General features: G+C 70.2%; 50 protein-coding genes (2 of these 50 running past the window's edge). 31 read left to right on the top strand and 19 right to left on the bottom strand.

All coding sequences use genetic code 11. From position 1 onward, the window contains the following. Positions 1–89: the 3' portion of an ABC transporter ATP-binding protein gene (locus tag NVS83_RS00985; protein WP_258737655.1), read on the top strand. It extends 1018 nt beyond the left edge of the window; only the last 89 of its 1107 coding nucleotides appear in the window; its start codon lies beyond the left edge, outside the window; its stop codon occupies positions 87–89. A 50-nt stretch (positions 90–139) separates the two neighbouring features. Here NVS83_RS00985 and NVS83_RS00990 read toward each other — a convergent pair whose 3' ends face one another. After that, entirely contained in the window at positions 140–2191 is a 2052-nt protein-coding gene (locus NVS83_RS00990) for a putative bifunctional diguanylate cyclase/phosphodiesterase (RefSeq protein WP_258737656.1), read from the bottom strand. 294 nt (positions 2192–2485) lie between these two features. On the opposite strand from NVS83_RS00990, the gene NVS83_RS00995 reads away from it, so the two are divergent. Both NVS83_RS00995 and NVS83_RS01000 read left to right on the top strand, forming a co-directional pair. Beyond that, positions 2486–2752: a hypothetical protein gene (locus NVS83_RS00995; RefSeq protein WP_258737657.1), complete on the top strand. Its 267-nt coding sequence runs from the start codon at positions 2486–2488 to the stop codon at positions 2750–2752. Between the two features lie 82 nt (positions 2753–2834). After that, a complete protein-coding gene (locus NVS83_RS01000) occupies positions 2835–3425 on the top strand; it encodes an SCO family protein (protein WP_258737658.1) in 591 nt (196 codons plus the stop codon). Here NVS83_RS01000 and NVS83_RS01005 read toward each other — a convergent pair. Continuing rightward, positions 3370–5304, bottom strand: coding sequence for a glycosyltransferase (locus NVS83_RS01005; protein WP_258737659.1), 1935 nt, complete (start codon positions 5302–5304; stop codon positions 3370–3372). The genes NVS83_RS01000 and NVS83_RS01005 overlap by 56 nt on opposite strands. Positions 5305–5488: 184 nt before the next feature. On the opposite strand from NVS83_RS01005, the gene NVS83_RS01010 reads away from it, so the two are divergent. The 4 genes from NVS83_RS01010 (at position 5489) to NVS83_RS01025 (ending at position 10084) form a co-directional block, all read left to right on the top strand. Then, positions 5489–6460: a transporter substrate-binding domain-containing protein gene (locus NVS83_RS01010; RefSeq protein WP_258737660.1), complete on the top strand. Its 972-nt coding sequence runs from the start codon at positions 5489–5491 to the stop codon at positions 6458–6460. An 89-nt stretch (positions 6461–6549) separates the two neighbouring features. Beyond that, the gene (locus NVS83_RS01015; protein ID WP_258737661.1) at positions 6550–8208 is read left to right on the top strand and encodes a lysine--tRNA ligase; all 1659 of its coding nucleotides are present in this window, start codon (positions 6550–6552) and stop codon (positions 8206–8208) included. 190 nt (positions 8209–8398) lie between these two features. Further along, the gene (locus NVS83_RS01020) at positions 8399–9550 is read left to right on the top strand and encodes a glycosyl transferase family 90 (protein WP_258737662.1); all 1152 of its coding nucleotides are present in this window, start codon (positions 8399–8401) and stop codon (positions 9548–9550) included. A gap of 24 nt (positions 9551–9574) precedes the next feature. Beyond that, positions 9575–10084 carry a cupin domain-containing protein gene (locus NVS83_RS01025; protein ID WP_258737663.1) on the top strand — a complete coding sequence of 170 codons (510 nt, stop codon included), beginning with the start codon at positions 9575–9577 and terminating at the stop codon, positions 10082–10084. Positions 10085–10110: 26 nt separating this feature from the next. On the opposite strand, the gene NVS83_RS01030 is transcribed toward NVS83_RS01025, so the two are convergent. Both NVS83_RS01030 and NVS83_RS01035 read right to left on the bottom strand, forming a co-directional pair. Beyond that, entirely contained in the window at positions 10111–10596 is a 486-nt protein-coding gene (locus NVS83_RS01030; RefSeq protein ID WP_258737664.1) for a hypothetical protein, read from the bottom strand. A gap of 44 nt (positions 10597–10640) precedes the next feature. Beyond that, entirely contained in the window at positions 10641–12347 is a 1707-nt protein-coding gene (locus NVS83_RS01035) for a thiamine pyrophosphate-binding protein (protein ID WP_258737665.1), read from the bottom strand. A gap of 234 nt (positions 12348–12581) precedes the next feature. On the opposite strand from NVS83_RS01035, the gene NVS83_RS01040 reads away from it, so the two are divergent. After that, positions 12582–13076, top strand: a complete 495-nt coding sequence (locus NVS83_RS01040) for a hypothetical protein (RefSeq protein ID WP_258737666.1) — start codon at positions 12582–12584, stop codon at positions 13074–13076. Between the two features lie 88 nt (positions 13077–13164). On the opposite strand, the gene gyrB is transcribed toward NVS83_RS01040, so the two are convergent. The 10 genes from gyrB to NVS83_RS01090 all read right to left on the bottom strand — a co-directional run bounded on the left by gyrB (position 13165) and on the right by NVS83_RS01090 (position 25137). Beyond that, positions 13165–15609, bottom strand: a complete 2445-nt coding sequence (gene gyrB / locus NVS83_RS01045; protein WP_258731241.1) for a DNA topoisomerase (ATP-hydrolyzing) subunit B — start codon at positions 15607–15609, stop codon at positions 13165–13167. Positions 15610–15666: 57 nt separating this feature from the next. Further along, on the bottom strand, positions 15667–16281 hold the full coding sequence (locus NVS83_RS01050) for a LysE family translocator (RefSeq protein WP_258737667.1): 615 nt from the start codon (positions 16279–16281) through the stop codon (positions 15667–15669). Positions 16282–16383: 102 nt separating this feature from the next. After that, positions 16384–17574, bottom strand: coding sequence for a DNA replication/repair protein RecF (gene recF, locus NVS83_RS01055; protein ID WP_258737668.1), 1191 nt, complete (start codon positions 17572–17574; stop codon positions 16384–16386). Next, entirely contained in the window at positions 17571–18686 is a 1116-nt protein-coding gene (gene dnaN, locus NVS83_RS01060; protein WP_258737669.1) for a DNA polymerase III subunit beta, read from the bottom strand. Before dnaN ends, recF begins: the two co-directional genes overlap by 4 nt. A 332-nt stretch (positions 18687–19018) precedes the next feature. Next, the gene (gene dnaA, locus NVS83_RS01065; protein ID WP_258737670.1) at positions 19019–20452 is read right to left on the bottom strand and encodes a chromosomal replication initiator protein DnaA; all 1434 of its coding nucleotides are present in this window, start codon (positions 20450–20452) and stop codon (positions 19019–19021) included. Between the two features lie 1226 nt (positions 20453–21678). Further along, on the bottom strand, positions 21679–21945 hold the full coding sequence (gene rpsT, locus NVS83_RS01070) for a 30S ribosomal protein S20 (RefSeq protein WP_258731236.1): 267 nt from the start codon (positions 21943–21945) through the stop codon (positions 21679–21681). Between the two features lie 162 nt (positions 21946–22107). After that, positions 22108–22881: an enoyl-CoA hydratase gene (locus NVS83_RS01075; protein WP_258731235.1), complete on the bottom strand. Its 774-nt coding sequence runs from the start codon at positions 22879–22881 to the stop codon at positions 22108–22110. 33 nt (positions 22882–22914) lie between these two features. Continuing rightward, the gene (gene mutM / locus NVS83_RS01080; RefSeq protein WP_258737671.1) at positions 22915–23811 is read right to left on the bottom strand and encodes a bifunctional DNA-formamidopyrimidine glycosylase/DNA-(apurinic or apyrimidinic site) lyase; all 897 of its coding nucleotides are present in this window, start codon (positions 23809–23811) and stop codon (positions 22915–22917) included. A gap of 91 nt (positions 23812–23902) precedes the next feature. Next, the gene (locus tag NVS83_RS01085; protein WP_374115002.1) at positions 23903–24493 is read right to left on the bottom strand and encodes an HAD-IA family hydrolase; all 591 of its coding nucleotides are present in this window, start codon (positions 24491–24493) and stop codon (positions 23903–23905) included. A gap of 128 nt (positions 24494–24621) precedes the next feature. Then, positions 24622–25137: an invasion associated locus B family protein gene (locus NVS83_RS01090; RefSeq protein WP_258731232.1), complete on the bottom strand. Its 516-nt coding sequence runs from the start codon at positions 25135–25137 to the stop codon at positions 24622–24624. 321 nt (positions 25138–25458) lie between these two features. Between NVS83_RS01090 and coxB the strand changes: the two genes are divergently transcribed. The 15 genes from coxB to NVS83_RS01165 all read left to right on the top strand — a co-directional run bounded on the left by coxB (position 25459) and on the right by NVS83_RS01165 (position 40327). Continuing rightward, positions 25459–26403, top strand: a complete 945-nt coding sequence (coxB, locus tag NVS83_RS01095) for a cytochrome c oxidase subunit II (protein ID WP_374115003.1) — start codon at positions 25459–25461, stop codon at positions 26401–26403. Between the two features lie 65 nt (positions 26404–26468). Continuing rightward, positions 26469–28061 (top strand): cytochrome c oxidase subunit I, encoded by a 1593-nt coding sequence (gene ctaD, locus NVS83_RS01100; RefSeq protein WP_258731231.1) that lies wholly within the window; start codon positions 26469–26471, stop codon positions 28059–28061. A gap of 160 nt (positions 28062–28221) precedes the next feature. After that, on the top strand, positions 28222–29205 hold the full coding sequence (locus NVS83_RS01105; protein WP_258737672.1) for a heme o synthase: 984 nt from the start codon (positions 28222–28224) through the stop codon (positions 29203–29205). A gap of 24 nt (positions 29206–29229) precedes the next feature. After that, positions 29230–29415 (top strand): cytochrome c oxidase system small membrane protein, encoded by a 186-nt coding sequence (locus tag NVS83_RS01110; protein WP_258731229.1) that lies wholly within the window; start codon positions 29230–29232, stop codon positions 29413–29415. Between the two features lie 7 nt (positions 29416–29422). Further along, a complete protein-coding gene (locus tag NVS83_RS01115) occupies positions 29423–30139 on the top strand; it encodes a cytochrome c oxidase assembly protein (protein WP_258737673.1) in 717 nt (238 codons plus the stop codon). A gap of 103 nt (positions 30140–30242) precedes the next feature. Then, on the top strand, positions 30243–31079 hold the full coding sequence (locus NVS83_RS01120) for a cytochrome c oxidase subunit 3 (protein WP_258737674.1): 837 nt from the start codon (positions 30243–30245) through the stop codon (positions 31077–31079). Positions 31080–31258: 179 nt separating this feature from the next. Continuing rightward, positions 31259–31645, top strand: coding sequence for a DUF983 domain-containing protein (locus NVS83_RS01125; protein ID WP_258737675.1), 387 nt, complete (start codon positions 31259–31261; stop codon positions 31643–31645). A gap of 122 nt (positions 31646–31767) precedes the next feature. Further along, positions 31768–32502 carry an SURF1 family protein gene (locus NVS83_RS01130; protein ID WP_374115014.1) on the top strand — a complete coding sequence of 245 codons (735 nt, stop codon included), beginning with the start codon at positions 31768–31770 and terminating at the stop codon, positions 32500–32502. A 225-nt stretch (positions 32503–32727) separates the two neighbouring features. Beyond that, positions 32728–34137 carry a threonine synthase gene (gene thrC, locus NVS83_RS01135; protein WP_258737677.1) on the top strand — a complete coding sequence of 470 codons (1410 nt, stop codon included), beginning with the start codon at positions 32728–32730 and terminating at the stop codon, positions 34135–34137. Continuing rightward, complete coding sequence (locus tag NVS83_RS01140) at positions 34134–35444, top strand: M16 family metallopeptidase (protein WP_258737678.1); 1311 nt, start codon at positions 34134–34136, stop codon at positions 35442–35444. Before thrC ends, NVS83_RS01140 begins: the two co-directional genes overlap by 4 nt. Positions 35445–35464: 20 nt before the next feature. After that, the gene (locus tag NVS83_RS01145) at positions 35465–36121 is read left to right on the top strand and encodes a GNAT family N-acetyltransferase (protein WP_258737679.1); all 657 of its coding nucleotides are present in this window, start codon (positions 35465–35467) and stop codon (positions 36119–36121) included. A gap of 166 nt (positions 36122–36287) precedes the next feature. Beyond that, positions 36288–36743 carry a (2Fe-2S)-binding protein gene (locus NVS83_RS01150; RefSeq protein ID WP_258737680.1) on the top strand — a complete coding sequence of 152 codons (456 nt, stop codon included), beginning with the start codon at positions 36288–36290 and terminating at the stop codon, positions 36741–36743. 117 nt (positions 36744–36860) lie between these two features. Further along, positions 36861–37337 (top strand): bacterioferritin, encoded by a 477-nt coding sequence (gene bfr / locus NVS83_RS01155; protein ID WP_258731221.1) that lies wholly within the window; start codon positions 36861–36863, stop codon positions 37335–37337. A gap of 214 nt (positions 37338–37551) precedes the next feature. Beyond that, on the top strand, positions 37552–38601 hold the full coding sequence (locus NVS83_RS01160; RefSeq protein ID WP_258737681.1) for a Fe(3+) ABC transporter substrate-binding protein: 1050 nt from the start codon (positions 37552–37554) through the stop codon (positions 38599–38601). A 58-nt stretch (positions 38602–38659) separates the two neighbouring features. Then, the gene (locus tag NVS83_RS01165) at positions 38660–40327 is read left to right on the top strand and encodes an ABC transporter permease (protein ID WP_258737682.1); all 1668 of its coding nucleotides are present in this window, start codon (positions 38660–38662) and stop codon (positions 40325–40327) included. A 32-nt stretch (positions 40328–40359) separates the two neighbouring features. On the opposite strand, the gene NVS83_RS01170 is transcribed toward NVS83_RS01165, so the two are convergent. Then, positions 40360–42327 carry an acetoacetate--CoA ligase gene (locus NVS83_RS01170; protein ID WP_258737683.1) on the bottom strand — a complete coding sequence of 656 codons (1968 nt, stop codon included), beginning with the start codon at positions 42325–42327 and terminating at the stop codon, positions 40360–40362. Positions 42328–42558: 231 nt separating this feature from the next. Between NVS83_RS01170 and NVS83_RS01175 the strand changes: the two genes are divergently transcribed. After that, positions 42559–44391, top strand: a complete 1833-nt coding sequence (locus NVS83_RS01175) for an AsmA family protein (protein ID WP_258737684.1) — start codon at positions 42559–42561, stop codon at positions 44389–44391. Positions 44392–44409: 18 nt separating this feature from the next. Here the strand turns inward: NVS83_RS01175 and NVS83_RS01180 are convergent, their stop codons facing one another. Next, complete coding sequence (locus NVS83_RS01180) at positions 44410–47379, bottom strand: PAS domain-containing sensor histidine kinase (protein WP_258737685.1); 2970 nt, start codon at positions 47377–47379, stop codon at positions 44410–44412. A 291-nt stretch (positions 47380–47670) separates the two neighbouring features. On the opposite strand from NVS83_RS01180, the gene NVS83_RS01185 reads away from it, so the two are divergent. From NVS83_RS01185 to NVS83_RS01205, 5 genes are all read left to right on the top strand, one after another. Further along, entirely contained in the window at positions 47671–48057 is a 387-nt protein-coding gene (locus NVS83_RS01185; RefSeq protein WP_258737686.1) for a phasin family protein, read from the top strand. Between the two features lie 258 nt (positions 48058–48315). Continuing rightward, positions 48316–48825 (top strand): phasin, encoded by a 510-nt coding sequence (locus NVS83_RS01190; protein ID WP_258731214.1) that lies wholly within the window; start codon positions 48316–48318, stop codon positions 48823–48825. 262 nt (positions 48826–49087) lie between these two features. Next, a complete protein-coding gene (groES, locus tag NVS83_RS01195) occupies positions 49088–49384 on the top strand; it encodes a co-chaperone GroES (protein ID WP_258731213.1) in 297 nt (98 codons plus the stop codon). 95 nt (positions 49385–49479) lie between these two features. Further along, positions 49480–51117, top strand: coding sequence for a chaperonin GroEL (gene groL / locus NVS83_RS01200; protein ID WP_258737687.1), 1638 nt, complete (start codon positions 49480–49482; stop codon positions 51115–51117). A 356-nt stretch (positions 51118–51473) separates the two neighbouring features. Then, a complete protein-coding gene (locus NVS83_RS01205) occupies positions 51474–52355 on the top strand; it encodes a dienelactone hydrolase family protein (protein ID WP_258737688.1) in 882 nt (293 codons plus the stop codon). Between the two features lie 25 nt (positions 52356–52380). Here the strand turns inward: NVS83_RS01205 and NVS83_RS01210 are convergent, their stop codons facing one another. After that, complete coding sequence (locus NVS83_RS01210; protein WP_258737689.1) at positions 52381–53004, bottom strand: MarC family protein; 624 nt, start codon at positions 53002–53004, stop codon at positions 52381–52383. 282 nt (positions 53005–53286) lie between these two features. Between NVS83_RS01210 and rnhB the strand changes: the two genes are divergently transcribed. Both rnhB and NVS83_RS01220 read left to right on the top strand, forming a co-directional pair. Then, a complete protein-coding gene (gene rnhB / locus NVS83_RS01215; protein WP_258737690.1) occupies positions 53287–54021 on the top strand; it encodes a ribonuclease HII in 735 nt (244 codons plus the stop codon). 8 nt (positions 54022–54029) lie between these two features. Further along, the gene (locus tag NVS83_RS01220) at positions 54030–55550 is read left to right on the top strand and encodes a glycosyltransferase family 39 protein (RefSeq protein WP_258737691.1); all 1521 of its coding nucleotides are present in this window, start codon (positions 54030–54032) and stop codon (positions 55548–55550) included. Positions 55551–55817: 267 nt separating this feature from the next. Here the strand turns inward: NVS83_RS01220 and cydB are convergent, their stop codons facing one another. Then, the gene (gene cydB / locus NVS83_RS01225; RefSeq protein WP_309486164.1) at positions 55818–56843 is read right to left on the bottom strand and encodes a cytochrome d ubiquinol oxidase subunit II; all 1026 of its coding nucleotides are present in this window, start codon (positions 56841–56843) and stop codon (positions 55818–55820) included. Positions 56844–56846: 3 nt separating this feature from the next. After that, positions 56847–57671, bottom strand: the 3' portion of a protein-coding gene (locus NVS83_RS01230; protein WP_258737692.1) for a cytochrome ubiquinol oxidase subunit I. 591 nt of this gene lie beyond the right edge of the window; 825 of the gene's 1416 nt are visible here — the last part of the coding sequence; the start codon falls outside the window, past its right edge; it ends in the stop codon at positions 56847–56849.

The following is a 57671-nucleotide window of genomic DNA, read 5'->3' on the forward strand; positions in this document are numbered from 1 at the left end:
GCGCCGAGATCATGGCCGAGGCGCCGGTCGGCGCGCCGATCACGCTCACCCTCGATCTCGGCCAGGCGGTGCTGCTCGGCGAGGGCTGAGGCGCGGGAGACGGCGGCGGGGTACGGTCCGGCTACCAGCTCAATCCGGCTCAGCTCAGCACGGCCTCGGCTTCGGCCGGGCGGTGGAAGAAGAAGCCCTGATAGCGGGACGCGCCGAGCTCGCGCAGCTTGGCGAGTTGCACCTCCTGCTCGACCCCCTCGGCGACCAGCTCGAGCTTGAGCGAGCGCGCGATCGAGATGGCGGCGCGCATCAGCGCCTCGTCGATCGGGTCCTGGAGCAGGTCGCGCGTCACCGTCCAGTCGATCTTGATGCCGTCGACCGGCAGCCGCTTCAGCGCCTCGAACGAATTGTAGCCATTGCCGAAATCGTCGAGATAGATGTGCAGGCCGCGCGACCTGAGATCGCTCAGGAAGGCGCTGATCTGGCCGATGTCGTCGATTTCCTCGGTCTCGGTGATCTCCATCCTCAGCGCCTGCTCGACGCCGGGATACATCTCCAGGAGGTCGATCAGGTTGCGCTGGAAGGCGAGGTCGGCCAGCGAATTGGCGCCGACATTGACCGAGATGTACTGCTGCGCGCCGCGGCTGATGAGGCGCAGCGCGAGGTCGGTGGCGTGGCGCAGCACCCAGGCGTCGATCCGGCCCATCAGCCCCAGCCGCCGCGCCGCCGGCAGGAACTGGCCGGGGCCGCAGGAAGCGCCGTCCTCGTCGATCAGCCGGATCAGCGCCTCGTAGCCGAGCACGTTGCGGTGGTCGTCGACGATCGCCTGGAGGTGCAGCGAGAAGCGGTCGAGCTCGAGCCCGAGCTGGATCCGCTCGGCCCAGCTCAGCCGCTGCTGGGTGACGTTCACCTTCGGGTCGCCGAGGTCGTAGACCTGCACGCGGTCGCGGCCGGCATCCTTCGCGACGTAGCAGGCGGTGTCGGCCGCCGCCAGCAGGCTCGAAGGGGTGGCGAGCGCCGGCGTGCTGTGGGCGAGGCCGATGCTCAGCCCCACCGCGAAGCTGCGGCCTCCCGCCATGAAGGAGCGGCCATGGGTGGCGCTGTTGAGGCGGCGGGCGATGCGCAGCACCTCGGATTCGTCGAGCCCGGTGAGGATGACGGCGAACTCGTCGCCGCCGAGCCGCGCGACCATGTCGTCGCCGCGCACCTGCCCGCGCAGGAACTGCCCGACCTCGCGGAGCAGGTCGTCGGCGGCGGCGTAGCCGACCGCGTCGTTGATGCCCTTGAAATGATCGAGGTCGATGAAGGCGAGCCAGATCTCGCGCGGGTCGCGGTCGCGCAGGAGCTGGCCGAGCCGCTCCTCCAGCGCGAAGCGGTTCGGCAGCCCGGTCAGCAGGTCGTGGCGGGCGTGGCGGGCGATCAGGCTGGCGAACTCGGCGAGCGCCTCGGTCTGCTGGCGCAGCTGCTCGCGCATGACGATCAGCTCGGCCTCGCGCTTCTTCTGGGTGGTGAGCTCGGTCCACACGCCGACCGTGTGGCCGTCGTCGGTATGGCTGTGGCTGACCAGCATCCAGCCGCCGTTGCGCAGCGGGATCTCGACCCGGCGCGCGGGCACCTCGCGCAGCTCGGCCATCAGCGAGGCGACGAAGTCCGCGGGAATGTCCTCGGCGAAGAAGCCGCCGCGCTCCGCCTCCTCGAGCACCTCGTGCAGCGCCCGGCCGGAGCGTAGCGACACGCCGGCGGCGGCGAACATCTCGCGCATGTGGCTGTTGGCGAGCAGGATCCGGTCGCCGGCGTCGAGCAGCACGAAGCCCTCGCCGAGGCTGTCTATGGCGTCGAGCAGCTTCTTCTCGTCCGATTTAAGGGTGCTGATGTCGCTCCAGGTGGCGACGATCCAGCCGTCCGGCGTGCGGTATTCGCGGACCTGGGCCCAGCCGCCGTTCTCGAGCGGGATGTTGAATGGCTCGCCGGTGGCGGCGTGGTGCCGGCGCATGCGCTCGGCGACGTAGTCCTCGGGGCTGTCGACCCAGCTCCATTCCCCGGAGGGAACCGAGGCGAGGGCGGTGAAGGTGAGCCCGTGCAGGTCGCCGAGCGTTTCCAGAAACGGGAAAATCTCGATGAAGCGGCGGTTGTGGAGGACCATGCGGTCCTCGGGGTCGAACAGGGCGAAGCCGTCCTTGAGCGACTCGAGCGCGGACAACAGGTGACCTGTCACCTCGGCACCGGGACGCGGGCCGGAAGGTGAACGGACCGAATCCGACCTGTTAGAACGTCCGGCTTCAATCATGGTTACAAGGGCCCGCCCGATCGCCCCGCCTCGAACCATCCCACCGGGCGCCGAGACACTTGATAAGTCAATATAGCCCCACCGCACATACCGAGTTTGGTGGCATTTCAATACTATTTTGCCGTTAGAGCAAGCTTACCGCGCGGCCGGGTTTGAGATTGCACGGGCAAGGTTTACATAAGCTGAGCACGCGTCCGGGAGAAACCGATGCCCGCACCGCCCTTCGGACGGCCCTCCGCGCAGCCTCTCGCACGACCGGCTGACCGAGCTTCGCCGCGCGCCGCGCACGGTGCTGCCGCGCCGGGCGCAGGCGGGCGGGCGCGCTGGCGCGATGACGTGCCGCGCCGGGCCGCGACCTGGCTGATTGCCGTCGCCGGGCTGGTATTGCTGGGTGCGGCGATTGGCCTGTGGGCCCGTCACGGTGCCGCCGTTTTCTTCGACTTGATGGCGGCAGGCTTCGCCTATTGCATCTGAAGGCGAAGGCATCTTCGCTGGTGCCGCCCGGCGCCGTACCCCACGGGCGCGACGCGCGCCCACGCTCCACGCAGGCCGCCTCATGTCGCATCGCCGTGTCCTTATTCTCCTTGTCGCCTTCGTGATCGGAGCGGCCGCGGTCGTCGCCGGCACGCTCGCCCTGCTGCCGAACTCGAACAGCACCGTCGCCGCGCAGACCACGATCGGCGGCCCGTTCGAGCTGGTCGACGAGGACGGGCAGAAGGTGACGCAGGAGAGCTATCTGGGCGAGCCGATGCTGGTGTTCTTCGGCTTCACCCACTGCCCGGACATCTGCCCGACCACGCTGTTCGAGATGTCCCAGGTGTTCGACGCGCTGGGCGAGGACGCGCGCAAGGTCAACGGCCTGTTCATCACCGTCGACCCCGAGCGCGACACGCCGGAGGTGATGAAGTCCTATCTCGGCAGCTTCCATCCCAGCATTCAGGGGCTGTCGGGCACGCCCGAGCAGATCGCCGCCGTCACCAAGGCCTACCGGGTCTATTACAAGAAGGTCCCGACCCAGGACGGCGACTACACGATGGACCACACCGCCATCGTCTACCTGATGGGCAAGGACGGCGAGTTCATCGCCCCGTTCAATCTGAAGCGCTCGCCGCAGGACGCGGCCGCCGAGCTGCGCCGCTACCTCTAGGGCGCCCGGAAGGTCCCGGTCCCGGCCCCGATCCCGCTTTCACGGCGAGCGCCATGCGCAGGCGCCGGCGCGAGGTGCGCGCCAGCCCGTGGTCGGTCTTCTCCCAGTAGTGCGGGGCGAGGATGAGCTGGGCGAGCGCGCGCCAGGCGGCGAGCGACATCATCAGCCAGTAGGCCGGGATCAGCGGCGCCACCCGCGCGAGGCCCGGCAGGCCGCGCCGGCGCATGCCGACCACGGTACACAGCAGCGTGCTCGCATAGCCGAGCACCAGCACCGCGACGCCGATGCCCTCCAGCGCCGCGGCTGCGGTGCCGGCCGGGGCGGGCTGGCCGGCGAGCCAGCCGGCGAGGAGCGCGACGGCGAAGAACGGGTGCATCAGCGCCGCCGCCACCCCGCCGCCGAGCAGGAACAGCAACGCCAGCGCGCCGCCCCAGCCGGTCTCGCGGGCCAGCCGGCGCGGATGGCGCCCATGCACCAGCAGGGTCTGCATCCAGCCCTTGTACCAGCGGGTGCGCTGGAGCAGCCACGGGCGGGCCGCGCGCGGGGCCTCCTCGTCGGTGGTCGAGCCGATGACGGCGGTGCGCCAGCCCGCGCGCGCCAGCCGGACGCCGAGATCGGCGTCCTCGGTGACGTTGCACGGATCCCAGGCACCGAGCCGCTCCAGCACCTCGCGGCGGAAATGGTTGGAGGTGCCGCCGAGCGGCACCGGCAGGCCGCACAGGCCGAGCATCGGCAGCACGACGTCGAAATGGCCGGCATATTCGGCCGCGAACTGCCGGGTGATCCAGCTGTCGGCCATGTTGTCGATGGCGAGGCGCGCCTGCACGCAGCCGACCGAGCGCCCGCGCGCGCCCTGCAGCACGGCGCAGACCCGCCGCGGCTGCAGCGGGTCGGGCACGTCCTCCGCGTCGAAGATGCCGATCACGCTGCCATGGGCGAAGGGGAGGGCCGCGTTCAGCGCTTTCGGCTTGGTCTTCGGCCCGGCCTCGGGCGCCACCACGATCTCGAAGCCGGGCCTCAGCGCATGGCGGACGATGGCGGCGGTGGTCTCGGCGTCGTCGGGCTCGATCACCATCAGGATCTGCAGCTTCTCGCGCGGGTAGTCGATGGCGTCGAGCGCCTCGACGAGCTGGGGCACGACCCGCGCCTCGCGGTAGAGCGGCACGATCAGGCTGTAATGGGGCAGCAGCCGGTCCGAGCGCAGCGGCGGCGGCTCGGGCTCGGGCTCCATGGTGCAGGCGGCGAGGCGCAGCCCGCACCAGCCGAGCAGCAGCGCGGCCAGCAGCACCGCAACTGGCAGCATCACCGGCGCGGGGGCGGCGCGCATCAGGAACGGCAGCACCGCGAGCAGCAGGCCGATCCCCGCCATGACCAGCCGCGAGGCACCGAGCGTGCCCGCCGACTCGCTGGGCCGCGTGTGCAGCAGGCGGAAGGCGGCGAGCCGGCCGAGCTCGGGCCCGAAGCGCCGGCGGGCGAAGGCGGCGAGCCGTTCCGGGCTGGTCAGGGCGATGCGCCCGCGCAGCTCGGCCCGGGCGGCGAGGCGCGCGGCGAGCTCGCGCAGCCGGCGCCCGCGTGCGGCGACGATGAGCCGGCCGGTGCCGTCCGCCAGCACGCCGCTGCGCATCAGCCCGCCGATATCGGCGACCGAGGGGATGGCGGGCGTGTTCGAGAGAGCTCCCGGCCGGGCGTCCGGCTCGAGCGGCTCGAAGCGCAGGCCAAGCCGCTGCGCCGCCGCCCCGGCGAGCCGGTCGGCGGAGACGAGACCGGCAGCGAGCAGCACCTCGTCGGCGCCGATTCCCAGCCGCTCGGCGCGGCGTATGGCATAGGCGAGGTCGGCCGGGTCGAGCCGCCCGGCGAGGCCGGCGATCTCGACCGGCACCGCGGACTCCGCACCGGCGGCATCCGCGGCCCTAAGGCTCGTGCACGGTCTCATGCGTTCGCGCGGTCCCCAACCCCTCGCCTAGCCCGTCCCGACACGGTACAAGACCGCTGCGACGCAGCAAGAGGCGGTAGCCGGAGCGGGTTCGGGTTTGGCCGGGTATTTCGTGAAAACCGGGTATTTCGTGACGACGACCACGGCGCGCCTGTGTGTCGCGGCCTTGCTCGCACTGGCCGCGCCGCTGCTGGCGGACCGCGCCGGCGCGCAGCCGGCGGCGCCTCAGGCCGCGCCCAAGGCGGCTCCCCAGGCGGCACCCAAGGCTGCGCCCAACGCGGCGCCGGGCGGGGTCGCGCGGCTGCCGGCGGTCGACGTGCCCGGCTTCTGGGACCCCAAGCGCCGGCCCGACCGGCCCGACGTGACGCAGCTTCCCACCCAGATCCGCTTCGTTACCACCGAGGACTATCCGCCCTTCAGCTTCCGCGGCGAGGACGGCCGGCCGGCGGGCTTCAACGTCGACATCGCGCGCGCCATCTGCCAGGAGCTGGCGATCACCTGCACGCTCGAGATCATGCCGTTCGGCGATCTTGTCGCCGCGCTCGACGAGGGCAAGGCGGACGCGGCCATCGCCGGCATCGCCATCACGCCGGAGAGCCGCAAGACGGTCGACTTCACCGACCGCTACTTCCGCTCGCCGGCCCGCTTCGTCGGCCGGCGCGTCGACCTCCCGACGGGGGCGGGCGCGCAGGCGACGCCGGAACAGGTGACGCCGGGCTCGATCGCCTCCAAGACGGTCGGCGTGATCGGGGGCACCGCGCATGAGGCGTTCCTGCGCGACCTGTTCGCCGAGACCGCGATCCGCGCCTATCCCGACGCCGCGGCGTTGCGCGCGGCGCTGCGCAAGGGCGAGGTGGACCTGATCTTCGGCGACGGCGTGGAGCTCGCGCTGTGGCTGAACGGAACCCAGTCGCAGAACTGCTGCGCCTTCGTCGGCGGCCCCTTCACCGAGAGCCGCTATTTCGGCGAGGGCATGGGGGTGGCGGTCAAGCGCGGCAACGAGGCGCTGCGCCAGTCGCTCAACTACGCCTTCGCCCAGCTCTGGGAGGAGGGGGTCTATACCGACCTCTATCTGCGCTGGTTCCCGATCAGCGTTTATTGACGCGGAAGGACGGACTTCCTAGACGTGTCCGCCCGGACGGCGAGCGCCGTCCCAGCCACTTTCTTCAAGCAAGGCCCGGAGACCAGATCATGACGGCGACCGCTCAGGTCGAGGATGTTGCAGCCGAACTGCGCAGCGCAGCGGAGACCGCCGGCGCCTGGCCGTTCGAGGAAGCGCGCAAGATCATCGAGCGGCTGAAGCGGAAACCCAAGGACGAGGTGCTGTTCGAGACCGGCTACGGCCCCTCGGGCCTGCCCCATATTGGAACCTTCGGCGAGGTGGCGCGCACCACCATGGTGCGCCACGCCTTCCGCGTGCTCACCGACGACAAGGTGCCCACGCGGCTGCTGTGCTTCTCCGACGACATGGACGGGATGCGCAAGATCCCCGACAACGTGCCCGACCCGGCGGCGCTGAAGCCCTATCTGCAGATGCCGCTGACCCGCGTGCCGAACCCGTTCGGCGGCGGCTATGACAGCTTCGGCGCCCACAACAACGCCATGCTGCGCCGCTTCCTCGACACGTTCGGCTTCGACTACGAGTTCGCGAGCGCGACCGAATACTACGCCTCCGGCAAGCTCGACGCGGTGCTGCTGAAGGCGGCCGAGAAGTACGACGCCATCATGGAGGTGATGCTGCCGACGCTCGGCGAGGAGCGGCAGGCGACCTATTCGCCCTTCCTGCCGATCTCGCCGACCTCGGGGCGCGTGCTCTACGTGCCGCTGAAGGAGGTGAACGCCTCGGCCGGCACCATCACCTTCACCGACGAGGACGGGGTCGACAAGACCGTGCCCGTCACCGGCGGCAAGGTGAAGCTGCAGTGGAAGCCGGATTTCGGCGCCCGCTGGGCGGCGCTCGACGTCGATTTCGAGATGTTCGGCAAGGACCACCAGACCAACGCGCCGATCTACGACCGGATCTGCGAGATCCTCGGCGGGCGGGCGCCCGAGCACTTCGTCTACGAGCTGTTCCTGGACGAGATCGGCCAGAAGATCTCGAAGTCCAAGGGCAACGGGCTGACCATCGACGAGTGGCTGACCTATGCGAGCCCGGAGAGCCTGGCGCTCTACATGTTCCAGTCGCCGCGCTCGGCCAAGAAGCTGCACTTCGACGTCATCCCCAAGGCGGTGGACGAGTATTACGGCTTCCTCTCCCGCTACCCCTCGCAGGATTGGAAGAACCGGCTCGGCAACCCGGTCTGGCACATCCATTCCGGCAACCCGCCGGTGGAAGAGCTGCCGCTGACCTTCGGCCTGCTGCTGAAGCTCGCCTCGGCCTCCAACGCCGAGGACAAGGGCGTGCTGTGGCGCATCATCGAGCGCTACGCGCCGGGCACCTCGCCCGCCACCCACCCGACGATCGACAAGCTGGCGGGCTATGCGGTGCGCTACTTCATCGACCGGGTGAAGCCCTACCGGAAGTTCGACACGCCGACGCCGTTCGAGGCGCAGGTGCTGGGCGAGCTCGACGCGGCGCTGGCCGCGCTCGGGCCGGCGGACGACGCGGAGATCCAGAACGTGATCCTCGACGTCGCCCGCAAGCATCCCGAGTACCAGAACCTCAAGGCCAAGTCGCCGACCGGCGGGCCGGGCGTCTCGCGGGCCTGGTTCGAGATGCTCTACCGCACCCTGCTGGGCGAGAAGGAGGGGCCGCGCTTCGGCACCTTCGTCGCCGCCTACGGCATCCCCGAGACCAGGGCGCTGATCGCCCGCGCGCTCTCGGGCGAGCTGGCGAAAGGGGCGGCATGACGAAGGTGGTGTGAGGCGCGGCGCGAGGGGGCGGCAATGGCGCCCGCTCGCGGACCGCGACGCCGGCCGCTTGGCCGGCCATCCACCGGACGGAAGACGGACCAATCGATCGGGGCAGGGCAGGCAGCAGGGCGTCGAGGCCCGACATGGAACCCCCATGTCGGCATCGCGCCGAAAGGTGAGCGACTCCATGGCCTTGACCGACTTCGACCGACGCCGCATCGAGCTCTACCTCGCCGGCCTGCACGGCCCCGACCCCGATGCGGACCATGAGGACGACCTGCGCGACACGATCCTGTGCGGGGCCTGCGAGACGCGCGAGAGCATCGACCGCCGCTATCCCGACTATTTCTCCAACGGGCTCGGCATCGTCTACAGCACCTATATCAAGCAGGCGCAGGACTTCTTCGCCTTCGTCGCGCCGCGCTCGTGCTTCGCGCTCTGCGCGGCCGACAATCGCGCGCGCTTCTCCCATCCGACCATCGTGAAATCGCGGCTCGTCGCCGACCGGGACGCGAAGGGCGTGCTGCTGCCCCTCGACCGCAACCGTCACTGGGACGACCTGCTGCGGGTCTCGCAGTGCGACCGCCCGTTCGAGCAGAAGGACGACAGGCTGGTCTGGCGCGGGGCGACGACGGGCGTCTTCAACCGGAGCGATGAGTCGCTCGACTATTCGGCCCGCTATTACGTGGCGTTCCAGAAGCACCGGAACGCCAATATCGACCTGAAATACAGCAAGCTGGTCCAGCTCGACGGCTGCATCGACAACGTGCCGATCGACCTGATCTGGGCGCATCACGATGCGAGGGGCCTGACCATCGCCGAGCAGCTGGGGTCGAAATTCCTGCTCTGCCTGGAAGGAAACGATGTCGCCACCGGGCTGAAATGGATGATGGCCTCGAACTCGACCGTCATCATGCCGGCCCCGACCTGCGAGACCTGGTTCTGCGAGGGCGAACTGGTGCCGTGGGAGCACTATGTGCCGGTCGAGCACGACCTCTCGAACGTCGAGGAGGTCCATGACTGGTGCCTATCGAACAAGGGAAGGTGCCGGGAGATCGCCGAGAACGGCAAGGCGTTCGTCTCCCGCTTCCTCGACACATGGACCGAAATGAGCATCATCCGCACGGTGGTGCGCGAATATCTCGACCATTCGGACGTCCACATCGACTTTCCCTCTGGGGAACGGCTGGCGCAGGTGCGGAACTACGCCCGGCTGCAGCTCCGGCTGGCGCGCTTCGTCATGTACGGCGCGATGATACGCAGGAAGATCGGCACCTTGCGGCCGGGCGGGGACCCGATACCCGCCGGCGGCCTTCCGTCCGGGCGTGCGGCGTCCTAACCTGCCGGAAAACGGGAGGACGATATGGACGAACACGCCCCGCACGATTCCCATGGCCATGACCATGCCCATGCCGAGCGCTGGAAGCATGACGGGGTGCGCGTCATCAAGGGCGACCGGCTCGACGACAACACCGCGCAGACGCCCGGCATGTACCGGCAGGCGGCGATCAACCATGCCCGGGTCGGGGCCCAGAAGATCTGGGCCGGCACGGTGACGATCCAGCCCGACGCCAAGACCGGCGTGCACCATCACGGCGCGCTGGAGAGCGTGATCTACGTGGTGCGCGGGCGCGCCCGCATGCGCTGGGGCGACCGGCTCGAATATGTCGCCGAGGCGGAAGCGGGGGACTTCATCTTCGTGCCGCCCTACGTGCCGCACCAGGAGATCAACGCCGATCCCGACCAGCCGCTGGAATGCGTGCTGGTGCGCTCCGACAATGAGGCGGTGGTGGTGAACATCACGGATGTCGAGCCGGTGGAGAAGCCGGAAGAGGTGTACTGGGTCGACCCGATCCACAAGGCGCCCGGCTGAGGCGCCCGACTGGCGCCCGAGGACGCTCAGCCCTTGGCGCAGGCCTGCGCGAAGCTGGCGTAGGGCTCGGCGAGGCCGGCCGGGCTGATGATGTGGCGCGCGCCCTCCACCACCAGCGAGAACGGCCGCCCCGAGCGCGCCACGCGCTCGAACAGGGCGAGCGGGCCGTGGCCCTCCACGTCGACGCCCCCGCTCGCCGCGTTGGCAACCGCCTTGCCGGGGAAGGCCGCGCGCACGCGCATCCCCTCGAAGCCGATCTGCGCCGCCTCGCCGGGCGTCAGCCCGCTCGAGCCGATGAAGCTGCGCAGCTCGAGCGTACCGCTGCCGGGCCGGCATGAAATGTCGAGCGAGGCCTCGTCCGTGTCCGGTACGCCGAGCACGAGATGGACCGCCTCGCCGCGCGTGGCGACGTACCAGCCCTCCTCGACGCGGGCCTGCGCGGCGGCGGTGCAAAGGCCGAGCAGGGCGATGCCGAGCAGGGCGTGCGCGGGACGGCGGGCGAAGAGGGGCATGGGATCATCCGGCAGGCGGTGGAAGGGGGGAGGGCCGGCGGGCGTCAGCCGGCGGATCGGGCGGCCAGCGCCTTCTCGCGCAGCGCGGTGAGGCTGGTGGTCGGCGTGATCGCCTCCGGGTCGAGCTTCACATGCACGATCGACGGCAGGCCGCTGGCGAAGGCGGCGTCGAGCGCGGGGGCGAACTGCGCGTCCTCCTCCACCGTGACGCCGAAGCCGCCGAAGGCGCGCGCATAGGCGGCGAAATCCGGGTTTTTCAGCACCGTGCCGAAGACCCGGGCCGGGTATTCGCGCTCCTGATGCATGCGGATGGTGCCGTACATGCCGTTGTCGATCACCACCGCCACCACCGGCACGCCGTGCTGCACGGCGGTGGCGAATTCCTGCCCGGTCATCAGGAAATCGCCGTCGCCGCACACCGCGACCACGGTGCGCTCCGGGTTCAGGCGCTTGGCCGCAACGGCGGCGGGGAAGCCGTAGCCCATAGAGCCCGAGGTCGGGGCGAGCTGGGTGCCGTGGCCGCGGAAGCGGTGGAAGCGGTGCACCCAGATGGCGAAGTTGCCGGCGCCGTTGCACACGGCGGTGTCGGGCGGCAGGGCGCGCAGATAGCGCACCAGCGTCGCCATCTGCACCGCGCCGGGATTGGCCGGCGGCGTCTCGGTCCAGCCCAGATAATCGGCGCGCGCGCCGGCGCGCCACTCGCTCCGGCCGATCGCGTTGGGCGGCTGCACGCCCTCCAGCGCCGCGGCGAAGGCGGCGGGGGTGGCGTTGATCGCCAGCGCGGGCTGGAACACGCGGCCGAGCTCGTCCGCATCGGCATGGACATGGACCAGCGCCACACCGGGATCGGGCACGGGAAACAGGGTATAGCCCTGCGAGGGCACCTCGCCGAGCCGCCCGCCGGCGAGGATGACGAGGTCCGCCTCCCTGAGCCGGGCGAGCAGCTTCGGATTGATGGAGAGGCCGACGTCGCCGGCATAGGCGTCATGGTCGGCGGGGAACAGCATCTGCCGGCGGAAGCTGGCGCAGACCGGCAGGTCGAAACGCTCGGCGAAGCGCACCACGGAGGCGACCGCCTTCGCGTTCCAGCGCGCGCCGCCGAGGATCATGACCGGCCGCTCGGCGCTCCAGAGCATCTTCTGCAGCCGCATCATGTCGGTGAGGCCCGGCCAGGTCTCGGCCGGCTCCACGGCTGGGGCGTCCGCCACCTCGGCGAGTTCGCTCAGCACGTCCTCGGGCAGCGCCACCACCACCGGGCCGGGGCGGCCCTGCATGGCGACGCGGAAGGCGCGCGAGACGATCTCCGGGATGCGGGCGGCGTCGTCGATCTCCACCGCCCATTTGGCGAGGGTGCCGAACACGGCGCGGTAGTCGACCTCCTGGAACGCCTCGCGTCCGCGCATGGAGCGCGCGATCTGGCCGACGAACAGGATCATCGGCGTGGAATCCTGCTGGGCGACATGCACACCGGCGCTGGCATTGGTGGAGCCCGGCCCGCGGGTGACGAAGCAGATGCCGGGCCGCCCGGTGAGCTTGCCGCTGGCCTCCGCCATCATCGCCGCGCCGCCCTCCTGCCGGCAGGTGACGAAATCGACCGCGGTGTCGGACAGCGCGTCGAGCACGTCGAGATAGCTCTCGCCGGGCACGCCGAAGGCGCGGACCACGCCATTGGCGACCAGCGCGTCGACGAGAATGCGCGCGCCGGTGCGCGGACCGGGAGCGCGAGGGGTGGAAGCGGGGGAGGAGGCCATGGCTGCGCTGCGATCGACACCGGAAGGAAGGCGAGGCGCGCACTCTAGAGCCGTTTGCGCCGCGATGGAAACAGGCGGCGGGGAAAGCGCCCTAGTTTCAATAGGCTGGGCGGTGCCGGGCGCGGGCGGCGGGGCGGGCGTGCTCGCCTTCGCTTCCAGCACTACCGGCAGCGGCATGCTGGCCGCCGCACCAGCGAGGTCGGCGGCATCACCGATCTCGACATCCTCGGCGGCGTGACCTCCGGCGCCAACGGCGTGGTGGCCGGGCGCGAGTGCGGTGGCGGTGGGGCCGACGTCTATCTCGGCACCGACGCGCTGGTCGATGCAGGCGAGAACGGCGTCGTCTCGCAGAGCGGGCGCGCCGGCGGGTTCGTTAACATGGTGAGCGGCGGGCGCATCATCGCCGACCAGTCGCGCATTGTCGCTTCGAACGAGGGCGGCTCGGCGAATGTGGTCTCCAACAATTTGACCACCGCCGGCGGCTCGTTCGGCGCTGCGGCGACGACGACTGACGGCGACGCCTCGCTGCAGGTCAGTGCCGCCATCGACGGCTCCGCCCAGACCGGCGCCATCGTGGAGGGCGACGGCAACGCGAGGGTGGACATCAACGCCTCGGTCGACGCGCTCGCCAACGGCGTGCTGGGCAAGGCGGAGCTGCTGGAGCTCGACCATACGAGCGGCACGTGCAGCCCGGCATGCGCTCCAGTTGTGAGCGGAAGTCTGCTCTAAAGCGCGCCGCGCCATCTCTTGCCACGCGGGTTTTCGCCATACAGGGCGAGGAGTTGCGCGGGGCAGGGCGCCCCGCGCGAACTGGTCGTCAGACGTCGACGCTGGCGCGCAGCGCGTTGTCCTGGATGAACTCGCGGCGCGGCTCGACCACGTCGCCCATCAGGCGGTTGAACAGGTCGTCGGCGTCGGCGACCTCCTTCACCTTCACCTGCAGCAGCGAGCGGGCGTTGACGTCGAGCGTGGTCTCCCAGAGCTGCTCGGCGTTCATCTCGCCGAGGCCTTTGTAGCGCTGCAGCGCCACGCCCTTGCGGCCGGCGTCAGTGACGGCGTCGAACAGGTCCATCGGGCCGAACACCAGCGTGTCGCCGCCCTTGCGGCGCAGCGTCGCCGGGTCGTGATGCACGTCCTTGAGCTCGGCGGCGAGGCTGTCGAGGCGCCGCGCCTCGGGCGAGGTGACGAAGGTGGCGTCGAGCACCGCGACCTCGCGCACGCCGCGCACGGTGCGCGAGAAGCTGTAGCCGGCGGCGTCGGCGACGCCGCTCCAGCCGCGCTCGGTCTCCTCGGCGATGAGGTCGAGGCGCCGGGCGACCTCGGCCGCGATGGCGCTCGCGGCCTCCTCCTCGGAGAGCAGGCCGGGCGCGAAGGCACCGGCGATCGCCGCCTGCTCGACCACAGCGCGGTTGTAGCGCGGGTGCAGGCCGTTCATCACATGGCGGAAGGTACGCGCATTCTCCAGCACGTGGTGGAGGTCGGCGCCGATCCGCACCTCGCCGGAGGCGAGATGCAGCGCGGCCTCGTCGAGGCCCTGGGTGATGAGGTAGTCTTCGAGCGAGCGCTCGTCCTTCAGGTATTGCTCGGACTTGCCGCGCGTGACCTTGTAGAGCGGCGGTTGGGCGATGTAGACGTGGCCGCGCTCGAGAAGATCGGGCATCTGCCGGAAGAAGAAGGTCAGCAGAAGCGTGCGGATATGGGCGCCGTCGACGTCGGCGTCCGTCATGATGATGATCTTGTGGTAGCGCAGCTTGTCGATGTTGAAGTCGTCGCGGCCGATGCCGGTGCCGAGCGCGGTGATGAGCGTGCCGATCATCTCCGAGGACAGCATCTTGTCGAAGCGCGCGCGCTCCACGTTCAGGATCTTGCCGCGCAGCGGCAGGATGGCCTGGAAGGCGCGGTTGCGGCCCATCTTGGCCGAGCCGCCGGCCGAGTCGCCCTCGACGATGAACAGCTCGGACTTGGCGGGGTCGCGCTCCTGGCAGTCGGCGAGCTTGCCGGGCAGGGAGGCGACGTCGAGCGGGCTCTTGCGGCGGGTCAGCTCGCGCGCCTTGCGGGCGGCCTCGCGGGCGGCGGCGGCCTCGACCACCTTGGTGACGACCGCCCTGGCCTCGGCCGGGTTCTCCTCCAGCCAGATGCCGAGCGCGTCGTTGACCAGCGCCTCGACCACCGGGCGCACCTCGGAGGAGACCAGCTTGTCCTTGGTCTGGGAGGAGAATTTCGGGTCCGGCACCTTGACCGAGAGCACCGCGGTCAGCCCCTCGCGGCAGTCCTCGCCGGTGGGGTCGACCTTCTCCTTCTTGGCGATGCCGGAGCGGTCGGCATAGCCGATGATCTGGCGCGTCAGCGCGGCGGCGAAGCCGGTGAAGTGGGTGCCGCGGTCGCGCTGGGGGATGTTGTTGGTGAAGCAGAGCACGTTCTCGTGGTAGCTGTCGTTCCATGACAGCGCGCATTCGACCGTGATGCCGTCGCGCTCCGAGCGGATCACCACCGGCTTGGGCAGCACCGCCTGCTTGGAGCGGTCGAGATACTGCACGAAGGCCTCGACGCCGCCCTCATACATCAGCTCCTCGCGCTTCACCTCGGCCGAGCGTTCGTCGGTGAGCACGATGCGCACGCCGGAATTGAGGAAGGCGAGCTCGCGCAGCCGGTGCTCGAGCGTGGGATAGTCGAACTCGATCCTGGTGAAGGTCTGCGGCGAGGGCAGGAAGGTGACCTTGGTGCCGCGCATGCCGGGGCCGGCCGGGCCGACCAGTGCGAGGTCCTGTCCGTTCTCCGCGTCGCCATGGGCGAAGCGCATCCGGTATTCGTTGCCGTTGCGCCAGATGGTGAGCTCGAGCCAGGTGGAGAGCGCGTTCACCACCGAGACGCCGACGCCGTGCAGGCCGCCGGAGACCTTGTAGGAGTTCTGGTTGAACTTACCGCCGGCATGGAGCTGGGTCATGATGACCTGCGCCGCCGACACGCCTTCCTCGGCGTGGATGTCGGTGGGGATGCCGCGGCCATTGTCGGTCACCGTGACCGAGCCTTCGGCGTTGAGGGTGACGGTCACCTCGTCGGCATAGCCCGCCAGCGCCTCGTCGATGGCGTTGTCGACCACCTCGTAGACCATGTGGTGCAGGCCCGAGCCGTCGTCGGTGTCGCCGATATACATGCCGGGGCGCTTGCGCACCGCGTCGAGGCCGCGAAGAACCTGGATCGACTGCGCGCCATAATCCTCCCCGTTGGAGGCCGGGGTCGGTTCGTGGTCGGAGTCAGCCATCGGTGGAGCTCTTCGAATCGGTTGAATTGACAGATCTTTTGTAGCGCAAACAGACGGTTATTTCGTGGCCACCAGCACGGCCGCGCCGGCCATGGCGGTGCCGCAGGCGCGGTTGATCAGCCGGACCGCGCGGGTGCCGGCGGCGAGGCCGCGCGCCCGGTGCGCCAGCACCACATAGCCGCCGAACACGGCCGCCAGCACCAGCGCGATGACCAGGCACAGCTCGAGAAAGCCGAGCGCGGTGAGGTGCTTGAGGTCGACGATGCTGGGCAGCAGCGCGAGGTAGAAGGCCATCGCCTTGGGATTTCCGAGCGTCATGCCGAGCCCGGTGAGGAACAGGCCGGCGCGTGAATCGCTCTCGCGGATCTCGCCGGCGGCGATGGCGACCGGTGCCGCGGTCCACATCTTCCACGCCAGCCAGCCGAGATAGAGCGCGGCGCCGAGGCGCACCAGGACGAACAGCGAGCCGACCGCCGCCGCCAGCGCGGCGAGGCCCAGCGCGGCGCCGGCCAGCCACACCATGTCGCCAAGCACGATGCCCGCCACCAGCAGCGCCGCGCCCTCACGCCCGCGCACCAGCGTGCGCGCGACGAGCGCGATCACGCTCGGCCCCGGCGAGGCGGCGGCGAGCGCCAGGGCGGCGGCGAAGACGATGAGATCGAGGAGGTGCATGATCGCTCCTACGTGCGCGCGCGTGCGCGTGTAGTCAACCCCTGCCTGCGGATGGCTGCGATGCGGCGAAGGGCGGCCCGTGCCGCGTTACGACTTGCCGCCTCACGCCGTGCCGGCGGGCGCGATACGGCCCGGCGTGACGTCGAGACGCTCCGCCCGCCCACCGAGCGCGGCGAAGGCGGAAGGGTCGGCGCCGGTCATCCACACCTGCCCGCCGAGCGCCTCCAGCGCCTCGAACAGCGCGGCCCGGCGGACCGGGTCGAGATAGGCGACGACGTCGTCCAGCAGCATCACCGGCGTCATGCCGGCCATCTCGCCGACGAGGCGCGCATGGGCCAGCACCAGCCCGATCAGCAGCGCCTTCTGCTCGCCGGTGGAGCCCTGCGCGGCGGGAATGGCCTTGGGTCCGTGGCCGACCAGAAGATCGCTGAGATGCGGGCCTTCCAGCGTGCGCCCGGCGGCGCGGTCGCGCGGGCGGGCCGCGCGCAGGCTGGCGCGGTAGCCGTCCTCGACCTGGGTCGCCGGCTCGCGGGCAAGCGCGCGCTCGACCTCGCCGTCCAGCGCCACCGTGGCCCATGGGAAGGGCGAGGCGTCGTCGGCGCCCTCAACGCTCCCACCCTCGAGCCCCTCCTGGCGCCCTTTCGCGATGCCGGCGGCGAGTCGGCGCACCGTCTCCAGCCGCGCGGCGGCGACCGCAACCGCGAGCGCGGCGAGCTCATGCTCGACGGCGTCGAGGAAGCGCGGGTCGCCGGCGGGCTCCTCCAGCAGCCGGTTGCGGGACCTCAGCGCCCGCTCCAGTGCGTTGACCCGCGCGCCGTGCTCGGCGTCGACCGCCAGCACCAGCCGGTCGAGGAAGCGCCGGCGCTCGGAGGGCGGGCCGAGGAACAGCCCGTCCATCTCCGGCGTCAGCCAGACCACGCGGATATGTTCGGAAAAGGCGGCGGCCGAACCGACCGGCTCGCCGTCGATGCGGCAGCGGCGGCCGCGGACCTCGCCCGCGCCGGCCTCGATGCCGGTGCCGAGCGTGACTTCGCCATAGGCGCCCTCGACAACGGCGGACACCGCCCAGCCGGGCGCGGCCATGCCCTGCGCCCCGCGCGCGGCGAACTGGTCGAGCGCGGCACGGCGCAGGCCGCGCCCGGGCGCCAGCAGCGAGATCGCCTCGAGCAGGTTGGTCTTGCCGGCCCCGTTGGGGCCGACCAGCACCACGGGGCCGTCGCCGGCGCGGATGTCGGCGGCGTGGTAGCTGCGGAAATCGCTGAGCCTGAGACGGACGATGCGGGTGCGGTTCACACGCGCATCGGCATCAGCACATAGAGCGCGCCGCGCTTGTCCGGGTCCTGCACAAGGGTGGGGGAGCCCGGATCGGCGAGCTTCAGCTCCGCCGTACCGCCTTCGATCTGCGAGGTGATGTCGAGCAGATAGCGGCTGTTGAAGCCGATATCGATCGGCTCGGCGGCATATTCGACCTCGATCTCCTCGGTCGCGCTGCCGGAATCGGGATTTGTGACCGAGAGGGTGAGCTTGCCGTCGGCGATGGAGAGCTTCACCGCCCGCCCGCGCTCGCTGGCCACGGTCGACACGCGGTCGACGGCGGAGGCGAAGTCGGCCTTGTCGACGATCAGCGTCTTGTCGTTGCCAAGCGGGATCACCCGACCATAGTCGGGGAAGGTGCCGTCGATCAGCTTCGAGGTCAGCACCACGCGGTCGAGCGAGACCCGGATCTTGGCGGCCGACAATTCGACCGTCACTTCCTCGTCGGCGTCCTCGGCGAGGCGCTGGATCTCCGCCACCGCCTTGCGCGGCACGATCACGCCCGGCATGCCGGCCGCGCCGGCGGGGGCGGCGGTCTGCGCCTGGGCGAGGCGGTGCCCGTCGGTCGCCACCGCGCGCAGCACCGGGCCGCCGGCGTCGACGACGTGGAGATAGATGCCGTTCAGATAGTAGCGCGTCTCCTCGGTGGAGATGGCGAACTGGGTCTTGTCGACCAGCCGCTTCAATTCGCCCGCTGCGAGGGTGAACTTGTGCGTCATCTCGCCGGCGGCGAGATCGGGGAACTCGTTCTCCGGCAGGGTCTGCAGCGCGAAGCGCGAGCGGCCGGCGCGCACGGTGAGCGTGCCGCGGTCGCCGGAGGTCTCGATCTGCACCTGCGCGCCCTCGGGCAGCTTGCGCACGATGTCGTAGATCGTATGCGCGGGCACGGTGGTGGCGCCTTCCTGGGCGACCTCGGCCGGGATGGTCTCGACGATCTCGATGTCGAGATCGGTCGCACGCAGGGCGAGGCCGCGCGCGTCGGTGCGCATCAGCACGTTGGCGAGGATCGGAATGGTGTTGCGCCGCTCGACGACACGATGGACGTGGGCGAGGGATTTGAGCAGCTCGGCCCGCTCGACAGTGACCTTCATGGCCGCGACACCCGTGGCAGTACGAGAAACGGGACGGAGCGCGGGGGAGGCGGGCGCAGCCCACCGCACACTCCGGGTGAACGGCGCGGGCGCGCCGCCGGGGGCGACGACATTGCCGCTAGTACCGCCCCAAGGCAAGGCCGGGGGCGCGGCAATGCGGCAGAATGGTGGGGAAAGTGGCGGGGAAAGCGGGGGAAAGCGCCTCTACGGGCGCTTTCCGGCCGGAATTGCGTCGGCCCGGTGAGCAGGGCGGCCCGGGAGATGCGGCCCAGCGATGCGGTCCGGGCGATGCGGCCCGGGCGGGCCGCCGCCAGATCTCCCTCCCGGGCTTGTCAGTCGTCGTTGACCAGCCGCTTCAGCGCCTCGATCTCGTCGGCCATGGCGCGGTCGCTGCCCACCAGCCCCTCGATCTTGCGCACCGCGTGCAGCACGGTGGTGTGGTCGCGCCCGCCGAAGCGCCGCCCGATCTCGGGCAGCGAGCGCAGGGTGAGCATCTTCGCCAGATACATCGCGATCTGGCGCGGCTTGACCACGTTCGCCGTGCGGCGCTGGGACAGGATGTCGGCGCGGGTGACGTTGTAGTGCTTGGCGACGATGCGCAGGATGTCCTCCACCCGCACGCGCTTGGGCTCGCTCGGCCGCACCAGGTCGCGCACCGCCATCTCCGCCATCTCAAGCGTGATCGCGCGCGAGGTGAGCTGGTTATGCGCCAGCAGCCGGTTCAGCGCGCCGTCGAGGTCGCGCCCGTTCTGCCCGCAATGGCGGGCGATGTAGGAGAGCACGTCCGGCGGCACGGCGAAGCCGGGATGCTGCTGGGCGAGCGCGCCGACGCGGGCGGCGAGGATCTCGAGCTTCAGCCCGTCGTCGAGCGGGGAGATCTCCACCACCAGGCCGCCGGCGAGGCGCGAGCGCACCCGCTCCTCGAGCGCGTCGAGCTCGGCCGGCGGGCGGTCGGCGGCGATCACCACCTGGCGGCCGGAATCCATCAGCGCGTTGAGGGTGTGGCAGAATTCCTGCTGCACGCTCTTGCCCTGCAGGAACTGCAAATCGTCGATCACCAGCGTGTCGATGCCGCGAAGCTGTTCCTTGAAGGCGAGCGAGGACTGGCTCTTCAGCGCGGCGACGAAGCCGTACATGAAGCGCTCGGCGGTGAGGTAGACGACGCTGCGCCCGTGCTCGGAGCCCGCCGCGGCGATGGCCTGCAGCAGGTGGGTCTTGCCGAGCCCGACGGCGGCATGGAGATAGAGCGGGTTGAACACCGGACCGGAGCCGGCCGCCGCCTCGGCGACCTTCAGCGCCGCCGCATGGGCGAGCCGGTTGGAGGCGCCGAGCCGGAAGGTGGAGAAGCTCAGCCGCGGGTCGAGCGGCGAGCCGCTGCCGACCTCGGGCGTGCCCGAGGCGCCGGCGCGGGCGGCCTCGGCCGCCTGCCGCGCGGGGGCGGCGGACATGGCGGGGGCGGGGAAGCCGGACGCGTTCATCGGGCGCACCGAGGCGGCCGCGCCCGCCGGGCGCAGCACCGCCGAGCGCACGATCAGCTCGACCCGCTCGACGCCCATCTCCTCGCGCCAGAGCGCGGTGAGGCGGTCGATATAGTGCTGCTGCAGCCAGGTCTTGAGGAAGCGCGTGGGCACCGAGAGGCGAACCGTGCCGGCGGCGATCATGTCGAGCTCGAGCCGGGGGAACCAGCTCGAATAGACCTCTTCGCCGATCTCGGCGCGCAACCGCCGCCGCACCCGCTCCCACGCTTCGCGCGGGGCTGCATCCAAACCTGCATGTGAACCGGAACTCGGTACGGGCCCCGGGTAGGGGGCGCCCTCGGAAGGCTCAAGGCTGTTGGACTTCAACATGTCAGCTCCGCAGGTTTTTGGCGGTTGTTGGGGGATGCCGAGTCGACGGGTCGCGCGGCTTGCCTGCTGCTGGCGCAGCCGGGCCACGGATCCTTTGTCGGTCGGCGTCGACGGGTGAATAGGGGCCGGCACGGCGCGAACGCGCGGTGGCCGGTGCGGCGAGACGCCCGGGCCCGGTCAGGGGCTGTCGCGGCGGTCTCCCGGGGCGGTCAGCCCGGAGGGCTGTCTGAAGGAGAGGCGGGCAAGTTCCACACAGAGGGAAGGCCGTTCTGGAAGGCTAAGTCTTCGGCTCGCCGTGCAAGCCGGCCTTCGGAGGTCGCGTCCTCTCGTGTGCCTGTCCGCGTAGTCATAGTCGCCCCTTCGCGGCAAGATATTTGCCGTCCCTATTGAAGATTCATGTTGTTGTTTGCGCAACTACAAGTCAACTCTGCGAGTTGTCACTCGGCGAGCTGTTCCAATGTCGGTCGGCCCGATAAGCAACTTCGCAAGTAACGCGACGCGGAAGGGGATGTAAATAAGAACAAAGACATACCTATCCCCTCCCCGATACAAAAGGAGTAGCCAATAACTCAACTTTTCGCTGAGATGCCCGGCGGAACCGGATGACCACAACATACACAGGGGCCCCCTCCCGCGCAACGCTCTTGGTGCGATTCCGTCCAGGCGGGGGGCTGCGAATCGGCGAATCAGGGGGCCGAAAAAAAGACCGTCAGTCGGCAAATCTCTGAGTCACTTGCAAGAATCTTGGCGGCTCGGTGACACCCCATCCACGCATCCTTTTTACGTTTCGCGAGGTGGGCGGGGCCCCGGCGGGGCCGATTCTTCCGAGGGGGCGGGGTATGGATCGTAAGCCATTAGGATGTATTAACTTTTTGTGCGCGGCTCGCGCTGTCCATCGTCGCCTTGCGGCACCCGGGAGGGCTGCTTCGGGAGGTTCGGTGAGTCAAGAGGCCGCGGAAAGGGGGCGGGGGCGATTTCCGCACAATTCACGTCATGTGACAGTTCTGCAACGAGCGCGATGACGGTTCGGTGCCGGCCGGGCATCAACGCAAAAAGCCCGGCCGGAGCCGGGCTTTTGCTTGACAGGCGATCTGCAACGATCGGTTGCGCGGACGCAGCGTAAGGGCGCCGGCCGTCCGGCGCGATCAGGCGCCGAGCTTGGCGAGCCGCTGGGCGAGGCGCGAGACCTTGCGCGAGGCGGTGTTCTTGTGCAGCACGCCCTTCTGGGCGGCGCGCATGATCTCCGGCTCGGCGGCCTGGAGGGCGACGCCGGCGGCGGCACTGTCGCCGGAGGCCAGCGCCTCCTCGACCTTGCGCACATAGGTGCGCATGCGCGAGCGGCGGTTCTTGTTGATCTCCGTGCGGCGCTCGATCTTGCGAGCCGCCTTTTTGGCGGAGGGCGTATTGGCCATCGGCCGTCCTCTTCGTCGTCGCAAGGACGGGGCTGCCGTCCTGCCGGATTGTGTTGCGAAATTCGAGGCGGGGCCGGACCCGAAGGAGCCCCGCATGGGTGGCGGGCTTATAGTCGCCGGCGCCCGTCCCGTCAACCGATAAGGCGCCGTCGCGCCCCGCCGCTAGCCGTTGCGGAACGAGGCGGCCCGCTTCTCGACGAAGGCGTCCATGCCTTCCTTCTGGTCGGCGGTGGCAAACAGCGCCTGGAACAGGCGGCGCTCGAAGCGGATGCCCTCGGCGAGCGTGGTCTCGAAGGCGCGGTTGACGCTCTCCTTGGCCATCATCGCCGCGGGCAGGGAGAGGCCGGCAATGGTGTCGGCGACCTTCATCGCCTCGTCCATCAGCCCGGAAAGCGGCACGACCCGCGAGACGAGGCCGAAGCGGTCCGCCTCCTCGGCGGTGAGGGTGCGCCCGGTGAGGCACATCTCCATCGCCTTGGCCTTGCCGATGGCGCGGGTGAGGCGCTGCGAGCCGCCCGCGCCCGGCATGACGCCGAGCTGGATCTCCGGCTGGCCGAAGCGGGCATTGTCGGCGGCGAGGATGATGTCGCACATCATGGCGAGCTCGCACCCCCCGCCGAGCGCATAGCCCGCCACCGCCGCGATCACCGGCTTGCGGCAGCGCGACAGCCGTTCCCAGGAGGTGACGAAGTCGTCCGTATAGGTGGCGGGGAAGCCGAGCGCCTGCATCTCCTTGATGTCGGCGCCGGCGGCGAAGGCGCGGTCCGAGCCGGTGAGCACGAGGCAGCCGATGCTCCGATCGGCCTCGAAGGCGTCGAGCGCCCGGCCAAGCTCGCCGATCAGCGCCTCGTTCAGCGCGTTCAGCGCCTTCGGCCGGTGCAGCGTGATGATGCCGACGCGTCCGTTGGTGGCGACTTGGATGTTGTCATAGCCCATGGCCGGCGCCTCTCGTTCGGGGAATGGGGCGTGCTATCGCTGGCACGTCGCACAGTAAAAGGTGGAGCGCCCGCCCTGGACAAGCCGTGCGATGGTTCCATGGCAGCCGGGCATGGTGCAGGCGCTGCCCTCGCGGTCATAGGCGCGGAAGGTGTGCTGGAAATAGCCGAGCGTGCCGTCGACCCGGGCGTGGTCGCGCAGCGTCGAGCCGCCGGCCGCGATCGCCTCCTCCAGCACCGCGCCGATGGTCTCGACGAGCCGCCGGGCGCGGGCGGTGGGCCGGCCGGCGGGCGTGACGAGGCTGGCGGCGGGCCGCTCGGGCGAGAGGCCGGCGCGGTGCAGCGCCTCGCACACATAGATGTTGCCGAGCCCGGCGACGACCTTCTGGTCGAGCAGCGCCGCCTTCAGCGAGGTGCGCCGGCCGGCCAGGGCGGCGGCGAGGCGGACGGCGTCGAAGGCGTTGCCGAGCGGCTCGGGGCCGAGCTCGCGGAACAGGGGGTGCTCGTCGAGCGCGATGCGCGGCACCAGCAGCATGGCGCCGAAGCGGCGCGGGTCGTTGTAGATGACTTCCGCGCCGCCCTCGAGGCTCAGCACCACATGGTCGTGCGGGCCGGCCGCGCCGCGCGGCAGATGGAACGCGCCGGGCGTGTGCGTGTCCTCGCCCGCCTCGACCCGGAACGAGCCGGACATGCCCAGATGCATCACCAGCACCTCGGCCGGGGCGGCGCCCTCGGGCTCGAGGTCGGCGAGCAGGTACTTGGCCCGCCGCCCCAGCCCTGCGACCCGCCGGCCGGCGAGGCGCTCGGCGAAGCGCTCGGGCAGCGGCCAGCGCAGATCCGGCCGGCGCGCCAGCGCGGAGAGGATCCGCCGGCCTTCCATCACCGGGGCGAGGCCGCGCCGGACGGTTTCGACTTCGGGCAGTTCGGGCATGGCGCGATTCGGGTGTGCGGGTTTCGGCGCGGGGCGCGAGAGGCGCGGGGCGGACACCTTATATAAGGGGCGCCCGGGAAATGAGGAGGCGCTAGAGCAGGGCGAGCCCGGCGAGGAAGGCCTCGAGCTCGGCCGCGCCGCGGAAGCAGTGCGCGCGCATGCCCGCCGCCCGGGCACCCTCCACATTGACCGCCTTGTCGTCGATCATCACCGCCTCCTGCGGCGCCACGCCGTAGAGCGCCGCCACTCCTTTATATATGGCGGGGTCGGGCTTCTTGGTGCCGAACTCGGCGGCGACGTGCATCGACGCGCCGAACAGCGCCCGCAGCTCGGGCACCAGCACGTCGAAATGCTCCTTCATGATCTGCCCGTTATTGGTGAGCAGCGCCAGCGCGCTTCGCCGCGCCACGCGCGCCGCCAGCGCCACCACCGGCGGGTCGAGCGCCATGGCGAGCGCGCGCGTGCGCAGCCATTCCGCGCGGCCGAACGGCACGCCTATCGCCGCCGCGATGGCCGCCAGATATGCGTCGGCGCTGAGCTGGCCGGCATCGGCGGCATCCTCGATGCCGCTGGTCCAGACGAGGCGCTCGATGTCGGCGGGGCCGAGCCCGGCGAGCTCCGCCATCGCCGCGCGGCGGGCGTCGACGTCGTAGCGCAGCAGCACGTCGTCCATGTCGAACACGACGAGCCTGACCCGCGGCGCGCCGGCAGGGGAGGGACGCCCGCCTGCGGTGCCAGCTGCGGGAGCGCCGGCGACGCCGTCAGCCGGGTCGCCGGGCGGTGATCCGCTCGGGGGTCTCACGGGCCGCCTCAGGGAAGCGCGTCGTATCCCTCGCCGAAGCCCTTCAGGCTGAGCGGGATGCCGATGCCTTCCTCCGGTGTCTGGAACACGATGAAGGTCGCGCTCTGGCCGTTGCGGAGTTGGTCGACCAGCTTGTCGTCCATCACCACCTCGGCGACGCAGCCATTGGGCACGCAGCGCACGAAGCCGGCGCGGCCGATGTCTGTGTTGTCGATCTTCAGCCCGAGGCCGGAGGGCAGCAGCACGCCGAGCGGGGCGAGCACGCGCAGCAGCCGGCTCTGCTGGTCGGCGGTCTTCAGCACGATGACGGTGAGTCCGACATTGGGACGGTCGTCCGCCTGCACGCTCTGCAGCAGCACGCACTGCTCGGACTGCGCCCCGGGCGGAGTGTCGCAGCGGATCTGCCAGTCGCCGTGCACGGAGCGAACCACCCCCTGCGCCCGCGCATCCGGCGCCGCGGCGAGGAAGGCCGCGACGGCAAGTGCTGCGAACAGGACGGAACGGAGGGCCGCGAAGCCGCGCATGGGCTGTCTCCTCAATATGTACACGAAGAGTCTTCTAAAGAAACACCGCCGCGGGACAAGGCGAATCATGCCCCACGCCGGGGAAGCCGACCCCGTCATTGACCCCGTACAACGCCTTACCGCGATGTCAAGAATGGGGCGAGTCACCCCTTCGAGTACCCTTCGGGTGCGTGGAACGGTTCCAGGGACCCGACGTCATGTCGCAGGATCAGAGGGCCCCTCGCGCGTTGCTCAGGTGTCCTTTTTGTGTTTGATGAATGTCAAATGCCGCTGGTCCGGCAGGCGCTCTCATGGGGCCTCGGCCGGAAGGTAAGGTAATCGATGGGAGTGACGATCGCGATGAAATCGTGGATCCGCAACGCTGGGCGCACCGCCGCCGGCTTCGTCGGGGCAATGGCCGGCCTGATGGTCCTGGCGTTTGCGGGCATGGATGCGGCTTTGGCCGGCACCGGGCAGCCCTCGCCCTGGCAGATCAACCTGCAGGGCGCCGCCTCGCCGGTGATGGAGAGCATCCGCTCCTTCCACTACTTCCTTCTGGCGATCATCGTCGCCGTGGTCCTGCTGGTGCTCGTCCTGCTCGTGATCGTGATGATCCGGTTCAACGAGAAGGCGAACCCGGTACCTTCGCGTACCACCCACAACACGCTGATCGAGGTCGCGTGGACGGTGGTGCCGGTGCTGATTCTGGTCGCGATCGCGATTCCCTCCTTCCGCCTGCTGTTCCTCGAGCTCGACCTGCCGAAGGCCGACATGACGGTGAAGGCGACCGGCCACCAGTGGTACTGGTCGTACGAATATCCCGACAATGGCGACTTCAGCTTCGACAGCCTGATGGTGCCGACCGAAGACCTGAAGCCGGACCAGCCGCGCCTGCTGGCGGTCGACAACGAGGTGGTGGTGCCGGTCAACAAGATCGTGCGCATCCAGGTGACCGGCGCGGACGTGATCCACTCCTTCGCCCTGCCGTCTTTCGGCATCAAGATCGACGCCATCCCGGGTCGCCTGAACGAGACGTGGTTCCAGGCGGAGAAGGAGGGCGTATATTACGGCCAGTGCTCCGAACTCTGCGGCAAGGACCACGCGTTCATGCCGATCGCCATCCGGGTGGTCAGCGAGGCGGACTTCGCGGCCTGGGTCGAGAAGGCCAAGCAGGAGTTCGCCTCGAACGAGACGCAGGCGCCCGAGCGCGTGGCGCGTAACGACGTGCCGGGCACGATGGTGCCGGGCACGATGCTGCCGATGGCGGCCGCCGCGGCGGCGCGCTGAGGCTCTCGCTTCCGCGCAACAGGAAATACGAAGTGCGTGAAAGCGCACGAATGAGGGACGGTTCAATGGCAAACGCAGCCGCTCACGCAGGCGATCCGACGGGCTGGAAGCGCTGGGTCTACTCGACCAACAACAAGGACATCGGCGTGATGTACCTGATCTTCGCCATCGTGGCGGGGATCGTCGGCGGCATCCTGTCCATCGGCATCCGTGCCGAGCTGCAGGAGCCGGGCCTGCAGATCTTCTCCGATCCGCAGACCTTCAACGTGTTCACCACAGGCCACGGCCTCATCATGATCTTCTTCATGGTGATGCCGGCCATGATCGGCGGCTACGGCAACTACTTCGTGCCGCTGATGATCGGCGCCCCGGACACCGCCTTCCCGCGCATCAACAACGTCGCCTTCTGGCTGCTGCCGCCCTCCTTCGCGCTGGCGATCCTGTCGCTGTTCGTCGAGGGCGCGGCCGGCTCCAACGGCTTCGGCGGCGGCTGGACCATCTATCCCCCGCTCTCGTCCAAGCTCGGCCATCCCGGCCCGGCCATGGACCTGCTGATCCTCTCGCTGCACCTTGCCGGCGCGTCCTCGATCCTCGGCGCGATCAACCTGATCACCACGATCCTGAACATGCGCGCCCCGGGCATGACGCTGCACAAGATGCCGCTCTTCGCCTGGTCGCAGCTCGTGACCGCGTTCCTGCTGCTGCTGTCGCTGCCGGTGCTGGCGGGCGCCATCACCATGCTGCTCACCGACCGCAATTTCGGCACCACCTTCTTCGACCCGGCCGGCGGCGGCGACCCGATCCTGTTCCAGCACCTGTTCTGGTTCTTCGGCCACCCCGAAGTGTACATCCTGATCCTGCCGGGCTTCGGCATCGTCTCGCACATCGTGTCGACCTTCTCGAAGAAGCCGGTGTTCGGCTATCTCGGCATGGCCTACGCGATGGTGGCGATCGGCGTGGTCGGCTTCGTGGTGTGGGCGCACCACATGTACACGGTGGGCCTGTCCTCCTCGACCCAGGCCTATTTCGTGGCCGCGACGATGATCATCGCGGTGCCGACAGGCATCAAGATCTTCTCCTGGATCGCGACCATGTGGGGCGGGTCGATCTCGTTCCGCGTGCCGATGCTGTGGGCGATCGGCTTCATCTTCCTGTTCACGGTGGGCGGCGTCACCGGCGTGGTGCTCTCCAACGCCGGCATCGACCGCTCGCTGCACGACACCTATTACGTGGTGGCGCACTTCCACTACGTGCTGTCGCTCGGCGCGGTGTTCGCGATCTTCGCCGGCTGGTACTACTGGGCGCCGAAGATGTTCGGCTACATGTACTCCGAGACCATCGGCAAGATACATTTCTGGCTGACCTTCGTGGGCGTGAACCTGGTGTTCTTCCCGCAGCACTTCCTCGGCCTCGCCGGCATGCCGCGCCGCTACGCGGACTACCCGGACGCGTTCCACGCCTGGAACTTCATCTCCTCGATCGGTTCCTACATCTCCGGCTTCGCGCTGCTGGTGTTCCTGTTCGGCGTCTACCGCATGTTCGCCGCCAAGGTGCCGGCCGGGGCCAATCCGTGGGGCGAGGGGGCGACGACGCTGGAATGGACGCTGCCGTCGCCGCCGCCCTACCATCATTTCGACGTCCTGCCGCGGATCAAGTGATCCGCCGGACGCGGCACCCCCTCTCCCGGCGCAGCGTGCGCGGCGGGAGCGGGCGACAAGACGGGATGGAGGGCCGCAGAGGGCCCTCCTGCGGGCCGGCGCCGCACAGGCGCCGCCCGGCAGGTGAGAGCGCCGCCCCGCGCGGCGCCGGAGTGAGTTGATGAGCGACGTCGCCTCGCGCGAATACGATCTGGCCCATGCCGGGCAGCACCCGGACGAGGCCCCCTACCACGCCTCGGTGGCGGACTACGTCGCGCTCCTGAAGCCGCGCGTGATGTCGCTCGTCGTCTTCACCGCGCTGGTCGGGATCGTGCGCGCGCCGGGCTCCGTGCACCCGGTGATCGCCTTCACCGCGCTGCTGTGCATCGCCATCGGCGCCGGTGCGTCGGGCGCGCTCAACATGTGGTGGGACGCCGACATCGACGCGCTGATGACCCGCACGCGCCGCCGGCCCGTGCCGGCCGGCCGCATCGCCCCGAGCGAGGCGCTGGCCTTCGGCCTGACGCTGGCGATCGGCTCGGTGCTGGTGCTGGGGCTGCTGGTGGACGAGCTGGCGGCGGCGCTGCTGGCCTTCACCATCTTCTTCTACGCCGTCGTCTACACGATGTGGCTGAAGCGCTGGACGCCGCAGAACATCGTCATCGGCGGCGCCGCCGGGGCCTTTCCGCCCATGGTCGGCTGGGCCGCCGCCTCGGGCGGGATCGGGCTCGAGAGCGTGCTGCTGTTCCTGATCATCTTCTTCTGGACCCCGCCCCATTTCTGGGCACTGGCGCTCTACAAGTCGGGCGACTACGAGCGCGCCGGCGTGCCGATGCTGCCGGTGGTGGCCGGCCCGGCCGAGACGCGCCGCCAGATCCTGCTCTACACGCTGGTGCTGGTGCCGCTCGCGGTGTCGCCGGCGCTGCTCGGCATGGCGGGGATCGTCTACGGCGTGGTCGCCAGCGTGAGCGGCGCGCTGATGCTGACCCTCGCCGTCCAGCTCTATCGCCGCCGGGAGGGCGTCGCCGCCGAGACCGCGGCCAAGCGGCTGTTCGCCTTCTCGATTCTCTACCTTTTCCTGCTCTTCGCCGTCCTTCTCATCGAAGCGGTCGTACCGGCCTCGTTCGGGCCGGCCTGGTTCGGGCCGGCATGGTTCGGGCTCTGAGCATGTGCGCCGCAAGGAATGATCATGTCGGACCAGAACAAGGCCCCGGAACCGGAGCAGGACGAGGGCGTGGTGCTCACCGACGAGCAGAAGCGCCGGCGCCGCTCGCGCTCGATCGCCATCGGGCTCGTGCTCGGCGGGCTGTGCCTGCTCTTCTACATCGTGACGATCGTGAAGCTCGGCCCGGGCGTGCTGGTCCGGCCGCTGTGAGGGTGTGATGGTGGACGAGACCCCGAACACCGAGGGCCGCGCGGCGGCTCCCGCGAGCGAGACCCGGGCGAGCGAGACCCCCGCCGCGCTGCAGGCGAGCCCTGCGGAGGGCAGTGCTGCGGAAGGCGACTCGGCGGGCCGCGCACGGCCGAGGCCGACCGGCGGCAATAGCTGGATCCTCGGCGCCAGCCTCGCCTTGTTTGTCGGCGCCATGGTCGGCGCGGCCTATGCGGCGGTTCCGCTCTACCGCGTGTTCTGCCAGGTCACCGGCTATGGCGGCGCCACCCGGGTGGCGGAGCGTGCGCCGACCGAGGAACTCGGCCGGATGGTCGAGGTGCGGTTCGATTCGAACGTCTCGCCCGGCCTGCCGTGGGACTTCGTGCCGGAGACGCGCTCGGTGCAGGTGCGCATCGGCGAGACCAAGCTGGTCTACTACCGCGCGCACAACCGCAGCGACAAGGCGATCACCGCCGGGGCGACCTACAACGTCACGCCGGCGCAGTCGGGCTACTACTTCTCCAAGCTCCAGTGCTTCTGCTTCACCGACCAGACGCTGGAGCCGGGCGAGACGCAGGACATGCCGGTGATCTTCTTCGTCGACCCGGAGCTGGCCAAGGACCCGGAGCTGACCACGCTCAAGACCATCACCCTGTCCTACACCTTCTTCCCCAAGGCGGCCCCGGTCGCGACGGGCAAGGACGAGACCGGCAAGGCACCGCTTTAAGACGTAACGCACCTGTGCAGCACACCCCGAGGCGGGCAGAACGCCACATTGCCGTCGCGGCAGGGGCCAGCTAGAAAAAGATACCGAACGGAGAGCGCGACCCATGGCCGAGGCCCACGCCAAGCACCACGACTACCACCTCGTCGACCCGAGCCCGTGGCCCTTCGTCATCTCGGTCTTCGCCTTCGTCATGGCCGTCGGCGCCGTGTTCTGGATGCACGGCCAGCTCACCATGCTGGTGATGATCGCCGGCCTGCTCGGCGTGGTCTACACCATGATCGTGTGGTGGCGGGACATCATCCGCGAGGGCCAGTACCAGCACGCGCACACGCCGGTGGTGCAGCTCCATCTGCGCTACGGGATGATCCTGTTCATCGCCTCCGAGGTGATGTTCTTCGTCGCGTGGTTCTGGGCCTTCTTCGACGCGGCGCTGTTCGTCGGCGAGGAGATCAACTTCACCCGCGCCGAGTTCACCGGCGGCCACTGGCCCCCGGCCGGCATCGAGACCTTCAATCCCTGGCACCTGCCGCTGCTCAACACGCTGATCCTGCTCACGTCGGGCACGACGCTGACCTGGGCGCACCACGCGCTGGTGCATGGCGACCGGCAGAGCGCGAAATGGGGCCTGTGGCTGACGGTCGGCCTCGGCGTGCTGTTCTCCTCGCTGCAGGCATTCGAATACAGCCACGCCGAATTCGCCTTCTCCGGCAACATCTACGGCGCCACCTTCTTCATGGCGACCGGCTTCCACGGCTTCCACGTCATCGTCGGCACGATCTTCCTCGCGGTCTGCCTCGGGCGCCTGTTCGCCGGCCACTTCACGCCGACCCGACATTTCGGCTTCGAGGCGGCGGCCTGGTACTGGCACTTCGTCGACGTGGTCTGGCTGTTCCTCTTCACCTTCATCTATGTGTGGGGCAGCGCCGGCGCGCCCCACTGAGAGACCGGCAACGGAAATGAGGGGCGGCGCGAAGCCGCCCCTTTTTCGTTGCCAACGCCGCCGACGGCGCGGCCCCGGCCCGGCCGTCGCGCCCCTGAGCACGGCGCCCTGTCCGCCGCCCGGACGCAACGCCCGCGGCCCGATTGCCGCTCGGGCATGAATGGGAGTAGAAGCCCGCCATGGATCTTCAGCCCTTCCATACCGGCGTCTCGCCCTATGCCGCCGGCCTCTCCTGCCGCTGTCCGCGCTGCGGGCGAGGGCGCCTTTTCAAGGGCTTCCTCACCGTCGCGCCGGCCTGCGACAATTGCGGGCTCGACTACAGCTTCGACGATTCCGGCGACGGGCCGGTGGTGTTCATCATCCTGCTCGCCGGCTCGCTGGTGGTCGGGCTGGCGCTGTGGGTCGAGCTGACCTGGGCGCCGCCGCTGTGGGTGCACGCGCTGCTGTGGACGCCGCTGGTGCTGATTTCCACGCTGGGCCTGCTGCGGCCGCTGAAGGCAACCATGATCGCGCTGCAGTACCAGAAGAAGGCCGAGCAGGGCCGCCTCGATGAGGGGGATGCGTGAGCGCGCCGGCGCCGGCGGAGAACCGCGGCGGGAACCTCGCTCAGAATCACGCCGGGAACCGCAGCGACGACCGCGGCGCGGACCCCGCCGGGGCTCGCGCGGGGAGGCGGGAGCGCTCGCCGCTGCGCCGGCTGCTGCCGGCCGGGCTGACGGTGCTGGTCGCCTTCGCGCTGCTGGTCGGGCTCGGCGTCTGGCAGCTTGAGCGCCTTGCCTGGAAAGAAGACCTGATCGTCAAGGTGGAGGCGCGCATTCACGCGCCGGCCCAGCCCGTGCCGGACGAGGCGGACTGGGACGCGGTCGATTTCGAGCATGACGAATACCGCCACGTGACCGCGCAGGGCCGCTTCCGCCACGATCTGGAGGTGCAGGTCTATGCGCTGGTCGACGTCGAGCCGGACGGCAGTGGTGGGCCCGGCTACTGGGTGGTGACGCCGCTGACCATGGCCGACGGCAGCACCATCCTCGTCAATCGCGGCTTCGTGCCGATGGCCCGCAAGGACCCGGCGAGCCGGCCCGAGGGGCGGGGCGACGGGCTCGTCACCGTCACCGGGCTCATGCGCATGCCGGAGGAGGGCGGGCTGTTCACCCCCGGCAACGACCCGCAGAAGGACGACTGGTTCGTCCGCGATCCGGTCGCCATCGCCAGCGCCAAGGGGCTGGTGCGGGTGGCGCCGTTCCTGATCGATGCCGACGCGACGCCCAATCCGGGCGGGCTGCCGGTCGGCGGGCTGACGCGGGTCGCCTTCCCGAACCGCCACCTCGAATATGCGCTGACCTGGTTCGGCCTCGCCGCGACGCTGCTCGGCGTGTTCGCCGCCTATGCCTGGTCGCGGCTGCGGCAGGCGCCGGCCAGGTAACCGGCGGTGAAATAGGCGCCGACCGGCAGGCCCGCCGCACGCCCTCAAAGTCCGCGCCGCTTGCCTCGGAACGGGCCGGCCACTAGGTTGCCGCGCAATTCGCACCTGGAGCGTGTCGCGCGCACGTGTCGTCGCGGGATAGACTCCGGCTCCTTGTGAATACGCCGTTCCGGGCTCCGCGCGCGTCGCGCCGGTGCCGCCGGGGGGGCCCTAGCGGAGGCGCGCGTGCGCTACATATCCACTCGCGGCGAGGCGCCGGCCCTTGCCTTTTCCGACGCGCTGCTGGCGGGGCTGGCGCGCGATGGCGGGCTCTATGTGCCGGAGCTGTTCCCAACCTTCGCGGCGCCAGAGATCGCCCGGCTCGCCGGCCATTCCTATGACGAGGTGGCGGCGCGGGTGATCGCGCCCTTCGTCGACGCCTCCTTTCCGCCCGCCGTGCTGAAGCCGATGCTCAAGGAGGCCTATGCCTCCTTCCGCCACCCCTCGACCACGCCGCTGGTGGAGATCGCGCCGAACCGCTTCGTGCTGGAGCTGTTCCACGGCCCGACGCTCGCCTTCAAGGATGTGGCGATGCAGCTTCTCGGCCGCATGATGGACCACGTGCTGGCCGAGCGCGACCAGCGCGCCACCATCGTCGGGGCCACCTCGGGCGACACCGGCAGCGCGGCGATCGAGGCCTTCCGCGGCCGCGCGCGCACCGACGTGTTCATCCTCTATCCGGCCGGGCGGGTCTCCGAGGTGCAGCGCCGGCAGATGACGACGGTGCCGGACGCCAATGTCCACGCCATTGCCGTCGAGGGCACGTTCGACGACTGCCAGGCCCATGTGAAGGCGATGTTCAACCATCACGCCTTCCGCGACCGGCTGCAGCTCGCCGGCGTCAACTCGATCAACTGGGCGCGCATCGTGGCGCAAGTGGTCTATTACTTCGTGGCCGGCGCGGCGCTGGGCGCCCCGCACCGGCCGGTCTCCTTCGTGGTGCCGACCGGCAATTTCGGCGACGTGCTGGCGGGGTATGTCGCCAAGCGCATGGGCCTGCCGGTCTCGCGCCTGACCATCGCCACCAACGTCAACGACATATTGGTGCGCACGCTCGGCACCGGGCGCTACGAGGTGACCGGGGTGGTGCCGTCCTCCTCGCCCTCGATGGACATCCAGGTCTCGTCCAATTTCGAGCGGCTGCTGTTCGAGGCGCTGGAGCGCGACGCCGGCGCGCTGCGCGGGCTGATGGCCGCGCTCACCCAGTCCGGCGCCTTCTCGCCGCCCGCGCGCGCGCTGGAGGCGATCCGCGCCGACTTCGATGCCGGCCGCGCCGACGAGGCCGAGACGCTGGCGACCATCGCCGCCGTGCGCCGCGACTGCGGCTACCTGATCGACCCGCACACGGCGGTCGCGGTGTCGGTGGCGGAGCGGATCGCGCACGACCCGCACGTGCCGCAGATCGTGCTCTCCACCGCCCATCCCGCCAAGTTCCCCGACGCGGTGGAGCGGGCCTGCGGCGAGCGGCCGGCGCTGCCCGCGCACCTCGCCGACCTGATGGGGCGCGAGGAGCGCACGCCGACCCTGCCCAACGACCTCGCCGCCATCGAGGCCTATGTCGCCCGCCATGCCCGCGCCGCGGAGCCGGCGGCATGAGCGGTGACACGAACGGCCAGCGGAGCGGAATCTTTTCCAAGGCGCCGCGCATCACCGAGCTCGACAATGGCGTGACCGTCATCAGCGACGCCATGGAGCATCTGGCGACCGCCTCGCTCGGCATCTGGGCCGGGGTGGGCGCGCGCGACGAGCAGGCCGACGAGCACGGCATCTCGCACCTTCTCGAGCACATGGCGTTCAAGGGCACGCGCCGGCGCTCGGCACGCGACATCGCCGAGGAGATCGAGGCGGTGGGCGGCGACATCAACGCCGCCACCAGCGTCGAGCACACCAGCTACAATGCGCGGGTGCTGGGCGAGGATGTGCCGCTGGCGCTCGACGTGCTGGCCGACATCCTGGCCGAGCCGGCCTTCGATGCCGAGGAGCTGGAGCGCGAGCACAATGTGATCGTGCAGGAGATCGGCGCCGCGCTCGACACGCCGGACGACCTCGTCTTCGACCTGTTCCAGGAGCGGGCCTTCCCCGGCCAGCCGATCGGCCGCTCGATCCTCGGCACGCCGGGAAGCGTGCGCTCCTTCGATGCGGCGCGGCTGCGCACCTATATGGGCCGCACCTACCGGCCGGCGCGGATGATCGTGGCCGGCGCCGGCGCGGTCGAGCACGAGCGGCTGGTCGAGGAGGCGGCCAAGCGCCTCGGCGGCTTCGCGGCCGGCGACAAGCCCGAGCCGGTGCCCGGCCGCTACCAGGGCGGCACCGAGATCGGCGGCGGGCGCGAGCTCGAGCAGGCGCATCTGCTGATCGGGCTGGAGGGGCTCTCCTACAAGGACCCCGGCATCCACGCGCTGCAGGTGTTCTGCAACGTGCTGGGCGGGGGCATGTCCTCGCGCCTGTTCCAGGAAGTGCGCGAGGCGCGCGGCCTGTGCTACGCGGTCTATGCGTTCCACTGGGGCTATGCCGATACCGGCCTGTTCGGCGTCTATGCCGGCACCGATGGCGGGGATGTCGGGGAACTGGTCGACGTGGTGGTCGACCAGATCGCGGCCAGCGTCGAGGAAATGACCGAGCCGGAGCTCGCCCGCTCCAAGGCGCAGGCCAAGGTCGGGCTGCTGGCGGCGCTGGAGAGCTCCGGCGCGCGGGCCGACCAGCTCGCCCGGCAGATGCTGGCCTTCGGCCGGCCGATTCCGCTCGAGGAGATCGTCTCCAAGGTCGAGGCGGTGACGCTGGAGGACGCGCGGGCCGCCGGCCGGGCGCTGATCGCGGGCGGGCGGCCGACCTTCACCGCGCTAGGACCCGGAAAGCCCCTTGAATCCGCCGCCCGCATCGCGGAACGTCTGTCGGTTGGCTGATCTCGTTTCCACGCACCCGCATGTCGCTGTTCCGCACGGTCTCCTGGCCTGACCCGCCCACCCTGATCGAGGGCGATGGCGTCGTGCTGCGGATGCCGCAGATGGCGGACTTCACCGCCTGGGCGGGCCTGCGCGAGGCGAGCCGCGACTTCCTGACGCCGTGGGAACCGCTGTGGCCGACCTACGACCTCACCCGCGGCTCGTTCCGCCGCCGCATCCGGCGCTATGCGCGCGACGTGCGCGAGGACAGCGCCTACCCGTTCCTGGTGTTCCGCGCCGGCGATCGGGCGCTGCTGGGCGGGCTGTCGCTTTCCAATGTGCGGCGCGGCGTCACCCAGACCGCGAGTCTGGGCTACTGGATGGGCGCCCCCTTCGCGGGGCAGGGCTATATGAGTGCGGCGGTGCGCACGCTGCTGCCCTTCGCCCATGGCGCGCTGGGCCTGCGCCGCATCGAGGCGGCTTGCCTGCCCAGCAACACGCCCTCGATCCGGCTGCTGGAAGGCACCGGCTTCCGCCGCGAGGGCTATGGCCGCGAATATCTGTGCATCAACGGCGAATGGCAGGACCATCTGCTCTTCGCCCGGCTCGGCCGCGACCCGATCGGCCGCCCCAAGGCGGTGGACACGCCGAGCCTGGTGCCCGTGCAAAGTGAAAACGACATCAATGGCGGCGGCTAGTCTGGAACGACTACAAGTTACCTCCGGTATTTCCTCGTTCATATGGTCACGTGATCGCCAGATAGGGTTTTCCCGATTGACGCGCGGCGGGAATAGCGCGAGAAAATAAGACAAAGGCAGAGTTTAGAATAATTCTAAATAGCTGATCACTTGGTCCATCCCCGCGATGATTGTTTGTTCCTGTAACGTGATTTCGGATCGTCAGATCCGCGATGCGGTGAACGATACCCAGTCCTCGGTACGCACGGCCGGCCAGGTCTATCGCTGCCTGGGCTGCAGCGCGCAGTGCGGGCGCTGCGCGCGCATGATCCGCAAGCTGATCGACGACGTGAACGCCACCGCCTGCGGCGCCTGCGTGCGCGAGTGCCCGGTGGCGGGCCACGCCCATGAGCATGTGTACGGGCCGGCGCATGCGACGGCGCACGCGCATGAGCCTTCGCAAGGGCACGAGCATTCGCACGAGCCTGCCCGCGCCCACGAACCTGCCCGCGCAACCGCGCCGGCCCACGAGCACGAGCATGTGGCGGTGCGCGAGCCGGCCCGGCGCCGCGCCGAGGCGGACGAGACCGCGCACGCGCATGGCCGCGCCGACGCCTACGCTTCCCTGATTCCCGCCGAATAATCCGCGCCGCCGCGGGCCCCGCCCGGACCCGTAGCCGGCGACGTTCTCGGCTTGCCTCATACTTGGAATTATTCTAAAGAAACTCCGGTCACATCAATTCAGGGAGACGTCGCGGCCATGAAGGGCGATCCGAAGGTCATCGAATATCTCAACCGCGGCCTGAGGTCCGAGCTCACGGCGATCAACCAGTACTGGCTGCATTACCGCATGCTGGACAATTGGGGTTTCAAGAAGATGGCCGCCAAGTGGCGCGCCGAATCGATCGAGGAGATGCAGCACGCCGACAAGTTCGTCGACCGCATCCTGTTCCTCGAGGGATTCCCCAACCTCCAGGTGCTCGACCCGCTGCGCATCGGCCAGGACGTGAAGGAAGTGATCGAGTGCGACCTCGCCGCCGAGATCGAGGCGCGCGCGCTCTACCAGGAAGCCGCGGCCTATTGCGCCGAGGTGAAGGACTATCCCAGCCGCGACCTGTTCAAGGAGCTGATGGCGGACGAGGAGGGGCATATCGACTTCCTCGAGACCCAGCTTGACCTGATCGCCCGGCTCGGCCTGCAGCTCTACTCGCAGCACCATATCGGCGGCTTCGAATAGGCGCCGCGCACCGACCCGAAGACGAGGAAGCCGGTCGCGAGACCGGCTTTTTCTTTGCCCGGCGGCGGGCGCCTGCCGTCTTTAGATCAATTCCAACCTATTGATCTCGCGAAGCTTTTTGTTGACGTTGCGTCATGTTCGACCTACCGCGGCAGGCGAGCCATACCGATGGGCCGCCCCGGCATCCGGGCCGCCCGCGCGCAGGAGGAACGACATGACCGCCAAGCTCCCTCATCGGGCCGCCCGCCGGCTCGCCCTCGGCGGACTTCTGGCCGCCGGCCTCGCGCTGGCCACGGCCGGGGCGCGGGCCGAGGAGGTGGTGAACGTCTACACCACCCGCGAGATCGGCCTCGCCAAGCCGCTGTTCGATGCCTTCACCGAGAAGACCGGCATCGGCGTCAACAGCGTGTTCGTGAAGGACGGCCTCGCCGAGCGGGTGAAGGCCGAGGGCGCGGCTTCGCCCGCCGACGTGCTGATGACGGTCGATGTCGGCGCGCTGCTCGACCTCGTCGACCAGGGCATCACCCAGCCGGTGCGCTCGGAAGTGCTGGAATCGGCGATCCCCGCCAATCTGCGCGGCGCCGACGGCAGCTGGTACGCGCTCTCCATGCGCGCGCGCGTCGCCTATGCCGCCAAGGACCGGGTGAGCCTCGACGCGCTGCACTACGAGGATCTCGCCGCGCCCGAATGGAACGGCAAGCTGTGCATCCGCTCCGGCAAGCACCCCTACAACACGGCGCTGATCGCGGCCTATATCGTCCATCACGGCGAGGCGGCGGCGCAGAAGTGGCTGGAGGGCGTGAAGGCCAATCTCGCCCGCAAGCCGGCCGGCGGCGACCGCGAGAACGCCCGCGACATCCTCGCCGGCATCTGCGACCTCGGCATCGCCAATTCCTACTATGTGGGGCTGATGCGCTCGGGCAAGGGCGGGCCGGAGCAGGAGGAGTGGGCGGCGGCGATCCGCGTCGTGCTGCCCACCTTCGAGGGCGGCGGCACCCATGTGAACATCTCGGGCGCTTCGGTGGCGAAGAACGCCCCGAACAAGGACAACGCGGTCAAGCTGCTGGAATATCTCGTCTCGCACGAGGCTCAGGAGCTCTATGCCAAGTCGAATTTCGAATATCCGGTGGTGGCGGGGGCGCCGATCGACCCGATCATTGCCGCCTTCGGCCCGCTGAAGATCGACGATATCGACCTCGTCGCCATCGCCAAGGCGCGCAAGGCGGCGACCGACCTCGTCGACACGGTCGGTTTCGACAATTGACGCGCCGGCCGGCGATGCTTGGACCGGGCGCACGCGGCGCGGCAGGCCGGCCGTGAGCGTGGCGGCACGATCGCCGGCGAGCGCGGGCGCAGGCGCGCCGACGGGCGCGCGCCTGCTGCGCGGGGCGTCGGCGGCGGTGGTGCTCCTCGTGCTGCTGCCGCTCGCGGCGCTGGTGTGGACGGCCGCCCAGGGCTCGGGCGATCTATGGCCGCATCTGCTGCGCCATGTGGTGCCGCACGCGCTGCTTGAGACCGTGCTGCTCGCGCTTGGCGTCGGCGTGCTGGCCGGAATCATCGGCACCGGCACCGCCTGGCTGGTCGCGGTCTGCCGCTTTCCCGGGCGCGGCCTGTTCGAATGGGCGCTGCTGCTGCCGCTCGCCATCCCGACCTACATCCAGGCCTTCGTCTATGTCGACGCGGTGCACCCGCTCGGGCCGATCCCGACGCTGATCCGCTCGCTGCTCGGCATGAAGAGCCCGCGCGACCTGTGGCTGCCGGAGGTGCGCAACCTGCCCGGCTGCGTCGTGCTGCTGGGGCTGGTGCTCTACCCTTATGTCTACCTCGCCGCCCGTGCGGCCTTCCTGATGCAGACCGCCTCGATCCTCGACGCGGCGCGCACGCTGGGCGCGGGGGCCGGCGAGACGTTCCTGCGCATCGCCCTGCCGCTGGCCCGGCCCGCCATCGCGGTCGGCGTGACGCTGGCGCTGATGGAGACGGTGAACGATGTCGGCGCCTCCGAATTCCTCGGCGTGCAGACGCTCACCCTGTCGATCTATTCCACCTGGCTGAACCGCTCCAGCCTGCCCGGCGCGGCGCAGATCGCGCTGTTCATGCTGGCGATCCTGTTCGCGCTGGTGATGGTGGAGCGCTGGGGCCGGCGCCATCTCAGCGTCGCCGCCATCGGCGCGCGCGCCCACGCCCCGGCACGCCGCCTCCTCGGGCGCGGGCAGGGGATGCTGGCGATGCTCGCCTGCCTGGTGCCGGTGACGCTCGGCTTCCTGCTGCCGGCCGGGCACCTCGCGCACACCGCCTGGAAGCGCTGGCTGTTCCACGGCGTGCCCGCGAGCATCTGGCAGGAGGCGGCCAATACTGCGCTGCTGGCCGGGCTCGGCACGCTGGCCGCGCTCGGCTGCGGCCTCATCGTCGCCGTGGCGCTGCGGGTGCGGGCGCTGCGCGGCGGGCTGGTGCCGCGGCTCGCGAGCCTGGGCTACGCGGTGCCCGGCACGGTGCTGGCGGTGGGCCTGCTGGTGCCGCTCGCCGGCTTCGACAATTGGGTGTCCTCAACGAGTGCGAGGCTGACCGGGGTGCCGACCGGCCTGCTGCTCTCCGGCTCCGGCGCGGCGCTGGTCCTCGCCTATGTCATCCGCTTCCTCGCGATCCCGGTCGGCGGGCTGGAGGCGGGCTACGGGCGGATCGGCACCACGCTCGACATGGCCGCGCGCAGCCTCGGCGAGCGCCCGCCCGGCGTGGTGCGGCGCATCCACCTGCCGCTGCTGCGCCCCGCGCTCGGCACGGCGGCGCTGCTGGTGTTCGTCGACTGCATGAAGGAGCTGCCGGCGACGCTGATGCTGCGCCCGCTCAATTTCGAGACGCTGGCGAGCCACGTCTATGGCGAGGCGGCGCGCGGCACCTATGAGGATGGCGCGCTCGCCGCCCTGCTCATCGTGCTGGTCGGCCTGGTGCCGGTGATCCTGCTCGCGCGGCTCTCCCGCCCGCGCGAGGGGTAGGGGCGCGACAGCCTGGCCGCGCCCTCCCGCCCTCACACCGCGAGATCGGGCAGGTCGCGGTAGAGCTCCAGCGATTCCGGGTTGGCCAGCGCCTCGGTGTTCTTTACCGGCCGGTTGTGCACCACGTCGCGCACGGCGAGCTCGGTGATCTTGCCGGAGCGGGTGCGCGGGATGTCGGCCACGGCGACGATCTTGGCCGGCACGTGACGCGGGCTGGCGCCGGTGCGGATCTGGGTGCGGATGCGCTTCTCGAGCTCCGCGTCGAGCACCGCGCCCGGCTTCAGCCGCACGAACAGTACCACCCGCACGTCGTTGTCCCATTCCTGGCCGATCGCCAGCGCCTCGACGATCTCCGGCACCTGCTCGGCCTGGGCGTAGATCTCGGCGGTGCCGATGCGCACGCCCTGCGGGTTGAGGGTGGCGTCGGAGCGGCCGTGGATGATGATGCCGCCGTGATGGGTCCATTCGGCGAAGTCGCCGTGGCACCAGATATTGTCGAAGCGTTCGAAATAGGCGGCGTGGTACTTGGCTCCATCCGGGTCGTTCCAGAACATCACCGGCATGGAGGGGAAGGGCTTGGTGCAGACCAGCTCACCCCGCTCGCCGACCACCGGCCGACCCTCGTCCGACCACACCTCGACCGCCATGCCGAGGCCCGGCGCCTGGATCTCGCCCTTGTAGACCGGGGCGGTGGGGTCGCCGAGCACGAAGCAGGAGACGATGTCGGTGCCGCCCGAGATCGAGGCGAGGTGGAGGTCGGCCTTGATCGCCTCGTAGACGTAGCCGAAGCTCTCCGGCGCCAGCGGCGAGCCGGTCGAGGTGAGCGCCTTCAGCTTCGAGAGGTCGTGCGTCTCGCCGGGCTTCAGCCCTTCCTTGCGCAGCGAGTCGATGTATTTCGCCGAGGTGCCGAACAGGGCGAAGCCTTCCTTCTCGGCATAGTCGAACAGCACCGAGGGGCCGGGCGCGAAGGGCGAGCCGTCGAACAGGCACAGGGTGAGGTTGCTGGCGAGGCCGGTGACGAGCCAGTTCCACATCATCCAGCCGCAGGTGGTGAAGTAGAACAGCCGGTCGCCAGGCGCGAGGTCGCAATGCAGCCGGTGCTCCTTCACATGCTGCAGCAGCGTGCCGCCCGCCCCGTGGACGATGCATTTGGGCACGCCCGTGGTGCCGGAGGAGAACAGGATGAAGGCGGGATGGTTGAAGGGCAGCCGCTCGAAGACCAGCGGGGCCGGGGCATGGGGCGCGAGGAAGGCGTCGAGCGCGACCCCGTTCGGCAGGCCGGCGGCGACCTCCGCGGCCTCGCCGAGATAGGGCACGATCACCGTCGCGGCGGTGTCGGCGAGGTGCGGCACCACGCTCTTCAGCTTGTCGCCGATGGCGACCCGCTTGCCCGAATACCAGTAGCCGTCGCAGGCGAAATAGACCTTGGGCGCGATCTGCCCGAATCGATCGAGGATGCCGCGCTCGCCGAAATCGGGCGAGCAGGAGGAGAAGATCGCGCCGAGCGAGGTGGTCGCCAGCATGATGGCGATGGTCTCGGGCATGTTGGGCATGGTGGCGGCGACGCGGTCGCCGACCCCGACCCCTGCCGCGCGCAGCCCCTGCTGCAGGCGCGAGACGAGGTCGCACAGCTCGCCGAAGCTCACCTGCCGTTCGACCTTGTCCTCGCCGCGGAAGACCAGCGCCACCTCGTCCCGCCCGCGCGGGCGCAGCAGGTTCTCGGCGTAGTTGAGCCGCGCCTCGGGGAAGAAGCGGGCGCCGGGCATCGCCTCGGCGTCGACCAGCGCGCTCGCGCCGCGCTCGCCGATGATGTCGCCCAGATCCCACACCTCCTCCCAGAACGTGCCGGGATGGGCGACCGACCAGGCGTGGAGATCACGGAAGCCGGTCAGCGCCGTGCCGTGGCGCGCATTGACGGTGCGGACGAGGGCGGTAACCGCGCTGCGGGCGATCCTCTCCGGGCTCGGTTTCCAGAGGGGTTCATCACTCGCCGCACTCATCGATTTCCTCCGTGTTCAGGTCGGCCGGCGCGTTCTGCGTCGCCGGGCCGCTTGGCGCCAGCGGATTCATAGCGCCCGCCTCGGCGTCTGTCAGGCCATCAAACAGACACAGAGACACAAGATGTTGCGCCGTCCGCCGGCTGGCATTTCCCACCGAGGCGTGCCTCCGCGCTTGCGTGCCTGCGTCCGGGTGCTGTACGCGCATGAACAGGGGACGCCACCGATCGCTTTATGAAGAAACTCGTTCCGATCCTGCTGCTGCCCGTGGTGCTGGTGCTCGCTGCGGCAGCCTTCGCACCCAAGCTCGCCTCCGACGCGCGGCTGCGCGCCGAGGCGGTGGCCGCGGTGCGCGCGGCGACCGGCCGGGAGCCGCGCATCGAGGGGCCGGTCGGCTTCTCGGTGCTGCCCTGGCCGGCGATCACCGCCGAGGATCTCACGGTGGACGACGAGGACGGCGACTCCCGGCTGATGGTGCCGCGCCTGCGGGTCGTGCTGCACCTGCTGCCGCTGCTGACCGGGCAGGCGCGCGCCGACCATATCGAGCTCGCCTCGCCCGAACTGAGCATCGTCGGCAGCGAGGCCAGTCTCGACGGTTTCTCCGCCCTGGTGGCGGGCCTTGGCACCAGCCGGCTCGACGCCGACATCCGCGTCACCGACGGCCAGCTCCTCGTGCGCCACGGCAATGTCAGCGAGGTGGTGATCCCGCGCGCCGACGTCCGCCTCGCCTGGCAGGGGATGAAGGAGGTCGCGCTCAAGGGCAAGCTCACCTGGCGCGGCGAGCCGCTCGACGTCGACTTCGCCCTGTCCGACGTCGCCCGCCTCGTCGCCGGCGGCGGGGCCGGCCTGCGGCTCTCCGCCTCCGGCCCGCCGGCCGAATTCTCCTTCGACGGTTCGGTGAAGCTCGCCGGCGGCCCGGTGGCCGAGGGCCAGCTCGCCATGTCCTCGCGCAAGCTTCGCGACACGCTGGAATGGCTCGGCCTCGACGCGCCGACCGAGCAGGGCTTCGGCGCGTTCGCGCTGCGCGGGCAGGCGCTGATGTCGGACCAGGGCGCGGCGCTGTCCAGTGCGCGGCTCGAGCTCGACGGTAATGTCAGCGAGGGCGGCTTCAACCTGCGGCTGGAGGACGGGCGCAGCATCGTGCAGGGCTCGCTGGCGAGCGAATCGGTCGACCTGACGCCCTACGGTCAGCTCACCATCTTCGATTCCGACGACGGCACCTGGAGCGACGACCCGCTCGACCTGTCCCGCCTCGCGCGGCTCGACCTCGACCTGCGGCTCTCGGCGACGCGGGTGCGCGCGGGCAACTCGCAGTTCCGCCGCATGGCCGCGAGCGCGGTGCTGAAGAACGGCAAGCTTTCGCTGGCGATCGGCGAGGCCGAGGCCTGGGACGGCATCTTCCGCGCCGCGATCCATGTCGCACCCGGGCCGAACGGCGCCGGCGCGGATGCGCGGGTCGACCTCGCCGGCGACGACGTCGCCTTCGCGAAGGCGTTCGGCGACATCTTCCGCTCGCAGCGGCTGGAGGGTAAGGGCAGCTTCCACCTCACCGCCGGCGGCGCGGGCGAAAGCATCGCCCAGATCGTCACCGGGCTCGACGGCGACTTCACGCTCTCGGGCACACACGGCGCGCTGGTCGGCATGGATGTCGGGCGCATCCTCGACCGGCTGGCGAAGCGCCCGCTGTCGGGCATGGGCGACCTGAGGGGCGGGCGCACGCCGTTCGACAGCATCGAGCTGTCGGCGACCATTGCCGGCGGCATCGCGCGGCTGGCGAAGTTCGAGGTCGAGAGCTCGCGGCTGCGGATCGCGATGAACGGTAAATGCTCGATCGCCCGGCGCGACCTCGACCTGAGCGGGGAGGCGACGCTGATGGGCTCGAAGGAAGCGGGCACGCAGGTGGCTTCGTTCGAATTGCCCTTCATCGTGCGGGGCGACTGGGAGCGGCCTGTGGTGCTGCCCGACGCGCAGTTGCTGATCCGCCGCTCGGGCGCGGCGCGGGCGCTGTTCGGCGACAAGCTGAACACGCTGGACCCGCTGGGCGTCTCCGGCTCGGCGAACCCCTGACGCGAGCGCCGGGCAGCGCTACGACGCCAGTACCCGGGTCGAGGGGAAGGTGATCTCGACGATGGTGCCGACATCCACCGCGCTGCGGATGTTGAAGCTGGCGCGGTTGGCTTCCGCCAGCGCCTTGGTCAGCGGCAGGCCGAGCCCGGTGCCGCCCGAGCCCGAGCGGCCCGAAGTGGCGAGCTGGCGGAACGGCTCCATCGCGATCGACACGTCCGCCTCCGACATGCCGATGCCGGTGTCGCGCACGCGCAGCACCACCTCGCCGTTCTCGGTCAGCGCGGTGGAGAGGATCACCTGCCCGCCGGGGCGGGTGAACTTGATCGAGTTCGACACCAGGTTGAGCACGATCTGCCGGATCGAGCGCGCATCCGCCACCACCTGCGGCAGGTCGGCGGCGAGCGAGGAGCGGATGATGATGCGCTCGCGATTGGCCTGCGGCTGCATGATGCCCATGCACTGCTGCACGATCTCGTTGAGCGGCACGCTGGTGAAGGAGAGGTCGAGCTTGCCGGCCTCGATCTTCGACAGGTCGAGCAGGTCGTTGATGAGCGAGATGAGGTGCCCGCCCGAGGCGTGGATGTCGCGCAGATAGTCGCGGTAGCGCTGGTTGTCGATCGGCCCGAAGCGCTCCTCCATCATCACTTCCGAGAAGCCGATGATGGCGTTGAGGGGGGTGCGGATCTCGTGGCTGATCTTGGCGAGGAAATCGGACTTGGCGAGGTTGGCGCGCTCGGCGAGCTGCTTGGCCTCGGTGAGCTCCTCCTCGGCGCGCTTCCACTGGGTGATGTCGCGCAGCACGGCGCAGAACTTCGACGGGTCCTCGCCGATCCGCCCGACCGTCATGAACAGCGGGATCAGCCCGCCCTCGCGCACCCGGCCGATCACCTCGCGCCCGTCATTGAGCACGCTCGCCACGCCGTTGGAGGCGAGGCCGTCGAGATAGTCGACCGCCGCCTGCCGGCTCTCCGGCGCGAACAGCATGGTGAAGTTCTCGCCCTGCACCTCGCCGGCCTCGAAGCCGAACAGCGCCTCGGCGGGATGGTTCATCGACAGGATGGCGCCGGCGGTGTCGATCAGCACCACGCCGTCGGTCGCGGTGTCGAGGATGGCGCGCAGCTCACGCTCGGAGGTCTCGGCCTCGCGCAGCGCCAGCTCGGCCTGGCGCAGGCGCTCGTCGGCGACCGCCTCGACCCGGTGCAGCACGTAGAGCATCGCCGTCCCGCCTTCCCACGGCGCGGAGATGAGCCGCGCCTCGACCGGGATCGGCTCGCCATGGACGGTGAGCAGGGTGAGCGCGCCGGTGCGCGCGGCGCCGGTGTCGGCCGGCTCGAGCGCGTGGCCGAACAGGCCGGCGAGGCCGCCCGCCGCTTCCAGCGCCGCGAGATCGGCATGGCCGGTCCAGTCGAGCAGGGCGCGGTTGGCATAGAGCAGGCGATCGCCGCGGAAGGCGAGCATGGCGAGCGGCAGCCGGTCGAGCACCGGGCGCTCGCCATCCGCCAGCACGCGGCGAAGGCCCTCGGGCCCCGCCGGCGTGGCGGGCGGGGAGGTGACGTCGTTGGCCGGGATCTGGCTTGGCGTGATCTGGCTCGCGGGCGTGCGGGCGAAGGGCGAGGCCTTGGGCTCTCCGGGCACGGAAGGTTCGGGCGCGGCGGGTTCGGCTGCGGACGCGCCGGATGCGCCGCTCTCCCCGCTGAGGAAGTCGGGCGCGTCCTCCTCGCCCTCGAGCCTTGCGCCGAGCGCGCGCGCGATCTCGCGGAAGGCGTTGCGCTCGCCGGTCGACAGCCCTTCCCACGAGGCGCGGATGCTCTCCGGCCGGGAGCCGGACGGCGGCACGGCCGCCGGCGGGGTCGGCGAAGGGGTCGCGGGCTGGGGCTCGCCGTGAAGCTGCACCACGTTCGGCGCGCTGGGAGGCGCAGGCGATGGCGGGGCGGCGGCGGGCGGCGCCTCCGGCGAAGCTGGCTCGGCCGGCGGCACGACCGGGGGCGCAGGCGGCGGCGACTGGGTCTGCGGCGGCGGCAGCGGTGCCTGGGGCGTCACGGGCGGCTGCGGCGCGAACGGAGTCAGCTCCGCCGCCGGGGGCGGGGTGGGCTCGGCCGGGGGCACGAAGGGAGCGGGCGCGATGGGCGCAGGCGTGAACGCCGGAGGTGCGGGCGGCGCAGCACGCGTCTGGGGCTGCGGCGCGGCGCGGCGGCCGCGCACGACGCCGAAGCCGCGCATGCCCTCGCCGCGGATCGGCGCGCCGCCGAGCTCGATGTCGAGCGCGTCGCCGCGCGCGGTTGGCACCAGCACCGGCAGATGGTTGAAGCTCAGCCCGTCCAGCACCGCGCGGTGGGCGCCGGGCGCGCCGAGCGTCTGCCAGTCATGCCCGCCGAGGCTCTCGGCCGACCAGCCGAGCGCGTCCGCGAGGCGCGGGTCGACATGGCTGAGGCGGGCGTCGAGGCCGGTGCGCCAGGTGAAGCGCTGCGGCAGGGCCGCGCCCGTGCCGCTGCCGGCGGGCGCCGTGAAGGAAGGCGCCGCCGCGGCCGTGGCGGAGGCGGGGAGGGAAGCCGGCCCGGCGGCCGGAGGCGTCGGCGCGAATGGCTGGGGCGCCGCGAAGACGTCCGGCGCGGCGGGCTCGGCGGAAGGCTCGGGCATGCCGGCGACGTCGCCGGTGACCATGAGCACCGCCCGCGCCGAACCGGCGGCGACGAGCGAGCAGGCGAATACCGCCGGGGTGAGACGGCCGGGAAGGCGCAGCCGCTCCAGCCGCGCGGGGCGGTCCGCGCGCAGCGTCGGCAGCAGCCGGAGCGCGGCGGCGGCGAGCGCCTCGGCACTGCCCGCGGCGCCGAGCAGAGTCCGTCCGCCGACATTGGCGGCGAGCGCCGAGCCATCCGCGCGCAACAGCACGGCCGCGCCCGCGCCGCCGAGGGAAGCCTCGGCGCGCCTGCGCAGTTCGCTGTCCGCCTGGGACTGCCCGCTATGTCGACCGTCCGTAGGAATACTCATGCCCACCAGAACGCCTGCCGCCGTGTTCCTTACACCCGGCACCCGAGTTACTTTAATGGCGGCGGTGCTCCCGCGCCACGCCGGGGGCGCTGCGTCACGCCGGGTTCGCAGTTTCAGGTTAACCGGTGGCGACTGAAGCCGGTTAACCGCAGGCAACCAATGCCACCCGTCACGCGGCGATTATCGTTGCGTCCTGTCAGAAGCATTATACTTTGGTCGTAGGCGCCTACGCGAATAGAAAGCGCCGAACGGCTGATTGTACGATTGGGCGTCGAGAGCGGAGGTGTCACCATGGCCAGTGATCTGAAACCGGAAATTCCCGAGGAACTGCGCACATTCGCCGAGCAGGGCGTCGACCAGGCCCGCGTGGCGATCGACGGCGTCATCGATGCAGCGCACAAGGCGCTGGACGACGCCGGCCGGCAGGTCGATGCTGCGCATGAGAACGTGCGCGAGATCGGCCGCACGACGCTCGATTTCGCCGAGGCGAACATCGCCGCCGCCTTCGACTTCGCGGCACGCATCGCCAGGGCGCAGAGCTTCGACGACTGGCCGCGCCTGCAGGCCGACTTCGTGCGCGAGCAGGCTGCGCGCCTGACCGAGCAGGCCAAGGTGCTCGGCGAGCACGGCGCCTCGGCGGCCGCGATGGGCACGCCCGGCGCCAAGCCGAAGAAGTAAGGCCCAACAAGCAGGGCCGAGAAAAGAGGGCCGGGCGCCCTGCAAATGGGCCGTACCGGGGCGGCCTTGCAGAAAAATCAGTCATCCGGGGTTGATTGTGCATTGCAATATGATATTGCAATGCACAATTAGGGAGTGCGACGTCAGGAAGGACCCCCGCTCATCATCGGGTGTCGCGTCTTCCACGCGCAAGGTGCGATCGTCGACGCGGGAACGATCGCGACCTTCCTGGTTGTCACCGCGATGAGGAGAGAAGAAATGGCTGAGGCTACTCCCGTCACGCCTGCCCCCAAGAAGAGCGCGAAGGCGGCCCCGCCCTCTTTCGAGGCCGCGTTCGCCAAATTCGAGCTTCCGAAGATCGACATGGCGTCGCTCGAGGTCCCCGCGGTCATGCGCGAGATGGCCGAGAAGAGCGTGCAGAGCGCGCGCGAGACCTATGAGAAGCTGAAGAACAGCGCCGAGGAGACCACCGACCTCCTCGAGGACACCTACACCACCGCCTCCAAGGGCGTGACCGAATACAACACGCTGGCGCTGGAATCGCTGCGCACCAACGTGAACGCGGCCTTCGACTACATGGGCGCGCTGCTCGGTGCCAAGAGCGTGTCCGAGGCGGTCGAGCTTTCGACCGGTCACATGCGCAAGCAGTTCGACGTGATGTCGGCGCAGGCGAAGGAACTCTCGTCCATCGCCCAGAAGGTGGCGACCGACACCGCCGAGCCGATCAAGGCTTCGGTCGAGAAGACCATCAAGAAGTCGGCGGCCTGAGGGCGTTCCGCCCCGCTTCCGTCCCTTCCGCGCGGCCTCGCCGCGCCAAGCCCGGTCCGCGCTGCGGGCCGGGTTTTTTCATGCCGCCTTTCCGGGCTAGATATTTTCGCGCCCGCCGCCGGAATTCGACGCCTCGCGCGGCTTGACTCCCTTTCGCGGCCTGCCTATCTCCGCTGCGCTTTTGGCACTCGCTCTGGAAGAGTGCTAGACGTGCACCCGAGCGCCCAGGCGGCGCGTGACAGGATGACCCGAGGAGCCATCAATGGCCAAGCTGAAGTTCCGCCCCCTGCATGATCGTATCGTGGTGAAGCGCCTCGACGCGGAAGAGAAGACCGCCGGCGGCATCATCATCCCCGACACCGCGAAGGAAAAGCCCTCCCAGGGCGAAGTGGTCGCGGTCGGCCCCGGCGCGCGCGACGAGGCGGGCAAGCTGGTCCCGCTCGACGTGAAGGCCGGCGACAAGGTGCTGTTCGGCAAGTGGTCCGGCACCGAGGTCAAGATCGACGGTCAGGACCTCCTGATCATGAAGGAATCGGACGTCATGGGCATCGTCGGCTGAACGCCGGCTGATCCGACCAGGACGCGCGGACCCGGCCGGCCCGACATGGCGCCGCCGCGGGGGTCCGCGAGCAACCCCTTTCAGGAGTAGGCCAGATGGCTGCCAAGGACGTAAAATTCTCCAGTGACGCGCGCGACAAGATGCTGCGCGGCGTCGACATCCTCGCCAATGCGGTGAAGGTGACGCTGGGCCCGAAGGGCCGCAACGTCGTCATCGAGAAGAGCTTCGGCGCCCCGCGCATCACCAAGGACGGCGTCACCGTCGCCAAGGAGATCGAGCTCGAGGACAAGTTCGAGAACATGGGCGCGCAGATGGTGCGCGAAGTGGCCTCGAAGACCAATGACCTCGCCGGCGACGGCACGACCACCGCCACCGTGCTGGCCCAGGCCATCGTGAAGGAAGGCGCCAAGGCGGTTGCCGCCGGCATGAACCCGATGGACCTCAAGCGCGGCATCGATCTCGCCGTGGTCGAGGCGATCAACGATATCGTCAAGCGCGCGAAGAAGGTGAAGTCGACCGGCGAAGTCGCCCAGGTCGGCACCATCTCCGCCAATGGCGACGCCTCGATCGGCGAGATGATCGCCGGCGCGATGCAGAAGGTCGGCAACGAGGGCGTCATCACCGTCGAGGAAGCCAAGACCGCCGAGACCGAGCTCGAAGTGGTCGAGGGCATGCAGTTCGACCGCGGCTACCTCTCCCCCTACTTCATCACCAATCCCGACAAGATGACTGTGGATCTGGAAGATCCCTACATGCTCATCTTCGACAAGAAGCTGTCGGGCCTGCAGGCGATCCTGCCGGTGCTGGAGCAGGTGGTGCAGTCCGGCAAGCCGCTGCTGATCATCGCCGAGGACGTCGAGGGCGAGGCCCTGGCCACGCTCGTGGTGAACAAGCTGCGCGGCGGCCTGAAGGTCGCGGCCGTGAAGGCGCCGGGCTTCGGCGACCGCCGCAAGGCCATGCTCGAGGACATCGCGATCCTCACCGGCGGCCAGGTGATCTCCGAAGAGCTCGGCATCAAGCTCGAGACGGTCGGCCTCGACATGCTCGGTCGCGCCAAGAAGGTGCTGATCGAGAAGGAGAAGACCACCATCGTCGACGGCGCCGGCAAGAAGAAGGACATCGAGGGCCGGGTCGCGCAGATCAAGGCGCAGATCGAGGAGACCACCTCGGACTACGACCGTGAGAAGCTGCAGGAGCGCCTCGCCAAGCTCGCGGGCGGCGTCGCGGTGATCCGCGTCGGCGGCGCCACCGAGATCGAGGTCAAGGAGAAGAAGGACCGCGTGGACGACGCGCTCAACGCCACCCGCGCCGCGGTGGAAGAAGGCATCGTCCCGGGCGGCGGCATCGCCCTGCTGCGCGCCAAGAAGGCGATCGAGAAGCTCTCCAGCGACAATGCCGACATCGCCGCCGGCATCAAGATCGTGCTGAAGGCGCTCGAGGCGCCGATCCGGCAGATCTCCGAGAACTCGGGCGTCGAGGGCTCGATCGTGGTCGGCAAGGTGCTGGAGTCGAAGGACCAGAACTTCGGCTTCAACGCCCAGTCCGAGCAGTTCGTGGACATGATCGCGGCCGGCATCGTCGACCCGGCCAAGGTCGTGCGCACCGCGCTGCAGGACGCCGCGTCGGTCTCCGGCCTGCTGATCACCACCGAGGCGATGGTCGCCGACCTGCCGAAGCCCGCGAGCGCTGCCCCCGCCATGCCGGGCGGCGGCATGGGCGGTATGGATTTCTGATCGAAATCCAACCACCCCTGCAGTCTTGGGGTGCCGAAGCCGGGCAGGCCCGGCTTCGGATGGCGGCATGGATTTCTTGCGAGATCCTCACCGCCCCTGCGGTTTTGGAGTGCCGAAGCCGGGCGAGCCCGGCTTCGGGGCGGAAAGCCTTCATCGAGTTGGAAAGGGCGCGGCGCGAGCTGCGCTCTTTTCGTTTGCGGCGACCACCGGCCGCGTCGCCGGTCTGGCCCGCGGCCCTGCGCGCCTTAGATGGTTGCGGGCGGGTGCCGTTCGCTCTGCCACGTTCACTCACTTGCGACGTGCGCCCGGCCGGGAGGCGGCTCATCCTCCCGTCGGACAGAGAGGGAGGCGTGCCGATGGACCAACGCATCATCGATCTCTACGACCGGTTCACCCATGGCCAGATCGACCGCCGGGGATTCATGGACCGGCTGGGGACGCTGGCGGGCTCGGCCGCGGCCGCCGCGGCGCTGCTGCCCCTGCTCACCAACGACTATGCCCGCGCGGCCATGGTGCCCGAGGGCGATCCACGGCTGAACGCCGCGATGGTGACCTACCCCTCCGGCGGGGACGACATCAGCGGCTACCTCGTGCGTGCCCGGCGCGCCGACGCCAAACGCCCGGCGGTGCTGGTGATCCACGAGAACCGGGGGCTGAACCCGCACATCAAGGACGTGACGCGACGGCTGGCGCTCGCCGGCTACCTCGCCTTCGGCGTCGACCTGCTCTCTGCCGATGGCGGTACGCCCGAGGACGAGGACAAGGCGCGCTCCATGATCGCCGAGCTCGACCGCGCGGCGACGGTGCAGCGGGCGGTGGACGCGGTCGCCTTCCTGAAGGACAACGAGGCCTCGACCGGCTCGGTCGGCGCGATCGGCTTCTGCTGGGGCGGGGGCATGGTGAACCTGCTCGCCGAGGCGAGCCCGGAGCTGAAGGCCGGCGTCGCCTATTACGGCATGCCGCCCCCGCTCGACGACGTCGACACGATCGAGGCCGCGCTGCTGCTGCACTATGCCGGGCTCGACAACCGCATCAACGAGAACGTGCCGGCCTATGAGAAGGCGCTGAAGGAGGCCGGCAAGGACTTCACCATCTATGTCTATGAGGGCGTCAACCACGCCTTCAACAACGACACCAGCCCGACCCGCTACGACCCGAAGGCGGCCGAGCTCGCCTGGGGGCGCACCTCCGATTTCCTCGCCAAGCATCTCGGCGTGCCGCCGCCGGTGGAGACCTGAGCGCGGAAGCCGGCGCGGCCGGCGGTCAGATCGGGGGAAGCTTGAGCCAGTCGGACAGCGCGCTGAGCACGAGGTCGATGGCGAGCGCGGCGAGCAGCATGCCCATGACGCGGCTGATGACCGCCGCGCCGCCGCGCCCGATGAAGCGCATCAGCGGCCCGGCGGCGAGCATGATCGCCAGCGCCACCAGCAGCACCAGGCTGAAGGTGACGATGGTCATCATCTTGTCGGGGAAATTGTGCCGGGCGTCGTCCGTCAGCACCACCGCGGCCAGCATGGCGCCGGGGCTGGCGATGGAGGGCATGGCCAGCGGGTAGATGGCGATATCCACCGGATTGGTTTCGGCCGAGGCGTGGGTGTCCGAATGGTTCGACCCGTGGACCATGGTCAGCGCGAACAGGAACAGCACGATGCCGCCGGCGATCTGGAACGAATTGATCGACACGTCCATCGAGCGCAGCAGCGAGCTTCCCGCCAGGGCGAAGAACACCAGCACGCAGAACGAGACGATGATGGAGATGAAGGCCGCCTTGCGCTGGTTGGCGGCGTCGAGCGTGGCGGTGACGGCGATGAAGACCGGAAGCGTCCCCAGCGGATCGATGACCACCCACAGGGTGACGAATTCCTGAAGATGTTCCGACAAGTTCATCCGTCTTTCCCCCTCGCGCCGGGCCGTGACCGCCGCGCCCGTGTCCTGCCCGCCCTGGGCGCCGTGCTGCCGGCACCGCGACATGGATCGCATGCCATGCTTGCCATGTCATGAATGTCACAGCCTCATGAATCTCACAGCGTCATGAATGACACAGCATGGAGGTCATCGACGCCGATCCGGGACAGCGATGCCCCTGTCAGCGAGCACGGCCCCGCCGGCCCGGTTGCCTCGCGGCCGGCCGGCCGTCATCCTGCCCCGGACGAGTCGCGAGGGCAGGAGATGACGATCATACGCCAGAAGCCGGACTTCACCCATGAAGTCGCGGCGTGGTTGGCGGGCGATGTGCCGGTGGCGGGGGTCGACGAGGTCGGGCGCGGGCCCTGGGCCGGGCCGGTCGTCGCCTGCGCGGTCGTGCTCGATCGCGACCGGGTGCCCGAGGGGCTCGACGATTCCAAGAAGCTGAAGGCGGCGCAGCGCGAGGCGCTGTTCGAGGAGATCTGCGCCACGGCGGAGGTGTCGCTCGCCTTCGCCCCGCCAGCGCGGATCGACGGCGACAACATCCGGCAGGCGACGCTGTGGGCGCTGGCGCGCGCCGCCGCCGGCCTGCCGCGCGCGCCGCGGCTGCTGCTGGTCGACGGCAACGACCTGCCGCCGGTCGCCTGCGCGGCGCGGGCGATCATCGGCGGGGACGCGCTGGTCGCCTCCATCGCCGCCGCCTCGATCGTCGCCAAGGTGACCCGCGACCGGCTGATGGCCTCGCTCGGCCTCGCCCATCCCGGCTATGGCTTCGAGCGCCACATGGGCTACGGCACGCCCGAGCACGCCGAGGCGCTGGCCGCGCTCGGCACCTGCCGCCACCACCGCACCTCCTTCGCGCCGGTGCGCGCGCGCCGGGCGCTGGAAATCGAGCTCGCGCAGACGGTGCTTGTCGAGACGAGAGCGGTCGAGACGGAGCCGGGCGCGGAACGGCGCGGTCCGGTGCTGCGCCCCGTGGCGCTGGCCGACGGCGTCTAGGCGCGGCCATGCTCTGGTCGGCGCTCTGGATCGAAGCGCTGCGCGCGCGCCCCGGTCTGGCGGTGCGGACCGCGGGCGGCGCGCTCGGCCTGCTCTGGGTGGTGCTGCCGCTGCTGGTCTTCGCCTCGCCGCCGCTGGAGCTGACGCAATATTTGCTGGCGGCCCGCGCGGGACGCGTCGCCGCCGATGCCGGCGGGCCGCTGGCGGCGGGGTTGAGCTGGCTGGCGCTGGACGGGCTCGGCCTGTGGGCGGTCTATGCGCTGTTCGCGCTCGCCATGCTGGCCTCGGCGGGGCTCGCCTACCGCCTCGCCTCGCGCTTCCTCGGGCGCGCCATGGGCGGCGCCGCAGCACTGGTCTTCGTCGCGGTGGAGGGGATCGGCCTGCCGCTCGACCCCTACGCTCCGGACCGGCTGGCACTGCCCGCCGTGCTGTGGGTGGTGCTCGAGAGCTGGCGGCTGATCGGCGAGCGCAAGAGCCATGCCTGGCCGGCCCTCGCGGCGGCGGGCGGCATCGCGCTGTTCGCCGGATGGTCGGGCTGGGCCGTGGTGCTGGCGGCGGCGCTGCTGATCGCGCTGACGCCGGCCGGCCGGGCGGCGCTGCGCACCCGCGACATCGTGCAGCCGGTGGCGATGGGCCTCACCTTCCTCATTCCGTTCGCGCTGTGGACGGTGCGCTTTCCTCCGCCCCTGCCGGCGCTGGGAACGGCCGGCGCGGCGGCCGGGGGCTCGTCCATGGTGCCGGCGGCGACGCTGCTGGCCGGGCTGGTGCTCGCCAGCGTGCCGGGCGCGCTGCTGGTGCTGATCTCCTCGCGCGCCGGCGAGCGGGGAGGCGGCGACAGGGCGCGCGAGGACGTGCCGACGCTGGCGCGCGGGCCGATGCCGGATTTCGCGCCGGTCTTCATGGCGGTGATGGGCATCGTGCCGCTGCTCGCCGCGCTGGCGCTGGCCGCGCTCGGCGAGCGGCAGACGGTGTGGGGCACGCCTGCGCCGGCGCTGCTCGCGGTGCTGCTGGTGGCCGGGCGCGGGCAAATGGCGGGGATCCACCGGCGCCGGGCGATGGCGCCGCTCTGGCTCGCCTGCGTCGCCGCGCCGGCGGTGGTGACGGCGCTGGTGACGCTCGGCGCGCCGCAGGTCGGCCGGAGAGGGCAGGCCGTCAACTTCCCCGCCCGCGCGGTCGCCGGCCCGCTCACCGAGGCGGCGACGCGGCGGCTCGGCCATCCGCCGGGTGCGATCGGCGGTGTCACTGCGCTGGCCGCGCCGATCGCGCTCGCCAGCTCCGCCCGGCCGGTGCTGATGCCGCAGGCCGGGCCGGCGCAGGCCTCGGCGACGGTGAACCACCTCGCCGCGCATGAGGGCATGGTGCTGGTGTGGCCGGTGCTCAGCGCCAATGGCGGCCCGCCTTACGGGCTGCGCGAGCTGTGGCCGGACCTGCAGCCGCAGGCGCCGATCGTGGTGCCCTGGGCGATCGCCGGCCGGCTGGACCCGGTGCGGGTCGGCTGGGCGGTGGTTCCCCCGCGCGCGCCGAAGTGAGAGCGGCGAGAGCGCGGGCGAGCGCTTGAGGGGACGATGCGGCCGGGGGAGGTCAGATGGGCCGCGTGAGGCCGGAGCATGCGGCCGGGGTAGCCTGAGCGCGTGCGACCCATAGGGGCTGGAGGATGCGCCGCGTCGGCCCGGGCTTCCCGATATGCGGAGGAGGTCGCCCGAGCTAGCCGGGATCTATCCGGCGACGGGCAGCCCCCTAAAGCGGGTTCAGCCGTGGGCCTTCTCGCCCCGCCCGAACGCTTGGCGCGGCAGGCCTCAGTGGTAGCCCTCGCCCTCGCGCACCTTGCCGCGGAACAGCCAGTAGACGAAGGCGGTGTAGCCGAGGATCACCGGCAGCATGAACACCGTGCCGATCAGCGTGAAGACTTGGCTCGCCGGCGCGGCGGCGGTCTCCCACACGGTCAGCGAGGGCGGGATCAGATAGGGGAAGATCGAGATGCCGATGCCGATATAGCCCAGCAAGAACAGGCCGATGACGCCGAAGAACGGCATGTGCTCGTGCCCGTCCTCCAGCCAGCGCCAGACCAGTCCGGCGAGGATCAGCGTGATGATCGGCACCGGGGCGAGGTAGAACAGGTTCGGCGTGGTGAACCAGCGCTCGGCGATGCGCGGGAAGGCGATCGGCGTCCACAGGCTGACGATGCCCATGAAGATCAGCACCACCGGCAGCAGGATCCGCGCCTGCATGCGCGCGCGCACCGCGATCCGCCCCTCGGTCTTCATGATGAGCCAGACGCTGCCGATCAGCGCGTAGCCCGCGACCACGCCGAGCCCGCACAGCAGCGCGAAGGGGGTCGCCCAGTCGAGCGGGCCGCCGGCGAAGGCGTTGTTCGCCACCTTGATGCCCTGCACGAAGCCGCCCAGCAGCACGCCCTGGAAGAAGGCGGCCAGCGTCGAGCCGGCGGCGAAGGAGATGTTCCACAGGAAGCGGCTGCTCTCGGCGACGTGGCGGAATTCGAAGGCCACGCCGCGGAACACCAGCGACAGCAGCATGAAGATGACCGGCAGGTAGAGCGCGGGCATCACGATCGAATAGGCGAGCGGGAAGGCGACGAACAGGCCCCCGCCGCCGAGGATGAGCCAGGTCTCGTTGCCGTCCCAGAACGGGGCGACCGAGCTCATCATCTGGTCCTTCTCGCTGTCGCTGCGGGCGAAGGGGGACAGGATGCCGATGCCGAGATCGAACCCGTCCAGCACCACATACATCGCGATCGCCACCGAGAGCAGCAGCCCCCAGACGACGGGCAGGTACCAGGTCATGCCGAGGCCGACGTCCTCCATGGCTCACTCTCCCGTGGTGGTGCTGATGGCCTGGCGGGTCGCCTCGTTGGCCGAGGTCAGCGGGCGGTTCGGCACGCCGCTCGGCGGCTCGACCGCGGCGCCCTCCGGCCCGCGCACGATGAGGCGGTTGATGTAGTAGATGCCGCCCGAGAACACGACGCCGTAGACCAGCACGAACAGCACCAGCGTCGTCGCCACCGCCCAGCCGTCGACCGGGGATATGGCATCGGCGGTGCGCAATATGCCGTAGGCGACCCAGGGCTGGCGCCCGACCTCGGTGACGAACCAGCCCGACAATATGGTGATGAAGCCGATCGGCCAGACATATTGCAGCGGGGCGAGGTACCAGTCGGTCTCGAACAGGCGCCGGCGCCACAGCAGGAAGGCGCCGAGCCAGCCGACGGCGATCATCAGCAGCCCCATGCCGACCATGACGCGGAAGGCGAAGAAGGGGATGGCGACCGGCGGTCGGTCCTCGCGGGCGAATTCCTTGAGGCCGGGAATCTTGCCGTCCCAGCTATGGGTGAGGATGAGGCTGCCCAGATGCGGCACCGCGATCTGGTAGTCGTTGCTCTCGGTCTTCTCGTTCGGCCAGGCGAACAGCACCAGCGGCACGCTGTTGTCGACATCGTCCTCGGTGCCCCAATGGGCCTCGATGGCGGCGATCTTGGCCGGCTGGTACTGCAGCGTGTTGAGGCCGTGGGAATCGCCGATGAAGGCCTGGATCGGCGCCAGTATGGCGATCAGCCCGATCGCCATGCGCATCATGGTGCGCGCGTCCTCGGCGTAGCGGCCCTGATAGACGTAGCGCGCCCCGACCGCGAGCAC

Source organism: Ancylobacter mangrovi (genome assembly GCF_024752335.1).
Lineage (GTDB): Bacteria > Pseudomonadota > Alphaproteobacteria > Rhizobiales > Xanthobacteraceae > Ancylobacter > Ancylobacter mangrovi.

Coding starts and splice junctions, on each gene's coding strand:
- NVS83_RS00995 (WP_258737657.1), top strand. CDS start 2,486: ATGCCCGCACCGCCCTTCGGACGGCCCTCCGCGCAGCCTCTCGCACGA.
- NVS83_RS01000 (WP_258737658.1), top strand. CDS start 2,835: ATGTCGCATCGCCGTGTCCTTATTCTCCTTGTCGCCTTCGTGATCGGA.
- NVS83_RS01015 (WP_258737661.1), top strand. CDS start 6,550: ATGACGGCGACCGCTCAGGTCGAGGATGTTGCAGCCGAACTGCGCAGC.
- NVS83_RS01020 (WP_258737662.1), top strand. CDS start 8,399: ATGGCCTTGACCGACTTCGACCGACGCCGCATCGAGCTCTACCTCGCC.
- NVS83_RS01025 (WP_258737663.1), top strand. CDS start 9,575: ATGGACGAACACGCCCCGCACGATTCCCATGGCCATGACCATGCCCAT.
- NVS83_RS01030 (WP_258737664.1), bottom strand. CDS start 10,596: ATGCCCCTCTTCGCCCGCCGTCCCGCGCACGCCCTGCTCGGCATCGCC.
- NVS83_RS01035 (WP_258737665.1), bottom strand. CDS start 12,347: ATGGCCTCCTCCCCCGCTTCCACCCCTCGCGCTCCCGGTCCGCGCACC.
- gyrB (WP_258731241.1), bottom strand. CDS start 15,609: ATGGCTGACTCCGACCACGAACCGACCCCGGCCTCCAACGGGGAGGAT.
- NVS83_RS01050 (WP_258737667.1), bottom strand. CDS start 16,281: ATGCACCTCCTCGATCTCATCGTCTTCGCCGCCGCCCTGGCGCTCGCC.
- dnaN (WP_258737669.1), bottom strand. CDS start 18,686: ATGAAGGTCACTGTCGAGCGGGCCGAGCTGCTCAAATCCCTCGCCCAC.
- rpsT (WP_258731236.1), bottom strand. CDS start 21,945: ATGGCCAATACGCCCTCCGCCAAAAAGGCGGCTCGCAAGATCGAGCGC.
- NVS83_RS01075 (WP_258731235.1), bottom strand. CDS start 22,881: ATGGGCTATGACAACATCCAAGTCGCCACCAACGGACGCGTCGGCATC.
- mutM (WP_258737671.1), bottom strand. CDS start 23,811: ATGCCCGAACTGCCCGAAGTCGAAACCGTCCGGCGCGGCCTCGCCCCG.
- NVS83_RS01090 (WP_258731232.1), bottom strand. CDS start 25,137: ATGCGCGGCTTCGCGGCCCTCCGTTCCGTCCTGTTCGCAGCACTTGCC.
- coxB (WP_374115003.1), top strand. CDS start 25,459: ATGGGAGTGACGATCGCGATGAAATCGTGGATCCGCAACGCTGGGCGC.
- ctaD (WP_258731231.1), top strand. CDS start 26,469: ATGGCAAACGCAGCCGCTCACGCAGGCGATCCGACGGGCTGGAAGCGC.
- NVS83_RS01105 (WP_258737672.1), top strand. CDS start 28,222: ATGAGCGACGTCGCCTCGCGCGAATACGATCTGGCCCATGCCGGGCAG.
- NVS83_RS01110 (WP_258731229.1), top strand. CDS start 29,230: ATGTCGGACCAGAACAAGGCCCCGGAACCGGAGCAGGACGAGGGCGTG.
- NVS83_RS01115 (WP_258737673.1), top strand. CDS start 29,423: ATGGTGGACGAGACCCCGAACACCGAGGGCCGCGCGGCGGCTCCCGCG.
- NVS83_RS01120 (WP_258737674.1), top strand. CDS start 30,243: ATGGCCGAGGCCCACGCCAAGCACCACGACTACCACCTCGTCGACCCG.
- NVS83_RS01125 (WP_258737675.1), top strand. CDS start 31,259: ATGGATCTTCAGCCCTTCCATACCGGCGTCTCGCCCTATGCCGCCGGC.
- NVS83_RS01140 (WP_258737678.1), top strand. CDS start 34,134: ATGAGCGGTGACACGAACGGCCAGCGGAGCGGAATCTTTTCCAAGGCG.
- NVS83_RS01145 (WP_258737679.1), top strand. CDS start 35,465: ATGTCGCTGTTCCGCACGGTCTCCTGGCCTGACCCGCCCACCCTGATC.
- NVS83_RS01150 (WP_258737680.1), top strand. CDS start 36,288: ATGATTGTTTGTTCCTGTAACGTGATTTCGGATCGTCAGATCCGCGAT.
- bfr (WP_258731221.1), top strand. CDS start 36,861: ATGAAGGGCGATCCGAAGGTCATCGAATATCTCAACCGCGGCCTGAGG.
- NVS83_RS01160 (WP_258737681.1), top strand. CDS start 37,552: ATGACCGCCAAGCTCCCTCATCGGGCCGCCCGCCGGCTCGCCCTCGGC.
- NVS83_RS01170 (WP_258737683.1), bottom strand. CDS start 42,327: ATGAGTGCGGCGAGTGATGAACCCCTCTGGAAACCGAGCCCGGAGAGG.
- NVS83_RS01175 (WP_258737684.1), top strand. CDS start 42,559: ATGAAGAAACTCGTTCCGATCCTGCTGCTGCCCGTGGTGCTGGTGCTC.
- NVS83_RS01180 (WP_258737685.1), bottom strand. CDS start 47,379: ATGAGTATTCCTACGGACGGTCGACATAGCGGGCAGTCCCAGGCGGAC.
- NVS83_RS01185 (WP_258737686.1), top strand. CDS start 47,671: ATGGCCAGTGATCTGAAACCGGAAATTCCCGAGGAACTGCGCACATTC.
- NVS83_RS01190 (WP_258731214.1), top strand. CDS start 48,316: ATGGCTGAGGCTACTCCCGTCACGCCTGCCCCCAAGAAGAGCGCGAAG.
- groES (WP_258731213.1), top strand. CDS start 49,088: ATGGCCAAGCTGAAGTTCCGCCCCCTGCATGATCGTATCGTGGTGAAG.
- groL (WP_258737687.1), top strand. CDS start 49,480: ATGGCTGCCAAGGACGTAAAATTCTCCAGTGACGCGCGCGACAAGATG.
- NVS83_RS01205 (WP_258737688.1), top strand. CDS start 51,474: ATGGACCAACGCATCATCGATCTCTACGACCGGTTCACCCATGGCCAG.
- NVS83_RS01210 (WP_258737689.1), bottom strand. CDS start 53,004: ATGAACTTGTCGGAACATCTTCAGGAATTCGTCACCCTGTGGGTGGTC.
- rnhB (WP_258737690.1), top strand. CDS start 53,287: ATGACGATCATACGCCAGAAGCCGGACTTCACCCATGAAGTCGCGGCG.
- NVS83_RS01220 (WP_258737691.1), top strand. CDS start 54,030: ATGCTCTGGTCGGCGCTCTGGATCGAAGCGCTGCGCGCGCGCCCCGGT.
- cydB (WP_309486164.1), bottom strand. CDS start 56,843: ATGGAGGACGTCGGCCTCGGCATGACCTGGTACCTGCCCGTCGTCTGG.